48 protein-coding genes and 2 pseudogenes (2 of these 50 cut by a window edge) are annotated in these 57,671 nt (G+C 58.2%); 26 read left to right on the forward strand and 24 right to left on the reverse strand.

Translation table 11 applies throughout. The features are described from left to right. A protein-coding gene (locus C8264_RS13295) for an ADP-ribosylglycohydrolase family protein (RefSeq protein ID WP_108461472.1) crosses the window boundary here: on the reverse strand, window positions 1-73 show its start. Its footprint begins 968 nt before the window's first position; only the first 73 of its 1,041 coding nucleotides appear in the window; the start codon lies at window positions 71-73; its stop codon lies off the left edge, out of view. A gap of 315 nt (window positions 74-388) precedes the next feature. Here C8264_RS13295 and C8264_RS13300 point away from each other — a divergent pair, with 315 nt between their 5' ends. From C8264_RS13300 to C8264_RS13330, 8 genes and pseudogenes are all read left to right on the forward strand, one after another. Then, window positions 389-961 carry a hypothetical protein gene (locus C8264_RS13300; RefSeq protein WP_108461473.1) on the forward strand — a complete coding sequence of 191 codons (573 nt, stop codon included), beginning with the start codon at window positions 389-391 and terminating at the stop codon, window positions 959-961. A gap of 241 nt (window positions 962-1,202) precedes the next feature. After that, a complete protein-coding gene (locus C8264_RS22735; RefSeq protein ID WP_281261449.1) occupies window positions 1,203-1,814 on the forward strand; it encodes a class I SAM-dependent DNA methyltransferase in 612 nt (203 codons plus the stop codon). A 55-nt stretch (window positions 1,815-1,869) separates the two neighbouring features. Next, window positions 1,870-2,349 (forward strand): HsdM family class I SAM-dependent methyltransferase, encoded by a 480-nt coding sequence (locus C8264_RS22740; RefSeq protein ID WP_281261450.1) that lies wholly within the window; start codon window positions 1,870-1,872, stop codon window positions 2,347-2,349. Window positions 2,350-2,668: 319 nt separating this feature from the next. After that, window positions 2,669-2,891 (forward strand): annotated as a pseudogene (locus C8264_RS13310) (IS66 family transposase zinc-finger binding domain-containing protein); the annotation flags it as partial. Window positions 2,892-3,336: 445 nt separating this feature from the next. Continuing rightward, entirely contained in the window at window positions 3,337-4,320 is a 984-nt protein-coding gene (locus C8264_RS13315; RefSeq protein WP_162783635.1) for an ABC transporter substrate-binding protein, read from the forward strand. Window positions 4,321-4,390: 70 nt separating this feature from the next. Further along, window positions 4,391-5,575 (forward strand): ABC transporter ATP-binding protein, encoded by a 1,185-nt coding sequence (locus tag C8264_RS13320; protein WP_205245679.1) that lies wholly within the window; start codon window positions 4,391-4,393, stop codon window positions 5,573-5,575. After that, the gene (locus C8264_RS13325) at window positions 5,572-7,296 is read left to right on the forward strand and encodes an ABC transporter permease (RefSeq protein WP_108461475.1); all 1,725 of its coding nucleotides are present in this window, start codon (window positions 5,572-5,574) and stop codon (window positions 7,294-7,296) included. The genes C8264_RS13320 and C8264_RS13325 overlap by 4 nt, the downstream gene beginning before the upstream one ends. Window positions 7,297-7,324: 28 nt before the next feature. Continuing rightward, window positions 7,325-7,795: a PaaI family thioesterase gene (locus C8264_RS13330; protein WP_108461476.1), complete on the forward strand. Its 471-nt coding sequence runs from the start codon at window positions 7,325-7,327 to the stop codon at window positions 7,793-7,795. 670 nt (window positions 7,796-8,465) lie between these two features. Here the strand turns inward: C8264_RS13330 and C8264_RS13335 are convergent. The 7 genes and pseudogenes from C8264_RS13335 to C8264_RS13365 all read right to left on the reverse strand — a co-directional run bounded on the left by C8264_RS13335 (window position 8,466) and on the right by C8264_RS13365 (window position 16,223). After that, window positions 8,466-9,845: an IS4 family transposase gene (locus C8264_RS13335; protein WP_108461477.1), complete on the reverse strand. Its 1,380-nt coding sequence runs from the start codon at window positions 9,843-9,845 to the stop codon at window positions 8,466-8,468. 83 nt (window positions 9,846-9,928) lie between these two features. Next, window positions 9,929-10,342 (reverse strand): transposase, encoded by a 414-nt coding sequence (locus C8264_RS13340; RefSeq protein WP_205245680.1) that lies wholly within the window; start codon window positions 10,340-10,342, stop codon window positions 9,929-9,931. Between the two features lie 240 nt (window positions 10,343-10,582). Next, entirely contained in the window at window positions 10,583-11,341 is a 759-nt protein-coding gene (locus tag C8264_RS13345; RefSeq protein ID WP_162783636.1) for a GntR family transcriptional regulator, read from the reverse strand. A gap of 441 nt (window positions 11,342-11,782) precedes the next feature. Next, window positions 11,783-13,266: pseudogene (locus tag C8264_RS13350) on the reverse strand (NAD-dependent succinate-semialdehyde dehydrogenase). A 78-nt stretch (window positions 13,267-13,344) separates the two neighbouring features. Next, window positions 13,345-14,121, reverse strand: a complete 777-nt coding sequence (locus C8264_RS13355; protein ID WP_108461479.1) for an enoyl-CoA hydratase/isomerase family protein — start codon at window positions 14,119-14,121, stop codon at window positions 13,345-13,347. A gap of 29 nt (window positions 14,122-14,150) precedes the next feature. Next, window positions 14,151-15,383: a CaiB/BaiF CoA transferase family protein gene (locus C8264_RS13360; protein ID WP_108461552.1), complete on the reverse strand. Its 1,233-nt coding sequence runs from the start codon at window positions 15,381-15,383 to the stop codon at window positions 14,151-14,153. Between the two features lie 51 nt (window positions 15,384-15,434). Further along, a complete protein-coding gene (locus C8264_RS13365) occupies window positions 15,435-16,223 on the reverse strand; it encodes an enoyl-CoA hydratase/isomerase family protein (protein WP_162783637.1) in 789 nt (262 codons plus the stop codon). Between the two features lie 891 nt (window positions 16,224-17,114). Between C8264_RS13365 and C8264_RS13370 the strand changes: the two genes are divergently transcribed. After that, window positions 17,115-20,240: a metallophosphoesterase gene (locus C8264_RS13370; protein ID WP_108461481.1), complete on the forward strand. Its 3,126-nt coding sequence runs from the start codon at window positions 17,115-17,117 to the stop codon at window positions 20,238-20,240. 836 nt (window positions 20,241-21,076) lie between these two features. Here the strand turns inward: C8264_RS13370 and C8264_RS22190 are convergent. The 7 genes from C8264_RS22190 to C8264_RS13410 all read right to left on the reverse strand — a co-directional run bounded on the left by C8264_RS22190 (window position 21,077) and on the right by C8264_RS13410 (window position 26,576). Then, complete coding sequence (locus tag C8264_RS22190) at window positions 21,077-21,904, reverse strand: hypothetical protein (RefSeq protein WP_162783638.1); 828 nt, start codon at window positions 21,902-21,904, stop codon at window positions 21,077-21,079. Between the two features lie 364 nt (window positions 21,905-22,268). After that, complete coding sequence (locus C8264_RS13380; RefSeq protein WP_108461483.1) at window positions 22,269-23,330, reverse strand: tyrosine-type recombinase/integrase; 1,062 nt, start codon at window positions 23,328-23,330, stop codon at window positions 22,269-22,271. A 6-nt stretch (window positions 23,331-23,336) separates the two neighbouring features. Further along, window positions 23,337-23,606: a hypothetical protein gene (locus C8264_RS13385; protein WP_108461484.1), complete on the reverse strand. Its 270-nt coding sequence runs from the start codon at window positions 23,604-23,606 to the stop codon at window positions 23,337-23,339. An 87-nt stretch (window positions 23,607-23,693) separates the two neighbouring features. Next, on the reverse strand, window positions 23,694-24,035 hold the full coding sequence (locus C8264_RS13390) for a hypothetical protein (protein WP_108461485.1): 342 nt from the start codon (window positions 24,033-24,035) through the stop codon (window positions 23,694-23,696). A 795-nt stretch (window positions 24,036-24,830) separates the two neighbouring features. Continuing rightward, complete coding sequence (locus C8264_RS13400; protein ID WP_108461487.1) at window positions 24,831-25,316, reverse strand: hypothetical protein; 486 nt, start codon at window positions 25,314-25,316, stop codon at window positions 24,831-24,833. Beyond that, window positions 25,316-25,693, reverse strand: coding sequence for a hypothetical protein (locus tag C8264_RS13405; RefSeq protein WP_108461488.1), 378 nt, complete (start codon window positions 25,691-25,693; stop codon window positions 25,316-25,318). The genes C8264_RS13400 and C8264_RS13405 overlap by 1 nt, the downstream gene beginning before the upstream one ends. 235 nt (window positions 25,694-25,928) lie before the next feature. Continuing rightward, window positions 25,929-26,576, reverse strand: a complete 648-nt coding sequence (locus C8264_RS13410; RefSeq protein WP_162783639.1) for an NrtR DNA-binding winged helix domain-containing protein — start codon at window positions 26,574-26,576, stop codon at window positions 25,929-25,931. A 129-nt stretch (window positions 26,577-26,705) separates the two neighbouring features. On the opposite strand from C8264_RS13410, the gene C8264_RS13415 reads away from it, so the two are divergent. From C8264_RS13415 to C8264_RS13425, 3 genes are all read left to right on the forward strand, one after another. Beyond that, the gene (locus C8264_RS13415) at window positions 26,706-27,038 is read left to right on the forward strand and encodes a hypothetical protein (protein ID WP_108461490.1); all 333 of its coding nucleotides are present in this window, start codon (window positions 26,706-26,708) and stop codon (window positions 27,036-27,038) included. A 199-nt stretch (window positions 27,039-27,237) separates the two neighbouring features. Beyond that, the gene (locus tag C8264_RS13420; RefSeq protein WP_108461491.1) at window positions 27,238-27,627 is read left to right on the forward strand and encodes an ester cyclase; all 390 of its coding nucleotides are present in this window, start codon (window positions 27,238-27,240) and stop codon (window positions 27,625-27,627) included. Window positions 27,628-27,864: 237 nt separating this feature from the next. Then, window positions 27,865-30,360 (forward strand): DNA polymerase, encoded by a 2,496-nt coding sequence (locus C8264_RS13425; RefSeq protein WP_162783640.1) that lies wholly within the window; start codon window positions 27,865-27,867, stop codon window positions 30,358-30,360. 502 nt (window positions 30,361-30,862) lie between these two features. Here C8264_RS13425 and C8264_RS13430 read toward each other — a convergent pair. Beyond that, window positions 30,863-31,975, reverse strand: coding sequence for a 2'-deoxycytidine 5'-triphosphate deaminase (locus C8264_RS13430; protein WP_108461493.1), 1,113 nt, complete (start codon window positions 31,973-31,975; stop codon window positions 30,863-30,865). A gap of 332 nt (window positions 31,976-32,307) precedes the next feature. On the opposite strand from C8264_RS13430, the gene metZ reads away from it, so the two are divergent. Continuing rightward, complete coding sequence (gene metZ / locus C8264_RS13435) at window positions 32,308-33,516, forward strand: O-succinylhomoserine sulfhydrylase (RefSeq protein ID WP_108461494.1); 1,209 nt, start codon at window positions 32,308-32,310, stop codon at window positions 33,514-33,516. 145 nt (window positions 33,517-33,661) lie between these two features. Continuing rightward, window positions 33,662-34,537: a transporter substrate-binding domain-containing protein gene (locus C8264_RS13440; protein ID WP_162783641.1), complete on the forward strand. Its 876-nt coding sequence runs from the start codon at window positions 33,662-33,664 to the stop codon at window positions 34,535-34,537. 354 nt (window positions 34,538-34,891) lie between these two features. Here C8264_RS13440 and C8264_RS13445 read toward each other — a convergent pair whose 3' ends face one another. Continuing rightward, window positions 34,892-35,311 (reverse strand): tellurite resistance TerB family protein, encoded by a 420-nt coding sequence (locus tag C8264_RS13445; RefSeq protein ID WP_108461553.1) that lies wholly within the window; start codon window positions 35,309-35,311, stop codon window positions 34,892-34,894. A 155-nt stretch (window positions 35,312-35,466) separates the two neighbouring features. Here C8264_RS13445 and C8264_RS13450 point away from each other — a divergent pair, with 155 nt between their 5' ends. Then, the gene (locus C8264_RS13450) at window positions 35,467-37,080 is read left to right on the forward strand and encodes a lysine--tRNA ligase (RefSeq protein WP_108461496.1); all 1,614 of its coding nucleotides are present in this window, start codon (window positions 35,467-35,469) and stop codon (window positions 37,078-37,080) included. A gap of 17 nt (window positions 37,081-37,097) precedes the next feature. Here the strand turns inward: C8264_RS13450 and aac(6') are convergent, their stop codons facing one another. Beyond that, window positions 37,098-37,523 (reverse strand): aminoglycoside 6'-N-acetyltransferase, encoded by a 426-nt coding sequence (gene aac(6') / locus C8264_RS13455; protein WP_108461554.1) that lies wholly within the window; start codon window positions 37,521-37,523, stop codon window positions 37,098-37,100. Window positions 37,524-37,549: 26 nt separating this feature from the next. Next, window positions 37,550-38,191 carry a S24 family peptidase gene (locus C8264_RS13460; RefSeq protein WP_108461497.1) on the reverse strand — a complete coding sequence of 214 codons (642 nt, stop codon included), beginning with the start codon at window positions 38,189-38,191 and terminating at the stop codon, window positions 37,550-37,552. A gap of 125 nt (window positions 38,192-38,316) precedes the next feature. On the opposite strand from C8264_RS13460, the gene C8264_RS13465 reads away from it, so the two are divergent. Continuing rightward, complete coding sequence (locus C8264_RS13465; protein ID WP_108461498.1) at window positions 38,317-38,673, forward strand: DUF952 domain-containing protein; 357 nt, start codon at window positions 38,317-38,319, stop codon at window positions 38,671-38,673. A gap of 29 nt (window positions 38,674-38,702) precedes the next feature. Continuing rightward, the gene (locus tag C8264_RS13470) at window positions 38,703-39,809 is read left to right on the forward strand and encodes a quinone-dependent dihydroorotate dehydrogenase (RefSeq protein WP_281261451.1); all 1,107 of its coding nucleotides are present in this window, start codon (window positions 38,703-38,705) and stop codon (window positions 39,807-39,809) included. Window positions 39,810-39,910: 101 nt separating this feature from the next. On the opposite strand, the gene C8264_RS13475 is transcribed toward C8264_RS13470, so the two are convergent. Next, window positions 39,911-40,600 (reverse strand): response regulator, encoded by a 690-nt coding sequence (locus C8264_RS13475; protein ID WP_245893174.1) that lies wholly within the window; start codon window positions 40,598-40,600, stop codon window positions 39,911-39,913. 190 nt (window positions 40,601-40,790) lie between these two features. Between C8264_RS13475 and C8264_RS13480 the strand changes: the two genes are divergently transcribed. The 3 genes from C8264_RS13480 (at window position 40,791) to C8264_RS13490 (ending at window position 46,203) form a co-directional block, all read left to right on the forward strand. Continuing rightward, complete coding sequence (locus C8264_RS13480) at window positions 40,791-44,375, forward strand: peptidoglycan-binding protein (protein WP_108461500.1); 3,585 nt, start codon at window positions 40,791-40,793, stop codon at window positions 44,373-44,375. Window positions 44,376-44,524: 149 nt separating this feature from the next. Next, on the forward strand, window positions 44,525-45,451 hold the full coding sequence (locus tag C8264_RS13485) for a sulfite exporter TauE/SafE family protein (RefSeq protein WP_108461501.1): 927 nt from the start codon (window positions 44,525-44,527) through the stop codon (window positions 45,449-45,451). Beyond that, a complete protein-coding gene (locus tag C8264_RS13490) occupies window positions 45,448-46,203 on the forward strand; it encodes a TIGR02186 family protein (RefSeq protein ID WP_108461502.1) in 756 nt (251 codons plus the stop codon). The genes C8264_RS13485 and C8264_RS13490 overlap by 4 nt, the downstream gene beginning before the upstream one ends. 9 nt (window positions 46,204-46,212) lie before the next feature. Here the strand turns inward: C8264_RS13490 and pdeM are convergent, their stop codons facing one another. Together pdeM and C8264_RS13500 are read right to left on the reverse strand one after the other, a co-directional pair. Beyond that, window positions 46,213-46,875, reverse strand: a complete 663-nt coding sequence (gene pdeM, locus C8264_RS13495) for a ligase-associated DNA damage response endonuclease PdeM (RefSeq protein WP_162783642.1) — start codon at window positions 46,873-46,875, stop codon at window positions 46,213-46,215. A gap of 41 nt (window positions 46,876-46,916) precedes the next feature. After that, window positions 46,917-49,400 (reverse strand): ligase-associated DNA damage response DEXH box helicase, encoded by a 2,484-nt coding sequence (locus tag C8264_RS13500; protein ID WP_108461504.1) that lies wholly within the window; start codon window positions 49,398-49,400, stop codon window positions 46,917-46,919. A 92-nt stretch (window positions 49,401-49,492) separates the two neighbouring features. On the opposite strand from C8264_RS13500, the gene C8264_RS13505 reads away from it, so the two are divergent. The 3 genes from C8264_RS13505 to C8264_RS13515 all read left to right on the forward strand — a co-directional run bounded on the left by C8264_RS13505 (window position 49,493) and on the right by C8264_RS13515 (window position 52,250). Further along, a complete protein-coding gene (locus C8264_RS13505) occupies window positions 49,493-49,786 on the forward strand; it encodes a DUF6460 domain-containing protein (RefSeq protein WP_108461505.1) in 294 nt (97 codons plus the stop codon). Beyond that, complete coding sequence (locus tag C8264_RS13510; RefSeq protein ID WP_108461506.1) at window positions 49,786-50,457, forward strand: nucleoside/nucleotide kinase family protein; 672 nt, start codon at window positions 49,786-49,788, stop codon at window positions 50,455-50,457. The genes C8264_RS13505 and C8264_RS13510 overlap by 1 nt, the downstream gene beginning before the upstream one ends. Window positions 50,458-50,897: 440 nt before the next feature. Then, entirely contained in the window at window positions 50,898-52,250 is a 1,353-nt protein-coding gene (locus C8264_RS13515) for an MATE family efflux transporter (RefSeq protein WP_108461507.1), read from the forward strand. Window positions 52,251-52,379: 129 nt separating this feature from the next. Here C8264_RS13515 and C8264_RS13520 read toward each other — a convergent pair whose 3' ends face one another. Next, window positions 52,380-54,002 (reverse strand): ATP-binding response regulator, encoded by a 1,623-nt coding sequence (locus tag C8264_RS13520; protein ID WP_162783643.1) that lies wholly within the window; start codon window positions 54,000-54,002, stop codon window positions 52,380-52,382. 172 nt (window positions 54,003-54,174) lie between these two features. Here C8264_RS13520 and mscL point away from each other — a divergent pair, with 172 nt between their 5' ends. Next, window positions 54,175-54,618: a large conductance mechanosensitive channel protein MscL gene (gene mscL / locus C8264_RS13525; RefSeq protein WP_162783649.1), complete on the forward strand. Its 444-nt coding sequence runs from the start codon at window positions 54,175-54,177 to the stop codon at window positions 54,616-54,618. 263 nt (window positions 54,619-54,881) lie between these two features. Continuing rightward, the gene (locus tag C8264_RS13530; RefSeq protein WP_108461510.1) at window positions 54,882-55,517 is read left to right on the forward strand and encodes a response regulator transcription factor; all 636 of its coding nucleotides are present in this window, start codon (window positions 54,882-54,884) and stop codon (window positions 55,515-55,517) included. A gap of 352 nt (window positions 55,518-55,869) precedes the next feature. Here C8264_RS13530 and hemA read toward each other — a convergent pair whose 3' ends face one another. Next, a complete protein-coding gene (gene hemA / locus C8264_RS13535; protein ID WP_108461511.1) occupies window positions 55,870-57,150 on the reverse strand; it encodes a 5-aminolevulinate synthase in 1,281 nt (426 codons plus the stop codon). 383 nt (window positions 57,151-57,533) lie between these two features. Here hemA and C8264_RS13540 point away from each other — a divergent pair, with 383 nt between their 5' ends. Then, window positions 57,534-57,671: the 5' portion of a YiaD family glycine zipper/OmpA-like lipoprotein gene (locus C8264_RS13540; RefSeq protein WP_108461512.1), read on the forward strand. It continues 528 nt past the right edge of the window; 138 of the gene's 666 nt are visible here — the first part of the coding sequence; the start codon lies at window positions 57,534-57,536; its stop codon lies off the right edge, out of view.

A 57,671-nucleotide genomic window follows, 5' to 3' on the forward strand; every position in this document is an offset into this window, starting at 1 on the left:
GCGCTCCAAGAGCATCTCCACATGCGCCGCCTAACAAACATCCAAGGACCCGCTCCCGCGTGCTGATCTTCATTGCGTTGCCTCTTCAAACCGACACCCGATCCGGCTATGGCCTGTGAAGATCAACCGTCGAATGGAGTAGTCCAAAAATTCCACTATCAGCGGGAGCGCTTCATCATCTCTCGCTATAAATAGTTTCGGATGGATACGCAGACCACGACGGTCATCCTCTGATCTCGCTCCTCCCTCATCTTCTGCAAACCCGACAGGACCGTTTCCTGGACGGGTTTGAAAGCTTTGGAAAAGAAGCTTCAGAAGCTCTGTGGAAGGATTTCACTAATTACCGGAAAGCCGATGCAATCGGAGCTCCGGTTTACCTGGAAAGGAAATGAATAATCCACATCGTATCAATGAAGCCTATGCCGAATACTTCAAGAGCTGGTTCCTCGAACACGCTTCACGCGGCACTAAATCATACTTTGTAACGCTTACGTTTGAACACGAAGCGCAACGTCGCCAAAGGCGACAGGCCGAAGGCCTCTCCCGAGGCGCATTCGAGATGAAAGCGTTTGATCACCTTTATAATCTGATCTCTCGAAGGCTGATCGGTAGGAACTACCACCGAAGCTTCAATCAGCTTCGACTTCCCCGCGTTGCCGCGTTCCTTGATGCCGAAGGCTCAAGGCATTGGCGTTGCGACGGGGAGCTCTCAAACATTCACCTTCACACTGTATGGATCATTGAAGACGCACTCACGGCATCGTTTGAAGAGGCGATGAACATGAACGGACCAATGATCGATGCTTGGCGCAGCTTGAGCTTCGATGAAATCGATGTTCGAGAGATCGACAGCGGCAGCGAAGGTGATGTCAGCACAGTTGTTGCCTACGCTTCAAAGCTAATCGGCTTCACCAACAATGAGCTGTCGCTTGGACGGGATTTCGAGATCTATCCTCGCTAGGCAGACTAAAGTCCGTTTCGAAAAAGACATTTTCCATCCGAAATTCTCGTCATTCCACGACAGAAATCGTACCACTTAATTGAATCAGCATGAACAAGCCCGGATACACTGGCCATTTATCCGGTAGGCAATAAGCTTGTTAAGCTTATTGCCTGAATTTGACTTTGACGTTCGGGCCTAAGTCCGGTTGCGCCATCTGCCCTCCCTGATATGTTCGCCCAGGAATTTGCGGGGCATTAAGTTGGCAGTCAAAAAATCGGAAATCTACAGCAAGCTTTGGGCAAGCTGCGACGCATTGCGGGGCGGCATGGATGCCTCGCAATACAAAGACTACGTACTGGTGCTGCTCTTTGTAAAATACGTTTCCGACAAATATGCGGGCGATCCCAATGGCATAATCGAGGTGCCCGCCGGCGGCAGCTTCGCCGACATGGTTGCGCTTAAAGGCGACAAGGAGATTGGCGAGAAGATCAACATCATCATCGCCAAGCTCGCCGAGGCCAACGACCTGAAGGGCGTGATCGATGTCGCCGATTTCAACGATCCTGAGAAGCTCGGCACCGGCAAGGAGATGGTGGATCGCCTCTCCAACCTCGTTGCCATCTTCAACCGCCCGGAGCTGGATTTCCGCAGGAACCGCGCTGAAGGTGACGATATCCTCGGCGACGCCTATGAATATCTCATGCGCCACTTCGCGACTGAGTCGGGCAAGAGCAAGGGCCAGTTCTACACGCCCGCCGAAGTATCGCGGATCATGGCCAAGGCGATCGGCATCAGCGCATCGAAAAGCGCCGACCAGACGATTCACGATCCTACCTGCGGCTCGGGATCGCTGCTGCTGAAAGCGCGATGAAGCGCCGCATGGCATCACCATCTATGGTCAGGAAAAGGATGTCGCCACGCGCGCCCTGGCCAAGATGAACATGGTGCTGCATGATTGCCCGACGGCGGAGATCTGGCGGGACAACACGCTTTCAAGCCCCCACTTCAAGAACCCCGAGGGCGGCTTGAAGACGTTCGATTTCGTCGTCGCCAATCCGCCCTTCTCGGACAAGGCGTGGGGCACGGGGATTAATCCAGCCAATGACCAGTTCGGCCGCTTTGGCTATGGCGTGCCGCCCGCGAAGAACGGCGATTATGCCTATCTCCTGCATGTCATCGCCTCGCTGAAGACGAACGGCAAAGGCGCGGTCATGAATGGACCAAGGGCACATGATCTTAGAGCACTAAGCTTTGACCAGATCGACTTGGCGCAGCTCGATATCACCAACAGCGTTGAGGTGAAGCAAGTGATCTCTTACGCTTCAAAGCTAATCGGCTTCACCAACGAAGAGCTTACACTCGGTGGTGCCGATTTCGAGATGTACCCTATACCAAGAGGCGCATAGCGCTCTGGTGCATTTGACCCTGGGGTCTGAACGAGATGCTAAAAATAGAACAGGGTTGCGATCAAGCATTTCGGAGCAGTACTGTAAAATATCTTGCCATGCCGACGCGATGTATCGTCCTGGGAATAAGCAGTTTTCTAGTACGAAATAAGCTAAAGAAGCTTATTTGCAGCTCAGCCAAGGCGACATTGGTCAAATAGACCTACGTTCAGTCACCAGCATGTATCGCTTCGGGAATCCTGTTTGTGCGAGCAACGTAGCACGGGCGCTCTTGTGCCCTCCTTTCTCGATCCCACGTCGGCCAAACCCTGCAGCACTAACCGATGGTTCTCTCCTCAAGCACCTGCCGCGGATCGAAGAGATAATCTAGCCCCAAAGGCTGGTCTGCACTGCGGCGGTGGTCTGCACTGCATTGGTGAGGGTATCTCCGAGCGGCTCGACGTGGTCCCTGCCCAGTTCGGGTGATCGTGACCCGTCGCCCCAAATATACCTGCTGCTTATGCACGGACGGCGTGTCGCAAGCCCCGGCGCCCGGACGGGTGCGCTGGGCGATCATGTGGGGCGTCTTGTATCGGGAGCGCGCGTAGACGGCTTCCCCAATGTATGAAGCAGGATTTCGCCTTGAGCTGCCCGATGTCCATAGACTACGGTCGTCAATCCGGGCCAGTCGCCCTGCTTCGGGCAAAGGTTTCGTAATGCTGTCAAGGCTGGCCATTGCTTCCTCCCCCTACATACGACGACTCACCTCCTTAGTAGACATCACAGCGGACCAGTCTGCCCACTAGGGATTGAAGCAGTCCCGCAAGTCAGGCGTGGCTTACATAACACGCTTGACGAGACGTTCAACGGCTTATAAGCCTAACAATGGGATTATACGATTTTGTGGTTGACCCGTGGTGCCCCTGCCGTGGAGTTTCTTTCGGTTGGGGCGTTCGTCATACGACTGACTATCGAGGTGAAGTAATTTCACGCGTGAGGAGGAAGAGCATGCAGCCGAGGAAATTTGCCGCGCAGCGCCTACTAATGGCTATCGCGATGCCCGCTATGTTAACTGTGACCACGGGCACGACAGTTTACGCTCAATCGGGGGAACTAACCGTTTATTCTAGTCACGCTGAACCTGTTTCTAAGGCGTTAACAGAAGGGTTTAACGAGCGATATCCTGAAATCGACGTCACTCTTTTGCGATTAGTTACGGGAAATCTAGCAACACGCTTCGCCAACGAGGCTGTAAGTGGTGTGAATGCCGCTGACGTTATAATCATCGCAACCCCCGTGGTCTTCGAAGAGAACCCCGAGTGGTTTAGGCCTCTTTCTGGCGTAGAGGCTTATGATGATTGGCCAGACGATCTCAAGACCGAGAACCATGCAAAGGCAGTCTTTGCGGAAAGTCTGATATTCTACAACACGAACAACGTTTCTGAAGAAGAATCTCCCAAGGCGTGGTCGGATCTTCTCGATCCGAAATGGAAGGGAAGAATCACGCTTGTGGACCCAAGTTCGGCGGAAACCTATATGTCGTGGGCCTTCCATATCCGGGAAACATTTGGTGATGAGTTTCTCACTACATTGGCGAAACAGGACCTCACTATTGCGAAAGGAGGGGTCGATGCTGCGCAAGCAGTAGCTTCGGGCGCCGCGGACATAGCTGTCCCCCCAGCGGCGACCCATGCTACGGCTCTGCTTAAGCAAGACGCTCCGATCGGAATCGTTCCGGTCGGTCAGCCCACCTTGGGCAACGAAACGTCGATCGCAATAGCGGCCAAAGCTCCCAATCCAGAAAATGCCCAGATTTTTCTTGAGTGGTATCTTTCAGAGGAAGGTCAGGGCATAGCTTGTGCGGAAGTTTCCTCCTCCGGACTGGGAGATGTTTCGGGTTGCTTGCCGTTCGCTTCAGACTACGTAACCCCTGAATTTGGAATATCCGAAGCTGAGGCGGCTGAAATCATGGCCCTGCTCGGTATGCGCTAAAACGCAGGTCATCGCCCCATCAGCAACTCGTGTTGGTGGGGGAAGGGTGCAATCATCTGGAGGCGAATGAATGGGGCTGATGCAGGTGCCGCGGCAGACTGCCATTATTAGTGAGCGGGCTGTCACAGTGGGTAATGAGATACCCGCTGTAAGAATAACAAATCTATCCAAGTCCTACAGAAGGGGAGGCAGGGACGGAGGTGTTGTCAAGCCCGTCGATAACGTCTCGCTTGATGTCTCACAAGATGATCTTCTGGTGTTACTCGGGCCATCGGGATGCGGTAAGACCACATTGCTACGCTGCGTAGCCGGCTTGGAGCGTCCCGACGAGGGAGATATTGAAATTGCCGGACGCCTAGTATTCTCGTCCTCACAAAGTATATTCCTTCCGCCAGAAGAACGCGAGATCAGCATGATCTTCCAGTCTTATGCGCTCTGGCCACACATGTCTGTCATGGACAACATCGCGTATCCCTTAAGGGCGGCAGGAATAAAGGGCCGCGCGGCGCATGACCGAGTCATGGAAGTGTTGGAAGCCGTCGGACTAGATTCGTTGGAGAAGCAGTATCCCTCACAACTAAGCGGAGGACAGCAGCAACGGGTCGCGCTAGCGCGGGCTATCGTCGGTCGCAGTTCGTTGATCCTCTTTGACGAACCGCTTTCAAACGTTGATGCGAAGGTGCGAGAGCAACTGCGAGAGGAATTGCTTTCGATTAAGGCGAGTGTCGGCTTTTCGGCCCTATACGTAACTCACGACCAGCACGAGGCAATGAGTTTAGGAAATAAAATAGCGGTCCTTAATTCTGGCCGCATTGAGCAGTGCGATGCTCCTCGTGAGGTATACCGCAAACCTTCCAGCAGTTATGTTGCGCAGTTTGTCGGTGATACAAATATCCTATGCGGTCGTGTATGTAGAGTTGATGAGAAAACGATAATTGTGCACACGGAACTAGGCGAAATTTCCGCCGCCAGTCCACACAAACTGCGCATAAATATTGGCGACAATGTGAAGCTTGTTTCTCGTCCTGAGATGTGGACAATGCAGACGGTTCGCACTTCGACCACAAACGCATGGCTAGCTGAAATCGGGCAGCAGTCGTTCTTTGGCCCGTACACGCAATACAACTGTCGGCTAGGCGATACGACTATCAAGGTGTGGTCGACGGATGAGGCGGCCGGACAGGGGGATGCCGCCCGGTGGGTTGGCATTAGTGCGTCGGATATTCATGTGCTGGCGTCTGAGGTGACAGAATGAGCGCCTATGGTAACTCGTCTGCAGTAGCAGTTCCGCCGAAGATAGCGAGAAATCAGCTGCAAATATTTCGCAGCGTCGTAGTAATTTTAGTTTTGTTGTTGCTGCTGTTGGTTCTATATCCAATCGGAAGGATGGTGCTACGCTCAGTATACGCCGATCAGGCGTGGCAATTTGCGGCCTTCTTTGACGTTTTGTCGTCCGACTGGCTACCCGGCGTGGTTGCAGATACCGGAATCACAGTCGCAGTAAGTGGCTTTTGCGCTCTCTGTATTGCGTCGTTGTTTGCATGGATAAACGAGCGAACTGATGCAAGTTTAGGAGTGTTTGGGAACTTAATACCACTAGTTCCCTTGCTTATTCCTCACGTCGCCATTGCGATCGGATGGACATTCTTGCTGAATGAAAAGGTCGGGTTTATCTCCGTAGCCCTTGATAATTTGCTCGGAAGTTGGTTGCCCGCTGTTAGTTCTATTAACATTTATTCGTGGGGTGGGCTAATATCGTTGTACACGATGTTTCTTGTCCCATACGCATACGTGATCGTGGCTTCGGCCTTCAAGAATGTTGATCCAGCACTTGAGGAAGCTTCACGCGTAAGCGGCGGGTCCATGTGGCGGACAGCGACGAAAATATCGCTTCCCTCAATTGCACCCGCAATCATCGCCGCAGGATTGCTCTTAGTGATAGAAGGTCTTTCCCTCTATTCGGCAGCTGTAATCATCGCTCCCACCGCAGGCATCGATATATTGTCTGTTAGGATGGTGCGAATGTTAACTGTTACGTATCCACCCGACCTGGCGGGGTCCCTGGTGTTAGGAATGATGCTAATGGCGGTCATTCTATTTATCTGGGTGTTTCAGCGGAAAGCTTTGATGGGTGGCAATTTTGCGAAAGTATCCGGTCGGGCGCGAGCGGACTCAATGGTCAAGCTTGGCGCCTTGAGGTGGCCGGCCCGAATGCTGATCCTTTCCTACATGATGGCGGCGTCGATCTTACCGTTGGCAGCGTTGATTCTGGTGTCGCTCCAGCCATACTGGACCGGAACCAACATCTTTGCGAATCTATCGTTTCAACACTACGAAGCACTATTTTGGGGCGGCGGGTCAGAAATAGAAGCTCTGCGCAACAGTGTTCTTATCGGCGTCGTCGGAGCGACGATGTCAATGCTAGTTGCCGCAGTATTGGTAATCTATATCAAATCCGCCAAACCAGTTATGAGCAAGGTGGCGGACGGTGTCTCAAAGCTTCCCGCGGCGTTGCCTCACGTGGTGATCGCAATCGGGTTTCTTCTATCTTTTGGCGCAGCACCGTTTCATCTGTCGGGGACGGTAATGATGCTGCTGATGGCCTATCTGGTTATTTATATGCCGCAGGCTTCGATTGCTGCTTCAGTAGCAGGAGGACAAGTAGGAAATGACCTTACAGAAGCGTCCGCAATCTGCGGCGCTGGTGGTGGCCGCACCTTTTTTCGGATATCGCTACCTTTGATGTCGCCGGGCCTGATAGCAGGCTGGGGGTTGTTGTTCGTACTAATGGCCGGAGAGCTTACAGCTGCATCCATACTGGCCAACGCACGTGCCCCGGTCGTGGGTTTTGTCATTCTAGAGATATTTGAATCGGGTTCGTACGGAACGCTAGCAGCACTCGCTTCAGTTGTGAGTTTGTTATCCGCGGTGGTAATTGTCTGCGTTGGGTCGGTATTTGTCCGACGCACCCAGTAGTAGTGACGCCTTGATTAGGAGGAGAGAAATGATCGATTCATCCGAGATTGAGCGTGCCGCTGCAAGTGAATTGGCGACAGCGGAATCGAATGAAATCTTGTCAGTGTTCAGGAAGTCTCTGGTAGGTGGCAGCGGTGGAGATGACGAAGAAATGTTCCTTGTTAAGGCACTCGGAATCAGTTTTTCCTATGATGACGCAACCTGTACCGCGGAAATGCAAGTACACCCATGGATGGGAAACTTGCACGGGTCTTTACACGGAGGCGTAATCGCGCTCGGACTTGATACTTGTATGGGACATTTACTGAAGATGAGGGTCGGCCCGTCGGCGACCGTGGAAACGAGCATTCGCTACTTACGTCCCGTAACTGAAGGGCGGGTGAAATTTGTTGCAGAGTTCCTAAAGCGAGGGAAGCGATTGCAGGTGTTGCAGTCGAAGATGCTGGCGGAGTCTGGGGAGATAGCAGCGTTCGCTACTGCAAGCTGGGTGCGGGTATAGCTGCATCGCACTATCGCGAGCGTTGCGGGGGATTAAGAAACGTGATTGGTACCGTGCCTCCGGCGGTTTGGCTGAGTCCGACGTCGCTTAGGGACGATCGGATGAAACGCAGCAGGTTCAACGAAGAGCAGAACATTGGGGTCTGGCGCGCACCCCATTTTGACCGGACAGGTGGCATAGCCGATAAGGCATAGGCATGCGCCTATGAGTACGACTATGTCCAAGAGTTCGTGATGAGCCGCTTCGGCGGGTCAAAGTCATTACCTCTGTGCAGCGCCGGCGGCGCTGGTCTGTCAGCGACAAGGTGCGTCTGGTTGAGGAAGCCATGCAGCCGGCATGAGCGTTTCCTACGTGGCACGCCGCGCTGGCATTTCCCCTTCACAGCTGGACGCCCGCAAAAACTGGTTGATGAGCCCGGCAGTGTCATGAGGGCGGGCTGAGTTCAGCGTTTAGGGTGGACTTGTTGCTGCGATTGACGGTGGCGGTGCCCCGGTAAGGGCGTTTCCCGTATTCCGGGCAGACTCATGCCGTTGCGGCGCGCTTTTCATGGAAGATCAGACGGTCGGTAAGCGCCAAGGAGATGCCGTCTGACCTGAAGGCGGCGACTGAGGTATTGGCACCGTAGTTTTGATGTAAGCGCCAAGGCTACCTTGCAGTTACCCATAAGTGCTCATGATAGGTCTTGTGCGATACGAGCTCCATCGACAAGGTCGGCGAGTCGGGAGAAGCCTCTCCACACTACTGTGGTTCCCGGCGGCGCGTCGGAGGCTCGGTCGAGATACCCTCCGAGCCTTGCTACGGCGGTGATGTAGAAGTCGAGGTTTCGGAGGCTGTCGCGCTTGCGCTCCGGCATCGAGCGCTCGAGTAGAAGGCATTCGATGTCTGTGAAGACAGCAGCAGGCGAGGAGTCTGGTGACCTGCGTCGAAGTATCGTGAGCCACGAGACGCGCCAGGCTACAACGCAACACAGCGCGATGCAGTTGGCCAGGCGATCTGCCGTGGTCAGGCGCAATTCCTCGATCCGACATCCGGACTTGAGAGTTTTGAAAAAGGTCTCGATGTTCCAGCGCAAGGCGTACCAGTCAAGCTTGTGCACGGCGTCGGCGTGGGTTTCGACAGGCAGGTTCGTGATCAGCTTCCAAAAGACCGGCGCCCGGTCCTGTGGCGGATTGGTTTCCTCGGCGTAGATGATCTGCAACTGCTGATGCCGGTATTGCTTCTGCTTCCCGATCGGCGGGCGCACGGTCATTGTCGCGTACCGGATTGAGAGCATGGCGTGCTGGCTTTTTCCCTGCCCATCACGGAACCGGACCTCGTGGGTGCCGCTGGACTGCACCGCCGCCATCACCTTGACGATGGTGGTTTCGCCGTCCTCTGCAAGGCGATCCACACAGCTCCGGACTAGGAAGCTGGTCCCAAGCTCCTCGGCCAGGCAGTAGAGTTCATAGATATCGCTTTCCCGGTCCCCGATATGCACGCAGCGCTCCGGCACACCCATCAGTTCGGTGGACAGGCGCAGGTTGTCGAGCCAGCGCATGCTCTCCTTGCTCTCGATCGGCACCCGGGTGGGATTGATCTTGCGCTTGAGAGCGGTTGTCCCCTTGAACTTGCTGCGCGACCAGAATTTGGCTGCTGTCAGGCCGAGTGGCAGCCCGTCCGGCGTGATTGCCAGGCTGGCATGCATCAGCAGACCGCACACCGCGCCCCTTTCGTTGGTCCCGAATTTTGTGAACCCTATCTTTTCCGGTGCGGAGCGCTTGAAGGTGAATTCCGTGGTGTCCTGCAAGATCAGGATGGGCCCATCGGCGGCTTGGATCCGCAAAGCCGTGGCCGCGAAATGGCCCTCAAGAATCCTGTCTTCGCTGACATTCTCATTGGAAAAGAAGCGGTAAGCGGCCTTGGTGTTCGACCAGTCCTGAAACGCCGTGGGCAGAGACTTCCCCGGCCGTTCACCCAAGGCTTCGAGCATCGCCCCCAAGCGACGGTTCAACCGTTCGTCCCCCCAGATCGCACCCTGCAACTTCCTCAGAAGCCCATCCTTCTCCAGCATTCTTCATGGCACCGTCCTCCGCGATTCGGTGCCAGACAAGGAATCACGGAGGATTCCTTCAGATCAAGAGCAGGTCTGTGCCATCAGAACTTGTGGGTAACTTCAAGCTCGGTTACGCGCTTACTGTGATGCCGATGGTGCGGATGAACAGCCCGAACCGGTTTTTTCTGATGGGCGAACACATGCTCGATCCTGGCCCGGATCGAGGACTTGGCCGCATTGGCCCGTGCAGTGGCGATCGGCATCGACTTGCCCTTTGGCTTGCGCCGGTGGATGCGGCTGGTCAGCATACGATCGGCGAGCCTGGCCTCGTTGCTCTGTGAGCGGTAGGCGCTGTCTGCCCAGACCTCGCTGCCGGTGTTCTCCCGGTCGATAACCTGGCGCAGCATCCGACCATCGGGATGGGATGCGGAGGTCACCGCCGCGGCCCGGATGAAGCCGTAGCGCCGGTCGATGCTGATATGACTTTTGTAGCCAAATACCGGAATGGCGATCATGGGCAGTGGCGTGCCGTCTGGCCGGTAGCGCTACGCGAGGGTTTGCGGGTGTCCAGCTTGGGAATCCCCCGCCAGTCGCGCTTGAGAAACGTTGGGTATAAACCCAACCGCCCCCTGGCCGGTAAAACGGGGTCCACTCCACCTTGAGCCTACGTGGCAGCAGAACACCGCTTACTTTCGCGGTGTCTGGCTAAGTTTTTTTTGCGAGTCTCCGGCTGCAAGCGGAACCTAAGACGCGCCTCACTTTATAAAAGAGTTCGTTGGATCCTTAGATGAAAGATACTGAATAAAAGTTTGATTGCTCTTAAATCGGAACGAATCGGACCTGTAGTATGCGCAGCTCTTGAGTAGGATGCGGCCATCTTCAGCATAGAAACATCTACAAACCTGACATACGGGCTCTGATGCCTCGCAGCGTAATAGTTGTGCTACGGAAAAATCGGCAGGGACAACCATAACAGTCGTTTCCACATTGGCGCGGCTCTCTAGAAGCGCCTTAGTTAGGAGCTTCTGGACCGGCAAGGTTTCTTCCAAGCCATGGACGTGTTCTTCATAAAGCTCGGTCGCTATGAACACCTCGTACAGAAACAATACCACTCCGTCAGAGGAGTGGAGCTTTTTCACAAATGTATATGGACCTGCCGAGGTGCGATTTTGCCGAAGATTGCGCGGGATGTCATGAAAGGAGCTGCGAGATATTACGGTTATTAAGTTCTTGTCGCTAAAGTCTGACGGGAATGAACCCGCATCAATAAAACCTGTATAGGTCGAAGCGTTGTTGACATCTGCAGTGACAAATGTCCCCCGGCCCCGGTCACTCTTCACTAAGTCAGCGTCGATCAACAAACTAATGGCCTGCCGGATTGTGACTCGCGAAACGCCATATTCATTTTGAAGTTGATCAATTGTAGGTATTTGATGCCCGATAGGCCATTCCCCTGACGCTATTTTGCTTCTAAATATGCGCGAGATGCGCGCATATTTAGCGGTACCATCCAAGGAATCCGAGCTATGATGCATTATTCGAGGCGAGCTCCGTTAAAGAGGATGAAAATGTTGTTAGCAGCTCTACGTTCATCCCCGTTTATCTGGCACTGATGTACAGCGAAATTTTGATAGGAATGAGAACTGACAATAGGCAGGTGAACGGCTTGAATCGCTTACCCTCACCAATATAACCTAAGGGATGATGCGGTGCCTGTCGAGCAGCACGGTGACCGTCGAATTGACGCAACAGGTGTCGACCGCAGTAGACTGGTACCGCAAGGTACATCGGTGTGGCCTGGCCCGCAGTCCGCTCGACCCGCGTGTCTTTCCCTAGACCTGTCGATCGCCCGGATCACCTAGCGGTGAGGTTTTGCCTCGACCACTGCCTGTGACCCGCGAAGGGCTTGACCGAACCGGTCTCTTTCCGGGAGCCCGCTCCAGAGGAGTTCTCGGCTATCTTATGCCTCCTAGGCAGAGATATTTTAACTCGAGGTAGTCGTCTACTCCATACTTCGATCCCTCTCGACCAATTCCGGACTGCTTGATGCCCCCAAATGGCGCCACCTCAGTGGAAATCTGCCCGGTGTTGATGCCGACCATACCAACTTGAAGTGCTTCTGCGACTCTGAACGCACGGGCAAGATTCGTTGAATAGAAATAACCAGCAAGCCCAAAATCGGTGTGATTGGCGAGCGCGATCACTTCTTCCTCAGTTTCGAACCTGAACAACGGCGCAAGCGGCCCGAAGGTCTCTTCGTGTGCCAGTTTCATCGTGTTGGCCGCATCCACAATGACGGTCGGCGCGAAGAAGAGTGGCCCCAGCGCACTTGTCGTGCCACCGAGCAGAACTCGCCCACCGTGTGCCACTGCGTCATCGATATGAATCTTAACCTTGTCGATGCTGCACTGGTCAATCAGCGGCCCCACCGTCACCTCTTGGTCAAAGCCGTTACCTACTTTGAGGGCTGAAACTCTAGCGACAAACTTTCCGACGAAGTCGTCGTAAACCGAAGCTTGAACGTAAATCCGGTTGGCGCAGACGCAGGTCTGTCCGGCATTTCGGTATTTAGCGGCAACTGCCCCGTCAACCGCAGCGTCTATATCGGCATCGTCAAAAACAACGAACGGAGCGTTACCGCCAAGCTCTAATCCAAGCTTTTTGATCTGATCCGCACTCTGCCGCATCAAAATGCGCCCCACCTCAGTGGAGCCAGTAAAAGTAATTTTGGCAACCTTCCTATTCTCACTCAACTCCTTACCGAAATCCGAGGAGTTCATTGTGGTGACAACAGAAAACAACCCATCAGGCACGCCGGCTCGCTCAGCCAGAACCGCAAGTGCAAGCATTGAAAGCGGTGTTTCCGCTGCTGGCTTAGCAACCATAGCGCAGCCGACAGCTAATGCTGGCGCCAACTTGCGCGCTATCATGGCATTCGGGAAATTCCAGGGAGTAATTGCCCCTACTACACCGACTGGCTGCCTAAGGACGATGATGCGAGTAGTGTCGACGTGCCCCGGAATAGTATCTCCATAAATGCGCTTTGCCTCCTCCGCAAACCACTCAAGATAGCTGCACCATAGAGCACCTCCTCGCGGGCCTCCGCCAGCGGCTTACCCTGCTCAGCGGTTAGTATGGATGCCAGATCTTCCACAGCACCAACCCACAACCGATACCAGTTCTTCAAAACGGCAGAGCGGTGCTTTCCTGTTTGCATGGCCCATGATTTTTGCGCGACTTCCGCAGCATCGATGGCCAAACGAAAATCACGGATGGTTAGGTCCGGCAGGCAGGCCAGCACCTCTCCGGTCGCAGGATTCGTAACTTCGAAGCACCTGCCACCGTCCTCTGCTTCGACCCATTGAGATCCGATCCTTGCGCGATCAGTCAGAAGTGCGGGGTCCGCCAATCGAGCGGCTAACCGAGAAGAAATCGTCACGTAAGGACAGCCTGCTTGCATAGTGAGATCAATTGAACAGTCATCTAACAATCCTTAGCACCATCATGCACAAGCCGCTCACTTCCCATTGAACTTCGGAGCACGCCTTTCAGCGAATGCCGCGCGGGCTTCCTTTACATCATCACTTATCTCTTGCGGCCAAACATAATCTACGTGCTCGCGTCTACTCAATTGAGCTTGTGTAGTTGCCGCCCTGTAATGACCACGTTTTACCGAGCGAATATATAGTGGCGGAACTTCCAGCAACAGTTCAGCCCATGTCAGCGCTTCATGCAACATTTCTGACTCTTGAACTACGGTGTTAGCTAGCCCCAGTTGAAAGGCACGAGATGAATCGATCAACCTTCCGCCCTTCCACCCCAGTAGTGCGAACTCCAAGCTCACTTTGAACGGTAGGTGGGGCGTGTACTCGATTGGCATGACCGGAATTCCAGCCTTACCCTCGGGATAGCCAAACAGGCAAGTATCTGCGGCAATGGTTATGTCAGCAGAACGCACACCAAGATTGTAGCCAGCGCCTAAGACGTAACCATGAACTGCACTTACAATCGGCTTAAACACCTGAACCCCGTTCTCCGGCAGGGCATGATGCGTTTGAAATGGTATTGCAGGGTCCACGGCCCCGGGCGAGATATCGCGTCCCGCGCAAAATGACGTTCCGGATCCACTGAGAACCCCAACGCGCACCTTCGGATCCGCCTCAAATCGCCTCCACGTTTCGCGCAAAGTGTCAGCCATTGTGCCGTTGATCGCGTTTAGTTTCTCGGGCCTATTTAGCCGGATATAGGCTACCCCGTCCTGAACATCATATAGAACCACATCGTCAGAGGTCATAGTGCAACACCATGTTATTAAAGACTAGACTAACGAATAGCGCCGCGTGACCTCATTTCCCGTAATAGTTCATTGTCGACCCCCAACTCCTGATTAAGTACGGCATCTGTGGACTTACCCAGCGGTTCTCCTGTCCACTTGATTCTACCTGGAGTAGCAGAGAAATTGAACATAACATTGGGCATAAGGAGGTCTCCCAAGTCATCATCTCGTACTCTGGTGAGCATGTTCGTTTCGCGAACATGTAGATCCTCTACCATCTCGCCGATGCTGTATACGGGCGCGAATGTTACATTTTCTTTCGCAGCTGCCAGCATCACCTCATCTCGAGTTCGGTCTCTGATCCATTCCGCCACGGCTCCGTCCACAACGTCGACGTGCTCCGCCCGCCCGCGGCCGGTGGCAAACCAAGGCTCGTTCGTGAGCTCCTCTGCGCCGACCAGCCGCATTATCCGCTCGGCAAGAGGCGTGGTAGCAGCAGCAACGCTAATCCACTTCTCATCTAGCGTTTTATAGATGTTTCGGGGGGCGTTCGAGGTCGACCGGTTACCACCTCTAGCCTCATCTATGCCGAGCTGGTCGTACTGCATTATCCCGTGAGACATCATCGTCATCATAGGAGAAAGCAACGATGCGTCGATAACTTGTCCCCCGCCCCCACGTACGTCACGGTGGTAAAGAGCAAACATAATGGCTCCCACCAAACTTACCGCGCCGAGGTAGTCGCCAAGCGCATATATAGACATTGTTGGTGGACCGTTCGGATCGCCAGTCAAATGCGGAAGTCCCGCCATCGCCTCGAGGTTTGAACCAAACGCGGGTCGACCTGAATACGGGCCTTCTTGGCCGTACCCGGTGATGCGAGCGAGTATTATACCCGGGTTAACATCAGAGAGTCGATTATAGCCCAAGTTCCATTTTTCAAGGGTGCCGGGTCGAAAGCCTTCAACGATTACGTCTGCCGTCGCAACGAGTTTAAGAAATGTCTCGGCTACCTCTGGGTCACCCAAATACATTCCTACGCTTCTCTTGTTTCTGCCGAGCATCTTCCACCAAAGTGGCTTACCATCCTTTGATCGACCTTGAGAGCGGGATCCATCGCCGTCCGCAGGATGCTCAATCTTTATGATTTCGGCGCCGAAGTCCCCAAGTACTTGGCAGGTCGTCGGGCCGGCAATGACATTGCAAAGTTCAAGCACTCGAATACCTGCAAGCGGCCCGGCAGAAGGAGCGTGTTCGGTCGCGGTATTTTCTTCAATCATATCGTGTTCCGCTTCTAGTCTAAATACGGCGGGCGCCACCGGCGCCATGCATTATTTCCCGAGTAATATTGGAGAGCGTTTCTCTCTCCACGCGCGGTGAGTCTCTTTCGTGTCTTCACTTCTTTCCAGGACGGAGGCGCGGTAGACATCGCCAAGAGCAGCGTTCGCAAGCGTACCGGCATCCAATCCTCGATTTAGAGATTCTTTGACTAGGCGAACTGCAAGCGGGGGCAGCTGAGCGACTTTTTCCGCAACCTCGATTGCACGATCCATAAGGCTGTCATGAGCGACCAACCACTGTGCAAGACCTATCCGGAATGCTTCCTCAGCTTCGAGCGAGAAACCTAGGGCGGCACGCATAGCATTGCCTTTTCCTACGATACGCGCCAAACGCAAAGACCCGCCAAATGCGGGTAAAATGCCTAGCGATACTTGCGGCAGTCGCCATTCAGCTTGCTGCGAGGCGACTACGAGATCACAACTAAAGGAAAGTATACATGCATTGCCAACGGCGTATCCGTTGACGGCTGCGATCACAGGCTTAGGAAACTGTTCAGGGGAGGCTGTAACGGCAGAGCGAGGGGCATCCAGTGTGTTTATGAAATCTGCGGGAGTGCGCTCCGTGTGTGTCGAGGGGTTCTTCATGTCAGCGCCAGCTGAAAACGCACGGCCCTGTTCATCCCCGGTAATGACCACACAGCGCACCTCGGGGTCCTTTGACCATTCATTAAATATCTTGGGAAGCTCTTCAGTATAGTCTTGACCCCAGGCGTTCCGGGACTCCGGACGACTCAGCGTTATGATCCCGACGTTTCTTTGTTTTTCGAACAGAACCGGCATGTGACAATCTCCAACTGTAAGTCCTAATAGCCGGACTATCATCACTTTGCAAGGGCCGAAAGGTTATTCTGACGGCAGTCGACACTTTACCCCGAGTGGAACGGCAATGACCGACCGAGGGCGAATAGCAGATTTTTGGGATCAGCATATCGCCGGCTGGCAGGCGAGGACACCTATCACCGGGCCCCTCAGGGACTGGTCCGACGCTTACAGCCATGGGAAAGGTATGGTCGGACTCCAGCACTAACCGGATCCGTTCGTCAGGTGACTTCGCGGCGACACCCACAACCCGCGAATAGTCTTGTTTGCCTTCCATCCCAGCGTTGGCTTCGATCAGCTTCAGTGGGCACGGGCCTTGGGCCCAACGTGTTGGCGAGCTCGGGTATAGCCCTGGGAGCGACAAACGAAGTTTTCGCCGAAGTAAAGGCAAGCTGTAATCCGGATGTCACAACGCGTTTCGTCGACAGAAAACGTACCACTAGTTTTCATCAATGGCTGGAAAGCAAGCCTCAGCAGGGCTCTTGAGCGGTAGAGCATAAGCTAGTGCAGCTTATTGCCTCATGTCTAAGCGGGAGCGTCAGCGGTCGAGTCCGGTCTTGGCGGCAATCTGATCGAGAGCAGCCACTCGGCTCCCTTCCTTTCGATTTGGAGGTGGTTGCGGGACTGCGTTCGTCAAAACTGAATTCGTAAGATCATATCACTTTGTGGCTCTGAATGATTACTAATTGATTCCGAATATTCATCACGCTAGCGCCTGATCGCTGAACCAACCTTAGGATGATATACTACTATGGCCGTACTGTATTGACTTCTGAACATTGCTTGCACAAAAAGCTTCTGGCGAAGTTTAGATCGGCCGCTCCCACCGATCGATATTTATGGTAACGACATATGCTCAGTGTTTTCCACATCAGCGATCTGCACTTTACCGGCCAGCCCTCTGGCCAGCTTCGGGATGCGGCGCTGGCATCCGTCCGCTCTACATTGGAATTGGCGTCTACCCTGCGCCTTAATGGGACGCTCGGGTCGGAAACCTGCCTTTTTATCACTGGAGACATCGTACAGAGTGGAGAAATTCCCGCAGATGGCAGCCCTTCTGACTTCGAAGCCGTACAAGTCGCTCTCCTCGATCCTCTTCTCAAAATACTAAGCATCGGGCCTGACAGGGTGTTTCTTGTGCCAGGTAATCACGACTTAGACCGAGGTGCAGTCCCAGAAAGCGACTGGCTAGTCGAAGGGCATTACGTCACTAGCAAAGTATGCGAAGCCGATGTAAATAGTGATCTTAGTATCAAGGTCTCTGCCTTTCTCGATTTTGTCAGCCAACATGGGTATCGGTCAGTAACAAAGGAGCATCCTAGGATTGCAACCTTTGATGTTGGTGAGCAGCAGGTCGTCTGCTTCAATGGGTTAGCAGGCGCATACAGCCGAAACGGATCTGGAGATAAGGGCGAGCTATTCGTGCTCGACTCAGAATTGGCCAACGACTTGGCCTCTATACGCAAGAATGCAGCTGTCCTAACCCACCACCCTTTGTCTTGGTACGCCGACTCTTGCGGCTCCCACCTCAAGGATCTCTTTTCCAACCGCCAGTGCCGCGTTTTCACAGGTCATATCCATGATCGTGGGCTAGATTGGACTGAGACATCAAAAGGAGCTTTTGTAACAGTACAGGCAGGCGCTTCAGCGGAAATCGGTACGCCTCAACAGGTAGCTGTTGCTTGGTTGCCAGCCTCAAACAGTGCCGCGGTTCGACATTTCGCCCTAGACAATAGTTCGGGCGGTTTCACACTAACAGCCGCCCTCGACACCAAGGTAGCACCCGCTAAGGCACAAGAGTTTTTCGAACGCACACATGCTTTCTTTGATCCGCGTATCATCGAATTGGCTGCGGACAGAGCACTAGTTCAAGCCGAACTAGAGTTGTGTGCGGCGTCAGGACGAACGGCAGATAAGTTCGTGCCCCCTGACCTCTCTTCTTTCCCGGAAGATCAGTTTAGTGGGCGTCGCTCGTCATTGGCAGCGCTGGAAGCGGATACAAATAATCGCGTAATAAGCGGTGATGAGCTGAGCGGTAAGAGCTCGCTCGTACATTATCTATGCGCTTTGCGTAATCGTGAGGGTTATGCAGACGGTAGGAAGATCGCTCTGATAGTCGACTACCGAACTGTAGAAGCCAGTCACGACATAAGTGAAACAATCCTTCGGCGCTTGGGCGCTCTCGGTCTGCCACGTAGCCAAGCCGAGTACGTGCTTAGCATTGGAAAGTTGGAGGTGTTTTTCGACAACTTCAACCCAAATGCATCAGCCGCTATGACGGCATTTCAGCGCTTCTTTGAGGTCAATAAATTACTGCGGTGGACTGTCGCTACTCGCGGTGATGAAAGGTTCATGCCATCGCGAGCGCCAGCCGCGTTCAGCAAAGACGGTATCACATATTACCAGCTAAGTGAAACGACCCTTCCGACAGTTGTCCGAATGATTGAACTTCACGACAGCGGCAGTGCCGTGGAGCGTCCTAGGGACGTAGTAGAGCAAGTTTTCCGCTCAATAAACAACTTGCGGGCGCCTCGCACTATTTTCTATGTCAATAGCATGGTCGACGTCTTTCTTTCGGACGCATCGGTTGAACCTTTGAATCGCTATCTCCTTATCGAAAATCTTCTTTCTGACCGGATTCGCGGCGCCCACAAGGCTGCACTACCAAATCAACCCGTTGACATGGAAATGCTGGAGACGTTCATCGGACAAATAGCGTTCCGTCTTATGGAGCGTTCTGAGCCATATCTCTCCAAAGCTGATTTCTACAAACTGGTTGAGGAATTCGTCGAGCGAAAGGGTATTCAGAGAAAGCGCTTTGACCCAGACATCGTGCTGGCCATTCTCACAAAGAGCTTCGTCCTTCGCGATTATGAGTTCGGTTACGGATTTATGATGCTTAGCGTGGAAGACTATTTCCTAGCAAAGCACATGGGAAAAGATGCCGCCTTTAGGACATACATAATGTCGACTGAGGGCTTGCTTACATATCCTTCAGTTGCAGAATTCTACGTTGCGCAAAACCCAAGTGATAGGCCGCGCATAGACGAGATACTCACGCTAATAGACGGCTTTGTTGCCGAAGTAGCGCCAATAGTCGATGAACTGCGAGATAGCTCCGTCGCCTCAATACAGCATGCTCACCCTGGAAGCTCTATGGAAGTACAGGACGGACTTCTTGAGCGACTTGGCGAGATCGAAATTGCTGATGAGCCGACGTCCCTGCACTTTGAGGACACCAGGCCGGTTGGCCATACGAAGCGAGTAAGATTCGCTTCGGAAGAACGGGGTGCGGTTTTCCTTCAGCTAGGCGCTTCTATAGTCGGCGTTACTCGAACGCTTGATCAGTCGGATCGTATTGAGATTTTCAAACGGCTTCGACCAGTGCTTCTCACAAGCCTCTATAGCTTGCCGATGATTGCGCAGCATCTAGCCGATGGCGGTGAAATCACATTTCGCGGCAATACACTAAAGGCCGACTACGTCGGGGAACTAGCGGTTGCAGAAAACCGATTCTATCTGATCTTGCGGAGCATGCTTTACAATCTGTACCGGAATTTTGCTACTTGGTCGGGCAGTCCCACCTTTTTCAACGCTGCAGTGCAGCTCCGCAAGGAAGAGGAAAGTGAACTGGTTCGCTCTGCTCTCTTCTCACAAAATGTGGAAGCTGACTTATCTGAAGCGCTTGATTTCATCCCTGAAATTACGACCGAAGTAGACAGTTTCATTTTAAAAGAGGTGCTGGTGAGATTGTACCTCGACTCCATGACGTTGGTGCCTTTGGAGCGAGGGGACCAAGCGAGGGCGGTCGACCGCCTTGTTGATATCACCGCTGAACTTAAGCCGCCCAAGGTCAAGGACGAAAGGGCCATAAACTCTCACAAAACCCGTCTGAGGCAAGGATTTAACGACAAGATAGGCTACAACGCATACGTCGGTAGGTTAGTCCGGACGCCTAAAGGTCACCGCGCAAAGTAGTACCGATTACGCTATGAGCCAGTAGGTGTCATCTGGTTCTCCAATTTCAAAGGGTGTGAAAATAGCCAACGGCAGCGGCTACCGAGAAAAGACCCGGACACCAAGTGCCCGGGCAAGTTGCAACATAGAAAGAGCGGTCTTTCCCGCCGTCAGCCATAACCCCGGCGAGGGATATCAATTTACAATAAAGTCGGGGCCAGTTCTCGCTGGCGCTCTACTGCGGCGCGCTCCGACGGTCCGTACCGAAGACGGTTCATAAGCTCATCCACCAGGACTGTAGGCTCAGCATATGTCAGCTTCGTCGACCTGTTCCATGACGTGCAAGCGGCCGGTGCCAAAGCTATCACCTGAGCTTCAAGCCGCTCTATTTCTGCCTTGGTGCCTTGAATTGGTACGTAAACCGCCCGGCAATACTCCGCTATAAATGCTGAACGTAAGTCCTTAGCGATCTTTGCGTCTGCATGACCCTGCTGGCTCAAACGGCACCGCCACATACGGCCCGCATTATAGACTTTCGAAAGGTAGTGGCTGTGAGTTTCCGAGCCAGTGCGATGCCGCTGATGAATGCGCTTCCGGAAGCTCTCAGCGTCAGCAGACGTGGAGCCGATGTAGCGGATTTGGCCCGCGTGGTCGATAAGGCCATATATCCCCCGCTGGTCTGCAGGAAGGTCGGCAGTTTTAACTGGCTCCATCGAAAGCAGGCGATCTAGTATTTCGCTGGCATGCATTTGCTCAGTCCTTTTGTTAGGTCGTGAAGTTCCATCCACCTTCCGGGTGGGAAGGCGATGCGCTGGTCTGTTAGGCTCGGTAGGTAAAAGAGGCTGAGGACAGGCGATCTATTTCAAGGAGCGAAGATCGCTCTCTTCCATGGCTACCCAACTGGTAGCTCTGACTATTCCCCAATTTCCACTTTCATTAGGTCGCCTCCAACGAGGCTCGCTCATTTGGGAAAGAGCTTGTAGCGCCTCATCAAAGTCTCCAAGCGTCATCTCGGAGCCCTTCGGTCCAATTGTGAAACCGTTCCGTCTTCTGAGACCTGGGTGAAATACGCTTCCGTCAGATGCACACGGTACGTGAACCTGCTTGGGCGATTGTTGAGGGATTCGATCTTCTTCGTGCCAAATTGACGGCCAGTATCCCGGTCGATTTGCGAGCCACTGTTCAGCATCCGCTGAGGGAACCTTCCCATTTACTGACTTTAGCTGCGCATCTCGACCAGCCATCAGGTTGCGAACTCTGCCAGAAGACAGGTTACCAAGAAGACTCAGGGCAGTCGGATCGATATACTCTGAGCCATTGTCCAAGCCCCAACGGCCGGCTGCCATCGCTATTATTTCCATAGCGACCCCGTCGCCGGATGCGCGTGGTGCGGCATCAACAATCAACTGAGCATTGCTGATGTTCTCAGAGATCCAATCACGGCGAGCTGCCATAGGGATGGGCTGCAACATAGCTCCATAGCGACCATAGAACGCCACGTTGCGAAACAGATCATTGGCTTCCCATGCTTCAACATGATCGTTCACCGCTGGTAATGGGTCACCTGCAGCAAGAGCGAGAAACGTGTTTTGGGCATCGACGCACTCGCGAAGCCAAGCTGTGACATCCCAGTGCCTCGCTTCCACATGATTCCACTCGTTTAGGCGCAGCTCGTAGGGGGTCATTGATGTCGGCCTCTGTTCGTGATTTCACAGATGCCACGCCGGGCCCTCATTCGTCAAGGGTCGTTGTGAAAGACATTTCGTCACGGAAAGAGGCTGGAATTCAAGGGCGTTTGTTTTGGGAACTGCGCGCGTTCCGGCACACTTCGGAGCATCTCTTTCCACTATCCGGCCCCGGTAGTGCACGACAAGGCCGATCTAGCCTGGCCTGCCGTTCGGGCAAAAGCCGGGCTTAGGTTTGCATTGCCGACTTTAGCAGGAACTGAGGTGCAATGATCCTTTAAGGATGGAGGGTGTCTGCGATGAACTTATCAGCTCTAACAATGGAGACGTAGCTGACACAAATGCCCCAGGATCGTTACTGGGCTTATTTTTGCCATTGATCGACAACATCTCGTGCCTTGCTTGTGACAGACCGCTGTTCCAGGTGGGCATAGCGCATCGTGGTCCTTATATCAGAGTGACCAAGGATCGAGCGCACTTCATAGACGCTCATGCCGTGCTGGATTAGTCTGGAAGCATGAGTGTGCCGCAACGTGTGGATTGTGCAGTCATGTAAACCGGCACGATCGAACGCTTTGCGCAATGCGATGACGCTGTACCCACGGGCTTGGCCGTTCTTGTTTGTAAACACATAAGGGGTGGTGGACGCGCGCTTCCGTCGCTGTAGCAATTCGGCTGCTCGCTTGCTTAGAAATAGCACGCTCTCGTTTTGAACTTTGCTGCGCCAAAGCTTGATGCTGCCATCTTCCAGATCGATATGGTCCCACAACAGGCCCGCGACCTCCGAGTACCGAGCCCCGGTATCTAGCAACAGAACAACGAGGTCATGATTATCTTGTAGAGCCTGACTCAGCGCCTCGCTTCGTTCTTCGCAGGCAGCCAACCCGTTCGAACTGCGACCGGGCTCCAGCTCGCTGAGCAACCTGCGCTCCTCATCAAAGCTCAGATACCGAAGCCTACCGGGACTTAGCCTGAGACTGGGCGGTTGAAGATCGGGCACTTCATAGCCTAGCCGTTTGGCATGTCGGAAAGCAGCAAGAAGCAAGTTTAGTCCATGCTTAATCGTCTGCGTTGTGACGCCGTCATCAAGACGGGCCAACTTGAAGTTCTCCAGGTCGGAATTCGTGACCCTAATAGCCAATGTGGTCGACTTGAAGAACCTAAGCAAGGTTCTGCGTTTGCTGATCAAATTCCGGTAATTTGGAGTGTCCTGGCGAGATTTCAGATACGCATCAAGTGCGGCTGCAACGGTAATCGACTTCTTCGTTCCGAGAACCAGCTCCTGATGCGCCTCAGAACGGAATTTAGCCTCCATCCGTTCGGCGACCTTTCTGTCGGTCGTCTTGGTCGAGCGGATGAAGGTTTTCTGATCGATCTGGAATTGAACGTACCAGTACGGGGAATTGGACCGCTTCACGATCGTCATGGCAGGTTACTTGGTATCGTTGGCCTCTATTCGCCTGTGCTTGCGACGACAGTTGTACCAGTAAGTCACGGCACCTTTCGGAGTGAGCGATGCGCCCTCGATGAAGGCAGAAACCACTGTCTCCTGTGACTCGCCAACCAAGCTGACGTAAATTGACATCGCCGCGTCGATCTTGGGTTTGCCTGCGGCAATGACCGCTTTCCCCTCGGTGATTGCACGGTCAATGACCTCAGCGGCGACAGTAGGGGTTTCTGAACTGTGGTTCTTTTTGGTCACGAGGGCTGCTCCAGTTGATAGCACCCCTTCCTCTCGGCCCCCGTTCACAGACAACTGCCTCACGCGAATAGTGGCTGACGCCGCAACTCAGGGCAGGTCCACTCGGAGAAATTCATTCGGGTTGTTTGTGTCTGGCCAAGCGAGTCCAATAGCCTCCTTGTCGGCTCTGAACTTGACGACTGCCATGACTTCACCACCGTTGTCTTCTTGGGGACGAAAGTTGATTTCGATTATCTCGCCTCCATATGAAGAACGATCTGCTTTCGCCGCATGAAGACAGAAAAGCCCGCCAATCAGCTTTGATGTATCCTCGGGTTTCAGTCTCCAAGCGCGAGATTCGAACACCAAAGCTCTGGGGTCAATAGTATCGAGCCCCTTGTATTTGGTGCCAGGTTCTTTGCGGCATATCACATGGACTTTAGACTTCATTTCAGCTCCGAACTTGTATTTGGCTGCGATAAGACGATGAAATTCGACAGGTCGACAAGGTGTGCCGCTACGCGGCTCCCGCGTAACGATGCATGCGTCCACTCTCATCCAGATGGATGCTTGCTCGGCGGCCGCGGCGGCCAACAACCATAAAAAGCAGGCGATCGTGGTGAGCCTCGATAAATCGTAGCGCTATTCCATCACCATCGAAGTGAGTGACATCCCGGCCACCAGTTTCTCGTATTCCGTGCTCAGCCAGGAACCGCTCGTTGTGCTCGGCAACGGTGAGTGCCGCTTCCTGTAAGTCTCGATCTCGCAGACCTACGAATATGCCTGCGATAGCAAAAACAGCGTACAATATTCCTGCCAGGGTGGATAAAGCGGCTAAGTCAGAGCTTGTGCTGAACTGGTCAACGCCCCGACCACTTCTGAGCGCAGCCGCCATCACGCCACAGGTAAGCAACCCAGGAGGTAGCAAGAGAATTCCGAGTGCGTAATCGGCCCATCCCCGCCCTCGAGTTAATAGCCGTCCCGAAAGAAAGGGCAAGATCGCCCAAAGGAAGACAGCCGCCAACAGCAGGACCAGAGCAGCCACCCGCTTGGTCACGCGGTACAGGTCGCGTCCAAGAGCTAGACCAAAACCTGCAATCGCTGCCCGCGCTACTCGGTTCTGCGAATGTTTCCAGGCTGTCTCAACTTGATAGCGCCTGGGTAGGGCAGCTGCCCGAATTTGTTGAGGTGCCAATGTCACCCTGTCGTGGGAAGGAACTCGGACGGCCGGTACCGTAGCCATAGTCACCCCCTGATCGTGATCTCTATGGCTTGCGGCGACACGCCGTAATGCGCAGCTAACAGCTCCTTAGCCCGAGCTATGGTTAGGCCACCTTCCGCCTGAGCGGGTGAAAGCAATGAGACTGGCACCGATGCGTGATCCAAAGGCACGAACTTCAAACCCTGGAAGATACCATCATCCACCTCCATATAGTTTACTGGATTCTGGTGCGTCTTCGGCCACTCTTCGGAAGAGGCGGGTTCAGCTACTTCATCGAACATCACCGCATAACGGCCTTCCGGTTGGGGCATCAAACTTGAAATTCGACCCACCAAGAATGCGGCACCGTGAGCGGTGGACTTTCTACCGATCCGGCCCCGCGCGTTGTGGTACAGGAGCGCGTAGGAGCACAGGTTTGCCTTGGTCGTGTTGAGCTTCCAAGCGAAGCTTCCTCCCTTTGCCGCAATCTCTTCAGCGGTTTCCGAGGTAAATAGCCTGATGACGAGCATCAGTTCAGCGTTCCAACGGGACGGAAGTTTAGCCTGGATGGATCAATGCCAAGATCCTCCATGGAGGTGTAGGTGAAAGGCGCTTGGTGTCCAGGCCATAGATCGGGAACAGAAATACGCGCTATCTCTGAAAACCGCAGGACCCAACGACCTTCTACTTCCCTGGACGGTACAACACCCGCGAGCGCGCCCACCAGGAACCCTGAGCCGTGCTCAATATCGGCCGACCCATATTCGCCGTTCGCGTTGTAGCACAGCACCGCATAAGTGCGAGCGCGGGCATTGTCTGGCGCCAGGCGCCACGCTCGAGACTCTCCTTCCAATCGGATTTGATCGGGGGAATATCCAGTAAGTATCAGTATTGCATCGTCGGCCATTTGGTCTCCCCCTAGGGTTCCAACAGAGTGAATGATTATTGGAGAGTTGTCAATGACATTTCATAGACTTTGCGGAGACTTTCAGCGGTCGTTCGATGCGCAGTGACCTGGGTATCCCCGGCTGCAGATAAGATCGCCCTTCCAGCAGGGTTGGCTTCAATAGATGGGAGTGCTGAAATCGAAGTCTGCGGCCAGAATGGCAGCTGTAGACTGTACTGCCGCCGGTCATGTAGCCTCAGTCTAGGTCAACAATCTCTCTGTTTGTACCGTTGTTGCCTCGTAGGGCACGTAGCGTGTGACCATAGGGGTGGTCTGAGTAATCAGCGGACAGGCGGTAGCGCATGGCCGGTCGGTGGGCACCCATCAACTTCTCCCCCGTGTACTCAAGCCAGCCGGATTCTTGCGACTGCCGCCTGAAGTGGCGCTTATCTGGCTCCTCCCCTGTGACCGCCTGAACGGCCTCCTGAAACTGGGTCAATGTGAAACCTTCTTCCAGCATCGCAGGAATGAGTGGGCGCACGGACTGCAAGGTCAGCAGCCCCTGCTTAGCAAAATACACGACCCTTCGCTGTCGCTTTGATAGTCCCGACTCGTGATTTGGCTGCACAATGTGCAGTTTCAAGTCCAAATCAGAGGGGGCGACACAAACATAGTAAGAGACCGCCATTCCGGTAGGCTCCGGCGGCTCAAAAACTGAATTGGTCGCGAAAACTGGGTTCAGGACCCGGCTGCGGGATACTGAATCTGCCAGGCCAATAGCCGCCTCGTCCAGTTTGCATCGACCATCCCAACCAGTTGAAGGAAGCGAAAAGCCGCCCCCGTCGCTGCGGGCGGCCACGACCAGTTGGTTGTCCAGCAACGTAAAGACGACCAGTTCGACCACGACGCATACCATTCTAGCCTCATTTATCTACTTAGTGCACTTGACGCCCGTAAGTCGGAGTGACATATGGTTCGTGCAGTTAATGCACTAACTAACCTCGAAAAGCCAAATTCAGTTTTGTGAGGCGTCATGCGTCAGACTATCGACTTCAAGGATTGGCTGTCAGGCCCATCCCGTCCGCGTACTTCATACGACCTCTACTCGCTCTGGCGGGCCAGCTGTGGGCGCTCCGAGGGGCAGTATCAGGCCGAAGTACGTCCTGATAGTCGTATCCGGATTTTGGGACCGTCCCAGGAGGCGCTCTTGTTGGTGTCGCCGCGGTCAATCAACGCTTTCAAGATGGCCCTCGAAGGGCAGAGCGTCACGCCGATTGGCAGTGACGTTTGGGCAGCGATTGAGGAGTCAAAACCTGCTCGGATCGACATGAAAATAACACCCGGCGGCCAGAAGCGCTTTCGCTAATCGCCGCGCCAACCAAGGCAGCCACAAGCCTAACCACCGTTAGCTGTCAGTCGCAGCCTCGCATGGCGCGCGACCGCCGGGGCACGTCTCGGTGGAGCCGTCCCTAGATCACGAGCACCTGGCGACAGATCAAAATTATCGTCGATCTCGTAAGTAAAATCAAACCACTAAGGTGCTGGAACACCTAAAGGAAAAAAGAATGTTGAAGCCCGTAGATCAGTTCTTTCTCGCACTTAACAGCGGCGACAAGCAAATTATTGGGAATCTGGTGACCGGCGGGGCGATCTTTTCGCTGCCGTACGGGTCAGAAGATCCATTGAAGGGCGTAAATCAGTTCATTGACGAGCTCTTTGTCTTTGAGGACGCATTCCCAGACGCAAAATACAAACTCCGGACGTGCGTTGCAAACGACGACATGCATATCGCCGCGTTCACAATCACCGGACATCACCGGAATAACTTTATGGGTGAGCCGGCAACAGGAAAGAAGCACCGCTTCTACGGTGCTGCGGTTTTCAAGCTCGAGGGCGACAAGTATTCCGAGGTAACCATGCAGTTTGGCATTTCCGAGCTTCTTGGCTGTGACTGAAGCCTTGAGACGTTGACCGGGCATCGCCAAATCGGTGCCTGAAAAGTCACCATTCAGGAAAGGCGGTTCTCCTAGGCCTTCGCTGGCTAACGGATCGCTCAGCCAATTTTGTCACAAAACCTTCAATCGCAGCCAACGGTTGGCGAGCGAGTGGATTTTCACGCCCAATTGAGGTGATGTATGACCGCTTCGAACCATTTTTGTTTCCAAGATTCACCCCCATGGGCAGGGGGTCGTATGCTGGATGTCACGATCCCGGTGGGAAAGGTTGAGCCCCGTGCGCAGAAGACTTCCAAGAGGCGCAAGAGCACGGACCCGACCCGTTACCTTCTGGTTGGCTTCGACACGGAATATCAGTCCATCGCGCCCGTATCACAGGACAAAATCGACGACTGTGAAGCTCACAACGAGGTGCTGTCTTATCAGTTTTGGGTGAAAAAACTTCACGCGGATCCTGATACGCCAGCGCAGGAGTCGAATGGAGTGATCATCCCAAATGGCGATGGTGATCGCATCTCGATGGCTGAGTTCTTCGTGGCCGCGATCGGAACATTTGCATCCGAACATCCATCCGAGCTCCTGCCCTCCGATGTCATCCTGGTCGGACATTTCACCAGGGCCGACCTGCCGGCATTTTCCGACTTTCGGGAGAACGCCAAGGAGTTCTTTTCAAACGTAAGAAACACGTTTGTTTCATTGAACGCTGAGCAGCGCATCGAAATCGCAGACAACGAAACTGGCGAGATGGCCGAGTTCGCCGTCAAATTGCGTGACACCTTGCTCCTCGCCCCCGCCAACGCAAAGTCCCTTGCCGACATCGGAGAAATTGTCGGCCTGCCAAAGTTGGTGCTCGCGGAATCGAAAGAGGAAGAGCAGCGCATCAAGGAGAACATGTCGGCGTTCCGGCGTGATCACTGGGAGACCTTTAAAGCCTACGCCATCCGGGACGCCGAGGTTTGCGTTCGTTATGCGGAAAAGGTCATTCGCCAGTACCAGGCACTTTTTGGTGCATTCAGCATGCCGCTGACTCTCTCAGAATTTGGCGCACGCAAGGTCTTGCAAGATTGGGAAGGGCGAGGGTGGAAACCGAGTGCAATCTTGGGCCGTGAGGCAGTTCGGGAGCGTAAGTGGAACAACAAGTTCAAGCGGTATGTGACGAGGAAGAAGCACGTCTACCAAGAGACAGCATATTTCGAAGTGAATTTCGTGAGCGAGACCTATCATGGCGGTCGCAACGAGCAGTTTGCGTTCGGCATTTGTGAAGAAGGCAAGTGGCGTGATCACGACCTGAGTTCTGCATATCCGACCGCGATGTCATTGATTGGGCAACCTGACTGGTCATCCGTTGAGCACCTCACGTCACTCGACGAGGTTTCGTACGACGATCTAGCATACGCCTCAGTCGACTTTGAGTTTCCTGAGCATCTGCGCTTTCCAACACTGCCAGTACGCACAGAGGGCGGTATCATTTTCCCTCGTCGCGGCAGGTCGAACGTTGCCGCACCTGAACTTTGGCTGGCCCGAAAACTCGGTGCGAAGTTGATCCTCCGCAGGGGTGTAAAAGTTTCTTGCAACCGCCAGACGCGCGTATTTCAGCCTTTCATCAAGGAATGCATCCAGCAGAGGTCGCAGCACAAGAAGGGGTCGTTTGAAAACCTCTTCTGGAAAGAAGTAGGGAACAGCACGTACGGGAAGACAGCGCAGGGTTTGCGAGAGAAACGGGTCTATGATTTGCGGGAAGACGACATGGTCGCTCTGCCCGAGAGCAAGCTGACTCAGCCTTTCTTTGCATCGTACATCACGAGCTTCGTCCGGTCTGTGCTGGGAGAAATTCTGAACGGGTTCTCACCAGCTGTGCAGGTCTTCAGCGTCACCACGGACGGCTTTCTGTCAAACGCATCTGACGAGGAGGTGGAAACTGCGACGAGAGGAGAGCTCTTCGGCGTCTTTGCGACCGCTCGTCTTGAGCTCGACCCAGGTAGCCAGCCCTTGGAAATAAAGCATGAGATCGGGCAGCCTATTGGGTGGCGCACGCGAGGTTCCGCAACGCTGAAACTTGGCTCAGGGGAGCCTGTCCTCCAAAAAGGCGGGATCAAAACAAACAACCTCTTCGATACTGAGCAAAACAACAGCTACATCGTCGAGCTCTTCCTCAATCGGCAACCGGGGCAGACAATTAACTACGCAATTGGCTTGGGCTTAAAAGCAGTCTTCAACGCCGATGCCGATTTCGTCTTTCGCTCGACGACGAAGCTGTTGTCCATGGAGTTCGATTGGAAGCGCATGCCAGCGATTGTGCAGGAACGTCGAGCCGACTTCGAAGGCGCAAATGTTTCACACCTCTCTTTTGACACTGTGCCACTAACGGACATTGGGGAGTTTAAATCTCTTCGAGAGGCATGGGAGCGCTACAATGGCAGCTCAAGGAAGGTGTTGAAAACCCTCGCGGACTTCAACAACTTCTGGAGGTATTGGAAATTTGGGAAGCTCCCGGTGCAAGTGTCGAGATACATGCCACGACACAATGGAGCGCTTAAGCGCCTCCGCCGCGATTTGACGCGCGCCTTCAGCAGGCATGCAGCAGGGTTTGACATCATTCGCGAGAGGATGCCGCAGTTGAAAAACGCCCAATTTGCACAAGCACTCGCCGACTGTGGGATTGCATGCAGCGTCTCCGACGTAGAGAACGGCAAGCGCCGAGAATTCGTACCATTCCAAACAATCCGGACTTAGGAAACGGAGAAAGCTCTTTTGATGCTCAAGGAGCGTAACTTCGATGGTTTGGAGGTCGATCAGTTCTTTGCGGAAGAACCGTAAGAGTTCGTTCTCTCTCACCCATACCCAACACTTACGGAAGCTATGGGAAGGTTGGGGATCGACTCAGGTCGTGGATATGACCGAAGGAGATGGCGCGTAGCGGAGCCGAAAAATAACGTGGGCTGTGGATCGAATAACAGCTAAATAGTTGTGTTGTTCTTCAATTTAAGCTATACTCTGGGAATAGGTAATTGCTTAATAACCGCGTTGATTTATTTTCATTTTGGAATATTTATAGCCTTGGGAAGCTTCTGCTCTACCATTGAGCTACACCCGCCTGCGCCGGATAGATGCGGGAAATCGGGGGAGGCGTCAAGCGGGAGCGTGGGCGGATGGGCAAAAGAGGCACAGCTTGCCCCGTTTTTGCTTTGAGCATGCTTCGCATCTGCCTTGGGAACGCCTTCCTTTAGCTGCCGCTTTACCCCGCAAATGGCTTGAAGTGCTTGGACAGCTTGAGCGTCTGGGCCTGATAGTTGGAACCCAGCGCCGATCCATAGAGCCGGTCGGGCGCTTCGGCGAGCCGCTCATAGACCAGCCGGCCGATGGTCTGGCGGTGGCCAAGCAGGAATGGCACTTCGCGGCTGCGCACTTCGAGTACGGCGCGGCTGCCGGTGCCGCCGGCCGGGGAGTGGCCGAAACCGGGGTCGAAAAACCCGGCATAGTGAACCCGGAACTCGCCCACCAGCGGATCGAACGGCACCATTTCGGCGGCATGGGTGGGCGGGACGTGCACCGCTTCATCCGATACCAAGATATAGAATTCATCCGGATCGAGGATCAGCTCGTCCCGGCCGCGGCTATAAAGCGGGTCCCAGAAATCGAGCACCTCAAGCGCCGCCTTCTTGTCGACATCGACCACGGCGGTGTGGCGGCGTGAGCGGAAGCCGACCAGCCCGTCGCGGCCCTGGCCCTTGAGATCAATGGAGAGCGCCACGCCTTCACCGACCGGCACGGAATTGTCGAACACCAGCGTGTCGCTGGCATGGAGCGCTTCATGCTCGGCAATGGTCAGCCGGTTATCGCCACAGCGGAACCGCATCTGGCTCAGCCGCGATCCCGTCCGGGCGAGAATGGGGAAAGTGCGCGGGCTCACTTCAAGGTAAAGCGGACCCTCGTAGCCCGCGGGCATCTGGTCGAACCCGCGTGCCCGATCGCCAATGACGCGGGTAAAGACATCGAGCCTGCCGGTGGAACTCTTGGGATTGGCCGAAGCGCTGACGGCCGGCGGCAGCGCCAGGCTTTCCTGCAGCGGCACCAGGTACACGCAGCCGCGCTCCAGCACGGCGCCCTTGGTCAAATCGATCTCGTGCAGTTTGAGCGCTTCGATGCGTTCGGCCACCGAATGGCTGGGCCCCGGCAGGAAGCTCGAGCGCACCCGATAGGCCACGTCGCCCAGGCGCAGATCAAGGCTTGCCGGCTGCACCTGGTCGGTGTCGAATGCCCGCGCCGTCCTAATCGCGCCGGTCTGGGCCAGCATTTCGATCAGCCGCGCCGGAAAGACGCCCTGCGGCCAGGCCTGTTGCTTGTCCATACTTGTGGTATTTCCTGCGTAAGCTCGCAGTTCCCTAGCAATCCCAGCGATTGACGCCAACAGGCAATTACCCTTAAATCGTTGGCAGTGGCGATTTGGCCGGTCGCTTGCAGCCACTGAGAGACCGTTTGAAATCCGCAATGGGAAGTCAGATGGCGTGATCTTCGAGAACCGAAGCGCAGCGTACGTTTTGTACCTGAGCATCGGAAGCGCAGAAGATCGCGGCAGATGACGAGCAGGGCGAATTTGAAAGGGCTCTCAAACAAATTGCTAAAGACCGTTAGGAACCGGCCGCCTTTTGCGAGCCGGTTTTTTGTTTTGAAAGCGTGATCATGTCCAAGGCCAACAACCCCCTCAACGATCCGGCCCGCCGTGCGGCCGAAACGCAGTTGGTTCATGGCGGCACCATGCGATCGCAGTTCAATGAGACCAGTGACGCGCTCTATCTGACCTCGGGCTACACCTATCCCAGCTCCGAACACGCCGAGATGCTGTTCAAGGGCGAGATCCCGGGTGGCCATAATTATTCGCGCTTCGCCAATCCCACCGTCGATGTATTCCAGGAACGCATGGCGCTGCTCGAAGGCGCCGAAGCCGGCCGGGCCTTTGCCAGCGGCATGGCCGCCGTCGCCAATGCAGTGATGAGCCAGGTCAAGGCGGGCGACCACATCGTCGCTTCGCGCGCGCTCTTCGGTGGCTGCCGCTATGTGGTCGAAGATTTCATGCCGCGCTGGGGTGTCACCTCCACGCTTGTCGATGGCCGGGACGTCGAAAATTTCGCCCGTGCCATGCAGCCGAACACCAAGCTGGTGTTCATCGAAACCCCGACCAATCCGACGCTCGAACTGGTCGATATCAAGGCCGTGGCAGACATCGCCCATGCGCACGGCGCCGTGCTGATCGTCGACAACGTATTTGCTACCGCACTGTGGCAAAAGCCGCTCGAACTGGGTGCGGACCTTGTCACCTATTCGGCGACCAAGCACATCGACGGGCAGGGCAGGGTGCTGGGCGGCATCGTGCTGGGCTCCAAAAAGCTCATCGAGGCCGATGTGCATACCCTGTTGCGCCAGACTGGCGCGACGCTCAGCGCCTTCAATGCCTGGGTGCTGCTCAAGGGGCTCGAAACCTTCCCCCTGCGCGTGCGGCAAATGACCGACAGCGCCGCCAAGGTCACCGAGGCCCTGGCCAGCCATCCCAAGATTGAGCGGGTGATCTATCCCCATCACCCCAGCCACCCGCAATACGACCTCGCCAAGCGCCAGATGCAGACGGGTTCGACGCTGGTGGCTTTCGAGGTCAAGGGCGGGCAGGAGGCGGCGTTCACCTTGTGCGATTCCCTGTCGGTGATCCTGATTTCCAACAACCTTGGCGATGCGCGCTCCATCATCACCCACCCCCGCACCACTACCCATCAGCGCCTCACCGAAGACGTTCGCCTCGAAACAGGCGTGACGCCGGGACTGCTGCGGCTCTCGATCGGGCTGGAAGCGAGTGACGACCTGATTGCCGATCTGATGTATGGGCTGGAGCAGGTTTGAACTTGAGATGTTGTCGGTGACCCACCCCCGCCCGGCCTCCCCCTCAGAGGGCAGCTTTGGTCACACGGCGTCATTCCCGCGAAGGCGGGAATCTCCCTTCATTGCCTCCCAAAAGTGGGATTCCCGCCTTCGCGGGAATGACGCCGTGGATGAATTGGCAATGCGAGAAGAGTTCGATGTCAACACGCCCCCCATCAAAGGGAAGGCCGGGTGGGGCCGTTGGCTCTGCGCCCTCGTTTTTGCCCTCCTGGCCGCCCCCGCCTTCGCCCAGGCGCTCCCCTATCACGCCGACCCGAGCGCTCGCGAAATGTCGCCGACGCTCACTCCGGTGCCGGCAATCCGCTTCCTCACGACGGCAGATTTCCCGCCGTTCAACTTTCGCGACGCCAGCGGCGAGTTGATCGGCTTTAACGTCGATCTGGCCCGGAACATCTGCACCGAAGCCAATGTGGCCTGCACCATCCAGGCCTGGCCCTGGGAGCAGGCCGCCAGCGCGCTCAGCGACAGCCAGGGCGACGCCCTGATCGCGGGCCTGGATATGTCCGCCGAGAACGGCGAGAAATTCGATTTCAGCGCCGTCTATCTCGCGCTACCCGGCCGCTTCGTGACCCGCCTCGGCGATGTCGAGGCGTTCGATCCCGATGCCTTGGCCGGCAAGACCGTCGCCGTCCGCACCGGCAGCGCCCACGAAGCCTTCATGAAGCGCTATCTGCCGGACGTGGCTCTGCGCGGCTTTGCCACGGAGCTTGAAGCCCTGGCGGCAGTCGAGGACATTGCTGTGGATGCCTTTTTCGGCGATGGCATGCGCGCATCGTTCTGGCTCAACGACAATCTCGATTGCTGCGGTTTCGCGGGCGAACCATATTTCCGCCCGGCGATGTTTGGCGAGGGCCTGTCCATCGCCGTCCCGGCCGGCAGCGACTCGATCCGCCACGCCATCGACTGGGCTTTGATCAAGCTCAAGGACAATGGGACATTGGACGAACTTTATTTGCGCTGGTTCCCGGTGGGATTTTACTGAGTCTTAGCAACGCCGGGAGCGCCAGCGAGGTGGCAGAGCTAGGGTGAGGGGTGCCATGCTGAAATATTTGCCATGCTGAAGCATCGCACCCCTCACCCGCCGCTGCGCGTCGACCTCTCCCCTGAGGGGCGAGGTTAGGGCGCAAGTACGGCGATAGTGTTCAAGCCCCTATATCGTTCATCGAACACCACGCCCTCGGCTCCATCGTCCCCTCGCCCCTTAGGGGAGAGGGTAGCGCCGCCGGGAGCGCTAGCGAGTTGGCAGAGCTAGGGTGAGGGGTGCGATGCCGGTACCAAGCACCCCGCAAAAGCATGGCACCTTAACCAACTCTCTCAAACCGCACTCGCCAACAACCTAAACCGGCATCCGCCGATGCCGCGCTCTGGCAGCTGCCTCGATCGCCGCAGTCGTCAGCCGGTCCAGATCCAGCTTGTCGCGCAGCAGTTCCAGATAGCGCAGTTCTTCCTGCTCCAGATGCAGGTCGACCGATGCGATTTCCACTGCCACCGCATAGGCGGTGTCCTGCAGCTTGCCAGGCAATGCTGCGATTGCGTCGTCCATCACCTGGTCCAGCCCGCCCGGCCCGTTGAGCTTGTCGGCGCAAGAATTAGCCACCGCCATCAGCCGGTTCTTGTCAAAGCCTTCGAACACCGGCAGCCGACCGATCAGCGCCTGGATGCGGGTCAGTTCCCGCTCAGTCATCTCGCTATCGGATGAGGCGGCAAGGATCATCAGGTGGATCAGCGCGTCATGGGCTTGGTTGGGCATCGAAATGTTCCGTTCGGCTATGGCGTGCGCCAAGAGGTAGGCGGAGCGCCGCGCCTTGGCAAGCGGCTGCGACATTGCGTTGCCGGCACGCACCGCGATTGACGCCGGAGGCTGGGAATGCAACACACCGGCTTTCTGCCAATCCATAAAAGGCGTATCCCTTGTCGCCCGCTTCCTTGCCCCCGCTCGATCCTGCGTTTTTTGATGCTGCCCAGACCGCCAAGGCCTGGCCGTTCGAGGAAGCTCGGAAACTGGTGAAACGGCTGGAAAAGTCGGGCAAGGGCGAAGCCCTGTTCGAGACCGGCTATGGCCCCTCGGGCCTGCCCCATATCGGCACGTTTGGCGAAGTCGCCCGCACTACCATGGTGCGCACGGCCTTTCGGCTGCTGACGCGCGACCAGATCCCCACGCGGCTACTGTGCTTTTCCGATGATCTCGATGGCATGCGCAAGATCCCGGAAAACGTGCCCTCGCGCGAGGCGATGGAGCCGCATCTGCAAAAGCCGCTGACCTCGGTGCCGGACCCCTGGACCAATGAGTTCCCAAGCTTCGGCGATCACAACAACGCCATGCTGCGCCGGTTCCTTGATACCTTCGGGTTCGACTACGAGTTCGCCAGCGCCACCGAATACTACCGCTCCGGCAAGTTCGACGCCGTGCTGCTGCGCGCCGCCGAGCGCTTCGATGACATCATGAAGGTGATGCTGCCAACGCTCGGGCCCGAGCGCCAGGCCACCTATTCGCCCTTCCTCCCAATCTCCCCGATTTCCGGCCGGGTGCTTTATGTGCCGATGAAGGAAGTCAACGCCAAGGATGGCACGATCACCTTCGCCGATGAGGATGGCCGCGACACCACCGTGCCGGTCACCGGCGGGCATGTGAAGATGCAGTGGAAGCCCGATTTCGGGATGCGCTGGGCAGCGCTGGGCGTCGATTTCGAAATGTTCGGCAAGGACCACCAGACCAATGCGCCGATCTATGACAAGATCTGCGAAATCCTGGGCGGCAAGGCTCCGGAACACTATGTCTATGAGCTGTTCCTCGACGATCAGGGCCAGAAGATTTCCAAGTCCAAGGGCAATGGGCTGACCATCGACGAGTGGCTGACCTATGCCAGCACCGACAGCCTTGGCCTTTACATGTTCCAGAAGCCCCGCACGGCCAAGCGGCTGCATTTTGATGTCATCCCGCGCGCGGTCGATGAATATTACAGCTTTATTGCTGCCTACCAGCGGCAGGAAATCGCCGAGCGTCTCGAAAACCCGGTGTTCCACGTTCATTACGGCGCCGTGCCGACCCCGGATGTGCCGCTGAGCTTTGCCCTGCTGCTCAATCTGGTGGCCACGGCCAACGCGCATGACACCAAGGTGATGTGGGGCTTTATCTCGCGCTATCTGCATGGCGCGACGGCCCACACCCATCCCGAGATCGACCGGCTCGCGGGCTATGCCGTCCGCTACTTCAACGACAAGTTAAAGCCGCTAAAGACCTATCGCGCTCCAACCGAGCAGGAGCGGGCGGCCCTGCAGGACCTGCACGATCGTTTGGCCGGGCACGAAAGCTCCACCGACGGCAGCGCGATGCAGGATATCGTCTATGCAGTGGGCAACGAGCACAAGTTCGAGCCGCTGCGCGACTGGTTCAAGGCGATCTACCAGGTGCTGCTCGGCGAAGACCAGGGGCCACGCTTCGGCTCGTTCATTGCGCTGTTCGGGGTGGCCGAAACCCGCAAGCTGATCGCCGATGCGCTGGCGGGGAAACTGCTGGCCAAGTAGCAGGCATTGGTCCCGGTCTACTCTGACTTGGGCAGCAGCTTCCGGAAGTAAACAACCCGCTGGGTTTCGGCGAACCCCAGCGACACATGCAGCGCCTGGCTCTGGCTATTGGCGATATTGGTGTCGGAAGCGAGCTCAGCGCAGCCCTGTGCCTGCGCCCAGAGCTCTATCGCTTTCACCAGCTGTCCTGCGACTCCCTGGCGCCGATGTGCATCTGCTACGTAAATCCCCTCAAGAAAGGCAACAGGGGAGCTGTCGCAGCCATTGACGTAGTCATGTCGCAGACTGGCCTCGGCCAGGCCAACAGCACGCCCATCATAGAGCCGCGCTATGAGATTCAGCGTCTCGCCGGGCCGGTCCAGGATGCCAGCGACTTCCACTTCATGTTCTTCACGGCCAGTATCGGGCCACAGTGCCAGCCGCAGTTGCACCCAATCGGACATGTCCGCAAGCGTCGCGACGGTGATCTTCACTGGCTCGCCCAGATAATCCGCGCAATCCACTCCACATCGGCCAGTTCCACAATGCGTGGTTCATACGCCGGATTGAGCGAATGCAGTTCGATCTGCTTGCCGGTCTGGCGCGCCAGTATCTTGGCCATCACCTCGCCATCGCGCGTCTTGACCACCACGCGGTCACCCCGGCGCACCTGCTCGGTGGGTGAAACCACGATCCGGTCCCCCTCGCGATAGAGCGGCTCCATGGAATCGCCGGTGACTTCGAGCGCATAAAGCCCGCCCTCGCCGGGCCGGGGCAGGGCGATCTCGTCCCAGCCCTGGCCGACGGGGAAGCCCGCACTGTCGAAAAAGCCGCCCGTACCTGCCTGCGCCAGACCCAGCAGCGGCACGCTCTGGCTGACGGGGGCGTTGTCGTTCATGTGCAGGAACGTGCTCCCCGACCAGAAGCTCTCAAAGCTTTCCCCGGTTGCTTCCAGGATCTTGGAGAGGCTTTCCGTCGAGGGCCAGCGCTCGCGCCCATCCTTGCTGATCCGCTTGGATGGGTTGAACGCGGTGGGGTCAAGGCCTGCAATTCTGGCGAGCGCCGACACGGACAAACCCTGGCGGCGCGCCAAGGCATCGATCCCGTCCCAGATAGCGCGGTGTGAGAGCATTCCACCAACCACGAAAGGAAAAATATCTTATTGCCGGAATTTAATCCTATTTCGTTCACATTCGCAAGTCCCCTCAAGCGCTCTCCAGCTTGCGTGCCGGGTTGCCCCTGATTAGGGTCGCGCGCATGAACAGCCCTGATTTGATCTACAAGATTGCCACCACGGCAAGCTATTCCCCGGCGCGCGAAAGCGGCGCCTATGCCGGCATGCCGGTCGATGCGGCGGATGGATATATGCACTTCTCGACTGCGGAACAGCTGGGTGAAACCCTGCGCCGTCATTTTGCCGGGCAATCCGATCTTGTGCTGCTTGCGGTCAGGACGGCCGAGCTGGGCGACGATCTCATCTGGGAGCCGTCGCGCGGTGGCGCCTTGTTCCCCCATCTCTATGGCCAGCCTCTGCCAATCACGGCCGTGGCCTGGGAAGCGTCGATCAGCGTCAACGCCGATGGCTCGTGCGCTCTTCCGGAGGCCGTGCGGTGATTTTTTCAGCGCTATCGCCGCTCCTGCGCATCCCGGCCGTCTCGGGACTTACGCAACAGACCCTGCTCAAGATGGATGCCGAAACCGCCCATGGCGCCACCATCACCGCCTTGCGGCTGGGGCTGGCGCCCGAACAGAGCCACCCCGATGGCGCGGAACTGCGCACTACGCTGTGCGGGATGGAGCTGAGCAACCCGGTCGGCATGGCCGCCGGCTTTGACAAGAACGCCGAAGTGCCGCGCCCGCTGGCCTTGCTGGGGTTCGGCATGGTCGAAATCGGCACGGTCACGCCGCGTCCGCAGACGGGCAATCCCAAGCCGCGCCTGTTCCGCATCGGGCAGAGCGAGGGCGTGGTCAACCGCATGGGCTTCAACAACGAGGGCCATGACGCAGCCTACGCGCGCCTCAAGGGCCTGCGCGTGCCAGCAGCGCTCGGCGTCAATATCGGGGCGAACAAGGACAGCGAGGATTTCGTCGCCGACTATGTCACTGGCGTTTCCCGCTTCGCCGACATCGCCGATTATTTGACCGCCAACATTTCCTCGCCCAACACCCCCGGCCTGCGCAACCTCCAGGCCGACGAGGCGCTGCGCCGTCTGCTGGGCGAAATCCTCTCCGCCCGCGCCAAGGCCAAGACCCGCGTGCCGGTTTTCCTCAAGATCGCGCCGGATCTGGATGAAACAGCCCTCGACGCCATCGCCAAGGTGGTGCTCGCGACCGATCTCGATGGGCTGATCGTTTCCAACACCACCATCACCCGCGATGCCGTCGCCGGGCAGGAGAACGCCAGCGAAACCGGCGGCCTATCCGGCAAGCCCCTGTTTGCGCTGTCCACCCAGCGCCTCGCCCAGATGCGCCAGCGTGTCGGCTCGCTGCCGATCATCGGGGTAGGGGGCATCCACTCGCCGCAATCAGCCCTCGCCAAGATCGAGGCGGGTGCCGATGCAATCCAGCTTTATTCGGCGCTGGTGTTTGGCGGTCTAGAACTGCTCGACCGCATCAAGCGCGGCCTCGTGGCTGCCGTGCGCGCGCAGGGCAAGACCAATATTGCGGAATTGGTGGGCACTAAGACCGACGAGTGGGCTTCACATCCACAACGTCATTCCCGCGAAAGCGGGAATCTTCCGTTTCCCTGACGCGTATTAAAAGTGAGGTTCCCGCTTTCGCGGGAATGACGCTGTGGGGGCACACGAAATTGAGTCGTGTGGACATAGGGTGATGGTCGTGCGGGGCACCCCTAAGCCTTCTCCGTCCCCACTGAAAACAGCGCCTCGAACTGCCCGTCCTCGATCCGCGCGGCGGCAATCACTGCCTGGGTGCGGCTGTCGACGTCGAGCTTTTGCAGAATCGCCGACACATGGGCCTTCACCGTCGCCTCCGAGATCGAGAGCTCATAGGCGATCTGCTTGTTCATCAGCCCGTCGCTGAGCATCATCAAAACGCGCACCTGCTGCGGCGTCAGGGTCGAGAGCCGCCGCATCAGGGCGGTATGGGCATCGTCGCCCCCGATGGTGGTGCCTTCGGGCACGAACACTTCGCCCGAAAGAACGGTCTCGATGGCCCGGCGAATTTCCGTCGGCCCCACCGATTTGTGCAGATAGCCGGCAGCACCCAGCTCGAACGCGCGGCGAATGACCGTGCTGTCCTCCACCGCCGAGATGATCATCACCGGAATATCGGGATATTGCGCCCGCAGCAGCAGCAGCCCCGAAAACCCGCGCACCCCCGGCATGTTGAGGTCGAGCAGCACCAGATCGCAATCACGATCGGTATCCAGCGCCGTGCTGAGCCCGGCCAGATCCCCCGCTTCCTCCACGCTGATCGTCGCATCGCCCCCCGACAGCGTCTGGCGCAGGGCTGCGCGGAACAGCGGGTGGTCATCGACTATGATGATGCGGCGGCGGGTCATGGCTTTTGGTGTCTCCATGGCGTGTGTGATCCTGACCTCTATGCAAGCTTAGCGCGTGCAATGGCTGCAAAATAGCCGGCAATGCGGCCAAGATTTGCATAATGGGTCAATGCTTAACGGGTTCTTTACCATGTTTTCCCAAGAGTAACCCTTAGACCTTCGTGTTGAATCGCGAGGGGACCGTCTCTTATCGTGACAGGTACCGCTCATGGCCCGCGCCTATTCCATCCACGACGATTCCGATCTGGCAGCCGAACCGCAGCCGGGTCAGTGGCATGCCTTGCGTGGTGAACTTGTCGCCCTGCTCGATCAGGTCGAAGGTCGCTATGCCCAGGACCAGGCGCCCGAACCCGAGCCGGCACTGACAGGCCTGACGCAGCGGGTGCGCAATCTGCGTGACCAGGTCGTCGGACCCGAGCCGACCATGCGCCGCCAGGAAGCGCTGCGCACCGTCAAGCGCGCCGTCGACCGGTTCAGCGACCGGGACGAGGCGAGCGTGCATGGCCAGCAGGATGCGCTCAAGCACGCCATTGCCGAAATTCGCGGCCGCCAGCTGGCGAGCACCGCACCGGCCCCTGCGCGCCGCGTCAGCGACAGCAGCGATTTCCGAGACCTCAGTGCGCTTGTCGGTGGCCTGTCGGGGCGCCTGGAGCGGCTCGAAGGCGAGCTCAAGACCCAGCGCAGCGGCAAGGATGGCGTGCGCGAAGTGGCCAACCAGGTCGAGCAACTCACCCATGTGGTCGAACTGCTCGCCGGCGCCGTGGGTGAAACAGGCCAGGTCAAGCGGCTGGAATCCCAGATCGGCGCCTTGGCTGCGCTGATCGAGGAAGGTCCGCGCGTCGATCTTTCCACCATCAACAAGCGCCTCGATGACGTGTCGGCCACCGTTGGCAAGCTCGCCGAATTGCAGGCGCAGCAGATGGAGCGCGAAATCCTGCGCGACGATGTGCGCACCGAAATCGAGCCCGCCGGTGCCTTGGCGCCAGCCATGCAGGCAATCGAGAAAAGCGTCCGCAACGTCTACGATCGCATCGATTCCATCGAAAAGAACGTCGCGCTCTCCTCCAGCGATTTCGAGCACCTTACCACTGAAATGGCCGCCTTCACGCAGGCGATGAAGGACGGCAAGACCCCCAACAAGCTCGTCAACAAGGTGGATGCGCTGGCGACCGCCATCGGCGATCTGAGCACCGCCAATACCGATGTCGCCGGCCTCAAGGCCGACATATCGGCGCTTCGCGATGCTGTTCTTGCAGGCATGGAGCCGCGCTTTGCCAGCATTGAAACCCGGATCGACGAGCTTTCGGGTCGCATCGCTACTTCGCCCGACCAGAGCGAAGTCGAAAACCAGCTCAAGCTGCTGATGCAGCGCATGGATGATGCCAGTGCGCAACTCGATGGCCTCGCCAAGCTTTATTCGACGCCTTCCGACATGGCCGATCTCGAAGCCATGGCGACCCTTGTTGCCGAGCGCACCAGCGACGCCATGACCCGCAAGGCGCCCGCGCCTGTCGCCATGTTCGGCCCCGATAGCCTCAAGAGCATCGAAGATCGCATTCACGTCCTGATCAAGACGGCAGGCAAAGGCCCCGATTACGAAACCATTGCCACCATGGTCGCCGAAAAAACCTCGGCTGCCGTGGCCAAGTCAGCGCCCCAGTCCGCCGTCAGCGAAGGCAATATCAGCGCGCTCGAGCAGCGCGTCACGGCAATCCTCAACACCACCGGCAAGGAAACCGCCGATCGCCTGACCCGGCTCGAGGCGGCACTCGCCGCCCGTGCCGAGATCACCAAGGCCCCACCGGCTTCGGCCAAGCCGAAACCCGCTGCCGAAGCCGTTGCAGCCAAGCCTGACCAGTCGGCCGAAGCCTCCACGGGCAAGCTCGACGCCATGCTGTTGGCGCTGTCGTCCAACCAGGCTGAAGCGGACCGCGACGCCATGCCGGCAAATCCCGCCGATGATGCGCCACTGATCGATCCCGGCTTCAAGGATACCGGCTCTGTCTGGGCCGCGCTGGACGCCAAGATGGGCACCCAGGCCCGCAGCGAGGCTGCGCCTTCACGCGCAAGCCAGCCGCGCCCTACCTTCAATCCGAGCGAGATCGAGCGTCCCGCGCCACCGAAATCGAGCTTCGCCTCCGATACCGATCCATTCGCGCCGCTCCCAGGGCAAACGACGGTGCCGCAGGTCGAGGCTCCGCCGAGCCAGAACAATACCAGCACTTTCGTCGCCGCCGCCCGCCGCGCCCAGCGCGCCCGCCAGGAAACGGTTGCAGCCCCGGCCGAGCCATCCTCCTCAGCTTCGGCCATGGGGCGCGCCTTTGCGCGCTTCCGGCCGGCCAGGCCAGCCGATGACGCAGCCCCAGCGGTCGAAGCACCAGCCCCCAAGGCCGAAAAGCCGGCCAAGCTGCCCAAGGCGGAAAAGCCTGCCAAGCCCCTGCGTGAGAAGCGGATCGAGCCAAAGGCCGCCGAGCCCGTCGCCCCTCGCTTTGGCGAAGAGACCGACGAGGCGCTGGCCCAGCCAGGTTTCCTCATCAGACACCGCCGCCCGCTGCTGCTTGCTGCGGCGCTGGTGACTGTTTCCGTTCTGGCGCTCAATTTGATCCTGCAGCGTACCGCAGAAATGGCGCTCGAGCCGGCTCCTGCCGAAGCCATCAGCACGCAGCCTGCCGCCGAACCGTCCGCCAACCAGGACGTGTCCCTGGTTCGCCCCGAGCCGCGCATCATCGACATGGTCGACGACACGGCCACTGGCTCGATCAATCCGGCGACGGCCTCCACATTCAGCAAGCCCATGGCGATTACGCCGATGCCCGCAACGCTGGTCGCGAGCATCCCCGCTGCCAGCACGCAGATGGAACCGCTGGTTGCACCAGCACCCGCCGCGCCCGAAACGACGGGCAGCATTGAACCCGCAGCGCCCGCCGCCATGGTGACCTTTGAACTGCCACCCGAAGCAATTGGCCCGATCGAACTGCGCCAGGCCGCCGCCGATGGCGACGCGCGCGCCCAGTTCGAAGTCGCTGCCATTTACACCGAAGGTCGCGCCATCGAGCAGGATTATGCCGAAGCCGCCAAATGGTATGAGCGTTCGGCGGCCCAGGGCCTGGTCCCCGCGCAATACCGCCTCGGCAACCTTTATGAGACCGGGACGGGCGTCGAAAAAGACCTCGAAAACGCCAAGCTCTGGTACCAGCGCGCGGCCGAAGCCGGCAATCGCATGGCCATGCACAATCTGGCCGCGCTTTATGCCGGTGGCCAATTGGGCGAGCAGGAATTCGAAAGCGCCGCCGAATGGTTCCAGCAGGCGGCCGCACGCGGCATGACCGATTCCCAGTTCAATCTCGGCATGCTTTACGCCCGCGGCCTCGGGCTTGACCAGGATTTCGAGCAGTCCTTCAAGTGGTTCTCGCTGGCGGCCAAAAATGGCGACGCCGACGCCACCAAGGCGCGCGATGATATCGCCAAGAACCTCAATGCGGATGCCGTCAGCCGTCTCGGCAGCGAGATTGCTGCCTGGGAAGCCCAGTCTATAGACCTCGCCGCCAACTTCGCCCCCCTGGGCACCTGGTCATCCAGCTTCGATCCCGGCGAGCCGATCACCAGCCGCGAAGTGGTCTCCAAGGTACAGCAGGCATTGGGCAAGCTCGGCTTCGATGTCGGCACGCCAGATGGCCTGTCTGGGCCCAAGACGGCCGAAGCCATCAAGACTTTCGAGCGCGGCACCGGCATGAGCGAAGTGGGCGACATCAATCCGCGCCTGCTGGCCGTGCTGGGAAGCCAGCCCGTCTGACATAAAAGCATGGTTTGACACCGCTCGGTCTCATATTTAAGCCTGATTAGACAAAGGGTTCTCGCCAAAAGCGGGAACCTTTGACCTATTGTTGACGCACACGCCCTTATGCTGGCGGTGCGTGCCACCAATTCGAACGGAACCAGATCTTGCAGGTTTATCTGCCGATCGCCGAACTTTCCGTGAACCTCTTCTTTCTTGTGGGGATCGGAGGGGCCGTCGGCTTTTTGTCCGGCCTGTTCGGCGTTGGCGGCGGATTCCTGCTGACGCCATTGCTGATTTTTTCGGGCGTTCCCGCGCCTGTGGCCGTCGCCTCCGTCACCGGTCAGGTGGTGGCCGCCTCAACCTCCGGCGCACTCAGTCACTACCGGCGCGGCGGCATCGATCTGCATCTGGCCATGTATCTTGTGCTCTCAGGCATATTGGGTGCCTTCGGGGGCGTCGCCATGTTCGCCCTGCTGCGCGATGCCGGCCAGCTCGATCTGGTGATTTCGCTGGGCTTTCTGGTCCTGCTGGGTTCGGTTGGCGTGCTGATGCTGGTCGAATCCACCCGTTCGCTGCTCAAGGCGCGCAAGGGCGTGGTCGTCCGCGAGCGCCTGCCCAATCAGCACAGCTGGATCCATGGGCTGCCGATGCGCGTGCGGTTCAAGAAGTCCCGGCTTTATATCAGCGTGCTGCCGGTGCTGGTTATCGGGCTGTTCATCGGCTTCGTCGGTTCCCTCCTGGGCATTGGCGGTGGCTTCATCATGGTGCCGGCGCTGGTCTATCTGCTGCGGGTGCCGGGCAATGTGGTCATCGGCACGTCCCTGGCGCAGGTCGTCGCGATGATGGCTGCCACCACCATCCTTCATGCCGTGCAGAGCCAGAGCGTCGACATTCTTTTGGCGTTCTGCCTGATGGTGGGCGGCACGGCCGGCGCCCAGTTCGGCGCCGCTGCCGGCAAGCAATTGCGCGGCGAACAATTGCGGGGTCTGCTGGCGCTATTGATCCTCGCCGTTGCCATCCGCTTCGGCCTGTCGCTGGTGCTGACCCCGAGCGATGTCTTCAGCATGGCCGTGGTGGGAGGCGCCAGATGAGGCTGCTGCTCGCGCTCCTGACCATCTTTGTCTTGCTGGTGCCCGCCCAAGGCGCCCGTTTGGTGTCGCAATTGTCCAACGACACGGTGGAAATCACCTCCAGCTATTCCGGCGAACGCATGACCTTCTTCGGCTCGATCGAGCCTGATGCGGGCTCCACCGAGCCGGTGGTTGGGCCCTTTCACGTGGTCATCGTGGTCGTCGGCCCGACGCAGAACCGGGTTGCCCGCCAGAAGACCAATAATTTCGGCATCTGGATCAACACCGACCAGGTGGAATACGAAAACTTCCCGAGCTATTTCCATGTGCTGTCGAGCGGTCGGCTCACGGACATCACCGATGTCACGACCCTGACCACCAACAACATCCTGCCCGAGGCCTATACCCTGGACGCCAACAGCGCCGACTGGTGGAAAAACGCCGTCTTCGGCCGTCAATTGGTGCGCTTGATGGGCCAGCAAGGCCTGTTCGGCATCCAGGAGAACGGAGTCAATTTCCTCTCGGGCAATTTCTACTCCGCCCGCCTGACCCTGCCCAGCGGCGCCCCGCCCGGCCCCTATATCGCGCACACCTACGTCTTCAAGGGTGGCGAGATCATCGCCCGCAAATCCGAAGGCTTCGCTGTCCGCAAGATCGGCTTCGAACGGTTCCTGGCACTATCAGCGGTACAGCAGCCGCTGCTCTATGGCATCATCTGCGTCATCCTGGCGCTGTTCACCGGCTGGCTCGGCGGCGTGGTCTTCAAGCGCTGAGGGGGCTGCTCACCCCCGCACCAACCGCCTGGGGCTGACCGGATAAACCCGATCCTTGCCCAGCATCACCACCTCCAGCCCCGGCCAGTGGAATAACCCCACGAATGCCGGCGACAGGATATTGATCGACCCCGTCGAGGCACCATAGGCCGGCAGGATCATCAGCCTGTTGTCATGCACGAAACACGGCCGCCTGCTCGATCGGCCATCGATATAAATATGCGCCGCCGGATGCAGATGCCCCGCCATCAGCCCCGCTGCACCACGCTGCGGCTCGTGCGCCAGCGTCAGCCCTGCCACTTCCAGCAGGGGCAGGCAACGCCCGCCCAGCGCATGCGGCTTGGGGTCGTGATTGCCGGACAGCCACAACCACTCGGCCATATCGATCATGGTGTCGAGCCGCGCCCGATCCACCTCGCTCAGCGTCGTCGTGCCCTCGTCGCGATGGAAACTGTCGCCCAGCGAAACCACCCTTGCAGCACCGGTGCGGCGAATATCGGCTTCCAGCCGCGCCAGTGTCATCCCGGTATCGTAAGGCGGCAGCATCTGCCCGCGCCGGGCGAAGCTGCTCATCTTTTCCAAGTGCAGATCGGCAACCAGCAGCGTCCGCTCGGCGTGCCAGAACAGCGCGCCGGAGGGCAGGGGCTCGAAATTATGTCCGGCAAAGCGCAAGTCCGGGCTCTCCGTAATCTCGGCTCGTAAAGGGATCTGGCTCAACTCTGCCCGAGGGCTTCCCGCATTAATTCGTCAGCTGCATCCGCCATAGCTGATTCGCGCGCTTCCCCATAAATCGGCTCGCGCCCGATATCGAGCATGATCGGCACCGCGAGCGGCGATATCCGCTGCAGCGGCTGGTGCACGATATGGCTCCGGATACGCCGCAGCATGTCGCCCAGACGCCCGATATCCAGCAAGCCCCGCGCCGCATCGCGCCGCGTCGCCTGGATCAGGATGTGGTCGGGCTCGTGCTGATAGAGCACATCATAGATCAGGTCTGAACTCATCGTGATCTGCCGCCCTGTCTTCTCCTTGCCGGGATGGCGCCGCTCGATCAGCCCCGCAATGATTGCACAGTTGCGGAACGTCCGCTTCATCAGCGCCGATTCATCCAGCCAATCCTCAAGGTCATCCCCCAGCATGTCCTCGGAGAACAGCTCATCGAGCGACAGCCGCCCGGTGCGGATCAGCGCCGAGAGATCGCCCAGGCCCCAGATGCCCAGTGCATATTCAGAAGCGACGAACCCCAGCGGTCGCGCGCGCGCACGCTCCAGCCGCCGCGTCAGCAACATGCCAAGCGTCTGGTGCGCCAGCCGCCCCTCGAACGGGTAACACACCATGAAATTGTGCGTGCCACGCGGAAAGGTCTCCACCAGCAGTGTCTCGCGCCCCGGCAACACCGACGCGGATTGCTGCAGCCGCAGCCAGTCGCTCACCTGGTCGGGCAGGGCGCTCCAGCTATTCGGATCGTCCATGATCCTGCGCACCCGTTCGGCAAGATAAGTCGAGAGCGGAAACTTGCCGCCCATATAGGAGGGAATCTTGGGATTGGTCGCCTGCGCCCGGCTGACATAGGCCTCGTTGTCCCGCATCCCCTCGAACGCCACGATTTCGCCGCCGAACATGAAGGTATCGCCCACCAACAGCGTGCCGAAGAAGTACTCCTCCATTTCTCCCAGTACGCGCCCGCCTGCGCCGACCGGGCGCTCCGCCTGTCCCTTCCTGGGCGCTCGACCACGGATCAGCCGCACCCTGACCATCGGCTCTTCGACGATGGTGCCGATATTGAGCCGGTATTGCTGGGCGATCTGCGGATTGGCGATGCGCCATCTGCCGTCTTCGGTTTTCTTGAGCCGCGCATAGCGCTCATAGGCCTGCAGCGCATAGCCACCGGTCGCGACGAACTCCACCACCCGGTCGAACTGCCCGCGCGGCAGCTCGCGATAAGGCCATGCCCGCCTGATCTCCTCGAACAATTCGTCTGGCGAAAACGGCGCCGCACAGGCCATCCCCAGCACATGCTGCGCCAGCACGTCATAGCCGCCGATCACCGGGTCCTCGCTGTCCTGCTGGTTCTCCGCAACTGCCTCCAGCGCCGCTTCGCACTCCAGCACTTCGAACCGGTTGGACGGCACCAGCATAGCCTTCGATGGTTCATCCAGCCGGTGATTGGCTCGCCCGATCCGCTGCAACATGCGCGAACTGCCCTTGGGCGCGCCCACCTGCACCACCAGGTCCACATCGCCCCAGTCGATGCCCAGATCCAGCGTCGACGTACACACCACCGCCTTGAGTGTCCCGGCCACCATCGCCGTCTCGACCTTGCGCCGCTGCTCCACCGAGAGCGAACCATGGTGCAGCGCAATCGGCAGCAGATCGTCGTTCACCGCCCACAGCCCCTGGAACAGCATCTCAGCCTGCGAGCGCGTATTGACGAACAGCAGCGTCGTCTTGTGCTGCTTGATCACGTCATAAAGCTCGTGGTGCGCATAATTGGCCGAATGCCCCGCCCAAGGCAGCCGCTGTTCGGTTTGCAAAATCTCCAACACAGGCGGCGCCCCGCCCGAAGTGGTCAACAGATGCGTCGGCCTGGGTGCCACTGGCTGCGCGATCCAGTCCCGCAGCAGATCGGGCCGCGCCACCGTTGCGCTCAGCGCCGTGATCTGCAAATCCGGTGCGAGCCTCGCGATCCGCGCCAGCGCCAGCGACAGCAGTTCCCCCCGCTTGGAGGTCACCAGTGCATGCAACTCGTCCAGCACGATCCGCTTGAGTGAGCCGAACAGCAGTTCCGCCTGCGGATGGCTGATCAGCAGGCACAATTGCTCCGGCGTCGTCAGCAATACATGGGGCGGTTTGGTGCGCTGCCGCGCCCGCTTGGACGCCGGCGTATCCCCCGTCCGCGTCTCCGCCTTGATGGGTAGGTTCATTTCCAGGATCGGCGCATTAAGGTTCCGCTGCACGTCCACTGCAAGCGCCTTCAGCGGCGAAATATAAAGCGTATGCAGCCCCTCGAACTTGCCATCGGCCAGATCCACCAGCGTCGGCAAAAAACCCGCCAGCGTCTTGCCCGCACCGGTCGGGGCAATCAACAAGGCCGATGCGCCGGCCTGCCAGCTGTCCAGCAGCGCCAACTGATGCTCCCTCGGCGCCCAGCCCTTGCGCGCAAACCAGTCGCTGATGATGGGGGGCAGTTCGGCCAATCAAAACTCCGGCAGCAGGATAGGCCTTCTGCAATGGGCAAAACACCCTATATGATCCCCATCAATCCCTGAAGACCATGCGAGGTTCTCCGATGAGCGAGCAATATCCCACCGAAATGCCCCGCCGCAGCGGCGTGGAACGCTTCCTGGGCGGCAGCCCCGCCGGCGTCCTGGTCCGTCTGGTCATCCTGTCGCTGGTCGTCGGCTTCCTGATGAGCGTCTTCGGCGTCCGCCCGCAAGACGTCATCGACGGCGCGATCGATCTGTTCTACGCCGCCATTCGCGATGGCTTCGGCGTCTTCCAGGATATCGGCGCCTATATCGTGACCGGTGCCGTGCTGGTCGTGCCCATCTGGTTCCTGATCCGCTTGAGCAAGGCGCGCTGATGGCTCCTGAGCGCCTCGCCCTCACGCCGCAGCAGGCGCTTTCGCGCCTCGTGCCGCATATCCTCGCCCTGCAGAGTGCCGCACATCACCGCATCGCCATCGGCCTTGCGGGTGGCCCCGGAACCGGCAAGTCGACGCTCGCCGCAGAACTCGTCACCATGGTCAACGCCACCCATCCCGGCAGCGCTGCGCTCGTCCCCATGGATGGCTTCCACATGAAGCACAGTAAGCTCGAGGGCCTGGGGCAGGTCGACTACAAGGGCGCCCCGCACACCTTCGAAGGCGCCGCGTTCGTCAGTTTCCTTCACCATCTCAAGCACGCCACCGAACCCGTCAGCGGCCCCGGCTATTCCCGCAAGATCGAAGACACCGTCGAAAACGCCTTTACCGTCCAGCGCGAGGTCAAAACCCTGATCGTGGAAGGCAATTACCTCCTTCTCACCGAAGGACCCTGGGCCGGCATCCGGCCACTAATGGATTACGCCATCTTCCTCGATGTGCCGCGTGACCTGGTAGAAGCCCGCCTCCTCAAGCGCCACGCCGAAGAAGGCCTCTTCACCGAAGAGCGCAACCGCGCCCACATCGAACGCAACGATCTGCCGAATTACGATCTGGTCCAGCAGTCCCAGGATCGCGCCGACGTAGTGATCGCGTTGGACGTAGCGCATTAGCACCGGACCGCCTCCCCTCTAGGGGAGTGTTCACTTTGGTTTCCTCGCCTACTGCCAGTTCTATCCACCGGGTCATTCCCGCGAAAGCGGGAACCCCTGTTTGTGAACGGAGGTTCCCGCTTTCGCGGGAATGACCCGGTGGTAACTGAAAGGCGGCAAGCGCCGGAAATGACCACTCCTCCATGAGAGCGAAGCGGCCAGCACCAGCTTGTCGGTTCCTTCGTCTCCCTCCCCCTTGCGGGGAGGGATCAAGGGTGGGGGATGTTTAGCCCCGATATGGAAGTTCCTGCACACCCTCCCGGCCTTGAGGCCGCGGGGCGCACCGGCTCAAAGCCGGGATAACACCCTGGGCGGGGAGGGCTTCGGAGGAAATATCGGGCCAATCGCCTTCCGTTCCCCACCACGCGTGCTAGGAACATCCATCCCCTCGAGTCCACCCCATGACCACCTCCCGCCCGCAGCACCCCTTCAACGTCCACCATGCCGATGTCTGGAAGATCGCGCTTCCCGCCTCGATCGCCTTCATCACCGAGCCGATGGTGGGCCTTGTCGACATCACGGTGATCGGCCGACTGGGCGACGCCGGTCTCCTTGGCGGCCTCGTGCTCGGCGCTCTCCTTTTCGACGTGCTGTTCTCCCTCGCCTATTTTCTGCGCATCGGCACCGCCGGGCTGACAGCACAGGCCATCGGCGCCCGCGACCCTCGCGATGGCCTGCTTCACATCACCCGCGCCATCATCCTGGGCACCGGGATCGGCGTGGCGATGATCGCCCTAAGCTGGCCCATCCTCTGGCTCGCAACGACGCTGCTCGCTCCCGAAGCCGGCGCCTCCGCAGCCCTGGCTGACTATTTCAACTATCGCATCTGGTCGGCGCCGTTCGCGCTCATCAACTATGCCCTCCTGGGCTGGTTCTATGGCCGCGCCTCGGCCAAGACCGGCATGATGCTGCAATTGCTGCTCCATGGCATCGATATCGTGCTCTCCATCTGGTTCGTGCATGGCCTGGGCTGGGGCGTTCCCGGCGCCGCCATCGGCACTGTCATCGCGCAGGCCGTCGCTGCCGCCCTCGGCCTTGCCCTGTTCATCCGCCACTATGGCGGTCTCGGAAACGTGCTGGGCAAGATCGCGCCCGGCGAACTCATGGACACCCACGCCCTCCAGCGCATGTTCGGCCTCAGCCGCGACCTGATGATCCGCTCGGCCGCCCTGATGGGCGCCTATGCCTGGTTCGCCGCGCAAGGCTCGCGCATGGGCGAAGTGGCGCTCTCCGCCAACGCCATCCTCCTGAACCTGCTCATGGTGGTCGGCTTCTTCCTCGATGGCATTGCCCAGGCCGCCGAACAATTGACCGGCAAGGCCGTCGGCGCCAATTGGCGTCCCGCCTTCGACCGCGCGTACGGCTTGAGCTTTCTCTGGGGCCTCGCCATTGCCGTGGGCCTCCGGCTCGCCTGGTATTTCAGCGGCCCCTGGGTGATTGGTCTGATGACCACCAATGCCGAAGTCCAGGCTTATGCCATGGACCATCTGCTGATCGCAGCACTCTGCACCATCACCTTCATGCCCGCCTTCGTCTATGACGGCATCCTGATCGGCACCACGCTCAACACCACCATGCGCAACGGCATGGTCGCCTCGCTCTTCGTGTTCCTCGCCGCCGCTTTGATCCTGCAACCCGCCTTTGGCAATTGGGGCCTCTGGGGCGCACTCCATTGCTGGTTCATCGCCCGCGGCGCCATCTACTGGTGGGCCCTCGAACGCCGCCGCGCCGGCCTCTTCACCGCGGCGGCCTAACTTGCGCACGCGGACTCGACGTCATTCCGGCGAAGGCCGGGAATCCCACTTTGGCTGAGGAGTGTGATTCCCGCTTTCGCGGGAATGACGCGGGGAGAGCACAAGCCCACGCTTCAGTGCGAAGGTGAATTAGCCTACCCGCTTCGCCGGGGTCCGGCTCTGGTTGGCCAGCCCGCTGATCGCCGCCCGCAATGCCGCCGGCTTCACCGGCTTGGTAACGACCGCAATGCCCCGCTCCTCGGCCAGCGCGCGCACCGCCGGGCTGCGGTCCGCCGTCACCAGCGCTGCCGGCAAGTGCCCGCCCAGATTGTGCCGCAGCCACTCGATGGCATCGAGCCCCGAAGTCTGGTCGAGATGATAATCCATCAACACCAGATCCGGATACCATCCCTCCAGCAGGCCCTCCTTGTCGATCTGCTTGAGCGATAGCGCCGAGCGCACATCGCATCCCCAGTGTCGCAGCAGCCCCTCCATCGCCTCGATGATCGCCCGCTCATTGTCGACGCACAGCACCTTGTAGTCCAATGCGCCCACGCTCGCCTCGGGCTGGGTCGGGCCGAACTCGGAGGCGACCCTGATGGTCCGCGTTGCCGGCAAAAACAGCGAAAAACGCGAACCCCGCCCTTCGCGACTGTCGAGCTCCAGCGTCAGCCCCAGCGCCGTCACCAGGCGCTGCACGATGGACAACCCGAGCCCCAATCCCTGCGCCATCCGCGCCCCGCGTTCCAGCCGCGAGAATTCGGCAAACAGCAATCGATGCTGGTCCTTGTTGAACCCGATCCCGGTATCGATCACGTCAAGCCGCATCCGGTTGCCGCGCCGTCGTAGCCCCACCAGCACGCGCCCACCGGGCGGGGTATATTTGATCGCGTTGGACACCAGGTTCTGCACGATACGCCCCACCAGCGCCTTGTCCGCCAAAACCGCCGCATCGGTCGCGATGATCCGCAGCCCGATATTGCGCTCCCGCGCCATCGGCCCGAATTCCACTTCCATTTTCTTGAGCAGATCGCGCGCCGCAACCGGAACCGGTGCGGGCTTCAGCGCACCGCTATCGATGCGCGAAATATCGAGCAGCGCGCTCATGATCTCTTCCACCGCCGTCAGCGACGCCTCAATGGAATTGGCGAGATCCGACAGCCCGGTCAGCTTCGCCCGCTCGATCAGCGTCGAGGTATAAAGCCGCGCCGCATTGAGCGGCTGCAGCAGGTCGTGACTGGCGGCTGCGAGAAACCGCGTCTTGTCGTGGTTGGCGGCATCCGCCTTGGCGCGTGCATTTTCAAGCTCGGAATTGACCCGCGTCAGCGCCGCCGTGCGCTCTTCCACCCGCTCTTCCAGCGATTGGTTCATCCGCTCCAGCGCCCGCTCGGCCTCGACACGCTGCGTCACGTCCGAAAAGCTTATGACCAGCCCGCCATCGGGCAGGCGGCTCGATTGAAACTCCAGTGCTTGGCCACCATTGCCCGTCAATTGAGTCACGGCAATCGGCGCCGCCGTCAGCAGATTGATCCGCTCGATCGCCAACCGCGCGGCGTCCCCCCCGCCCAGATCGCCCCGATCGGCCAGAAACAGCGCCATGTCGAACAAGGGCGCGCCGGGTTTTACCAGTGCGTCCGGCAAATCCAGCAATTGCTTATATCGCATATTGGCCACGGCCAAATGCAGCCCGGCGTCGAACACGGCAATGCCCTGCGGCAGGAAGTCGATGGCCTGCCGCAAACTGGCGGACGCATTGCTGGAGTGGGAAGCCATTGCAATTCCGGGACGAAGAACGCGTTTCCGCGGACTATCTACCTGGGGCCGCCGCGGTGCAAGGTTGGCGCTCACCCATTGCATTTGGTTTCAAGGTCATGGAAGTTTGTCGCCCGCAATTTTGCGGCCGCCTGGGGACTGGCGGTTCATTCAGGAGAGGCAATCCATGTCCATGTTCAAGGAATTCCGTGACTTCGCCATCAAGGGAAACATGATCGACCTGGCAATCGGCGTCATCATCGGCGCTGCATTCGGCGCGATCGTTTCCTCCATCGTCGACGATATTTTCATGCCGCTGATCGGCCTGATCATTGGCGGTGTCGATTTCTCCAACCTGTTTGTGGTCCTCTCCAATCCCAACGACGTTCCAGTGCCATCGGTTGCCGCGGCCCAGGCTGCTGGCGTGGCGACCCTCAATATCGGCCTCTTCATCAATGCCGTGGTGAAGTTCACCATCATCGCCTTCGTGCTGTTCATGGTGGTGAAGGCCATCAACCGCCTCAAGCGCCAGGCGGCCGCAGAGCCCGTGGAAGCCACTCCCGCGCCCTCCAAGGAAGAAGTTCTGCTGACCGAAATCCGCGACGCCCTGCGCGCCCGGCCAACCCCGCTCGCCTGATCCACAGGCCCAAGCGGCGTTCGTCTTTAGGAAAGTAGTCATTGACGTGTTACGGATAGGCATATATGCCTATCCATAAGTACTTTGTCATACGAATAGCCTCGTATGGCCAAGGACCTATGCTTGCCGTAATACACATCGGCAATATTCGCAGGGCGAGGTTAGTTTAGCCAGGGGCAGGAGCGTCAGCTGAGAATTCCATTGAGAATTCGATCAGCTGGCCCGGCACTATCTCGCCATGCGGAATAAAGCTGGGGAGCACCATGACTGAAGAGCCGTATTACCAGTCCTTTCTTAATCGCGATCGACTTATCCATATTGTTGATTCGGACCCATCCACCTGCGAGGCGCTGAGCGTTCTGTTTCGCCTGGAAGGGTTTCAAACCAGTTTCTCTGTAGACGCCAGCAGCTTTGTTGCCAGCCTCGAGAAGCGTTTGCCCGACGCGGTGGTCCTCAATCTTCAGCTTGGCCCCATCGACGGGCTGACCTTGCTGCAACGCATCAAGGCCCTGCGCCGCGGCACACCGGTTTTCATGTTGGCCGACCTGCCCGATCTGCAGATGGCGGTCGCCGCCATGAAGCTGGGTGCGTCCGATGTCATGTCGAAACCCGTGGACACCGATAATTTGCTGACCGCCGTCCGCGATGGTTTGCGGCGGGATGTCCACCTGGGCGCCATGCACCGCGGCCGCCGGCCCGTGGAAGTGCGCGGCTTCTCTCAGCTGACACCACGCGAGCGCGAAGTTCTACAATTGATCTCCAACGGCCAATCCAACAAGGAGGCCGGCCTCGAACTGGGCATCTCTCCGCGCACCGTGGAAGTGCACCGCGCCCGCGTCATGGAAAAGCTCGGCGCCCGCAACACCGCCGACCTGCTCCGCATTGTGCTGAGCAGCTAGGCACGTCGGGTCAAATAGGATTCACACGACCTCATCCTGCTCCCGCGGAACCGGAAGCGTTTACTTCGGACTGCTTGTAACAACCACAACGTCATTCCCGCGAAAGCGGGAACCTCTGTTTCCCGGCAACCATTCGCCAACGGAGGTTCCCGCTTCCGCGGGAATGACCCGGTGAAAAATCGCACCAAGTGAACACAACGCTCCCGTGGAAGAGGAGACGAGGGCGTGGCACCATATTCCCCACCCACCATGCATCCCGGCGAAGGCCGGGATCCATCTCGAGATCTCTTTCCCAGCCGCCAGGTCAATCGACCAACGCACCGTATTCGCGGCGCAAAGCAGCCCCCGCCGCCTAGCCCCCGATTGTTGGCAGCGTCAGATCGCCAGAGGTCAGCTTGCTCGCCGTAATCTTGGCATCCGCCTTTTCGCGCGGCAGCTCCAGGCTCGTCCACACGCTCACCAGCGCATGGCGCAGCGCAAAGATCATCTCGTCGGTGTGGAGCGGCGTCGGCGTGATGCGCAGCCGCTCGGTGCCCTTGGGCACGGTGGGATAGTTGATGGGCTGGATATAGATATTGTGCTTGTCCAGCAGCATGTCGCTCGCCGCCTTGCACTGGCGCGCATCGCCCACGATGAGCGGCACGATATGGGTTTCGGTTTCCATCACCGGCAGGCCCGCATCGGCGAGAATGGCCTTGGTCAGACGCGCCTGGCGCTGGTGCAGGATGCGTTCATGCCCGTTGCCCTTGAGGTGCTCTATCGAGGCACGCGCGGCCGCGCAGAGGGCCGGGGGCAGGGAGGTGGTGAAAATGAACTCCGGCGCATAGGAGCGCACCGCGTCGATAATGGCGCGATTTGCCGTGATATAGCCACCCATGACGCCAAAGCCCTTGGCCAGGGTGCCTTCGATGACGTCGATCCGGTCCATCAGCCCTTCGCGCTCGGCAATGCCGCCGCCGCGCGGGCCATACATGCCCACCGCATGGACTTCATCGATATAGGTGAGCGCGCCGAACTCCTCGGCCAGGTCGCAGATCGCCTTGATCGGGGCGATATCGCCATCCATCGAATAGACCGATTCAAAGCAGATCAGCTTGGGCCGCTTGCGATCGGTTGCCGCAAGCAGTTCGCGCAAGTGCGCTACGTCATTGTGCCGGAAAATCTTCTTTTCCATGCCGGACTGCCGCACACCCTGGATCATCGAGGCGTGGTTGAGCTGGTCCGAGAAGATCACGCATTCCGGCAGCAGCCGCGCAATGGTGGCGATGGCAGCTTCATTGGACACAAAGCCCGAAGTGAAAACCAGCGCCGCTTCCTTGCGGTGCAGATCGGCGAGCGAACGCTCAAGCTCCACCAGCGGCCGGTTGGTGCCCGAAATATTGCGCGTGCCGCCCGAGCCTACGCCAAGCTTTCCCGCGGTCTCCTGCATTGCGGCGACCACCTTGGCGTGCTGGCCCATGCCCAGATAGTCATTGGAGCACCAGATGGTGATTTCGCGCTGGTTGTCGGCGTCGTCGCGGTAGATCGCCTTGGGGAACTTGCCCGCGATCCGCTCGAGATCGGCAAAAACGCGATAGCGCTTTTCCGCCCGCAGTGTGTCCACCGCATCTTCGAATATACCGCGATAATCCATCATTCGCCCTTCTGTCCCGGGACCGAACGCAAAGGCAGCTTCGGCTCGGGGCTCGCACTGGCGTCCCGCAGAGGCATCGACAGGGGGCCGACGCGTCGCTTGGCGCAAAAGGTACGCGCCGCATGCGGCACGCCAACATGAGACTCGTTCTAAACTTTCAAAGCCGCTCTGCCAATGCGCCAGAAGTTCGCACCGGGGCAAAAAATGCGCATTGTTGCCCCTGCACCCGCCGTGGCCCATCGGCAACAGGTCCGCAGCAACACCCGATGAACGCCGGCCCTTTGCCGCCACGTTCATCTGGTGTTCATCCCTTATCCCCGATCACCGTGCTGCCGTATTCAGTGGCCAACAACGGCCACCACTGATTCCTTGGGGGAAACTTGATGAAGTCGAAGATTCTGGTCACGCTCGCAGCCACGCTGGCCCTGACAGCGTGCAGCACCAATCCGTACACCGGTCAGTCGCAGCTCTCCAACACCGCCGGCGGCGGTTTGCTGGGTGCTGGCGGCGGCGCTGTCGCC

Origin of the sequence: Devosia naphthalenivorans, from assembly GCF_003056355.1 — a bacterium.
Classification (GTDB): domain Bacteria; phylum Pseudomonadota; class Alphaproteobacteria; order Rhizobiales; family Devosiaceae; genus Devosia; species Devosia naphthalenivorans.

Coding starts and splice junctions, on each gene's coding strand:
- C8264_RS13300 (WP_108461473.1), top strand. CDS start 389: ATGAATAATCCACATCGTATCAATGAAGCCTATGCCGAATACTTCAAG.
- C8264_RS13315 (WP_162783635.1), top strand. CDS start 3,337: ATGCAGCCGAGGAAATTTGCCGCGCAGCGCCTACTAATGGCTATCGCG.
- C8264_RS13320 (WP_205245679.1), top strand. CDS start 4,391: ATGGGGCTGATGCAGGTGCCGCGGCAGACTGCCATTATTAGTGAGCGG.
- C8264_RS13325 (WP_108461475.1), top strand. CDS start 5,572: ATGAGCGCCTATGGTAACTCGTCTGCAGTAGCAGTTCCGCCGAAGATA.
- C8264_RS13330 (WP_108461476.1), top strand. CDS start 7,325: ATGATCGATTCATCCGAGATTGAGCGTGCCGCTGCAAGTGAATTGGCG.
- C8264_RS13335 (WP_108461477.1), bottom strand. CDS start 9,845: ATGCTGGAGAAGGATGGGCTTCTGAGGAAGTTGCAGGGTGCGATCTGG.
- C8264_RS13340 (WP_205245680.1), bottom strand. CDS start 10,342: ATGATCGCCATTCCGGTATTTGGCTACAAAAGTCATATCAGCATCGAC.
- C8264_RS13355 (WP_108461479.1), bottom strand. CDS start 14,121: ATGACCTCTGACGATGTGGTTCTATATGATGTTCAGGACGGGGTAGCC.
- C8264_RS13360 (WP_108461552.1), bottom strand. CDS start 15,383: ATGATTGAAGAAAATACCGCGACCGAACACGCTCCTTCTGCCGGGCCG.
- C8264_RS13365 (WP_162783637.1), bottom strand. CDS start 16,223: ATGCCGGTTCTGTTCGAAAAACAAAGAAACGTCGGGATCATAACGCTG.
- C8264_RS13370 (WP_108461481.1), top strand. CDS start 17,115: ATGCTCAGTGTTTTCCACATCAGCGATCTGCACTTTACCGGCCAGCCC.
- C8264_RS22190 (WP_162783638.1), bottom strand. CDS start 21,904: ATGACCCCCTACGAGCTGCGCCTAAACGAGTGGAATCATGTGGAAGCG.
- C8264_RS13380 (WP_108461483.1), bottom strand. CDS start 23,330: ATGACGATCGTGAAGCGGTCCAATTCCCCGTACTGGTACGTTCAATTC.
- C8264_RS13390 (WP_108461485.1), bottom strand. CDS start 24,035: ATGAAGTCTAAAGTCCATGTGATATGCCGCAAAGAACCTGGCACCAAA.
- C8264_RS13400 (WP_108461487.1), bottom strand. CDS start 25,316: ATGCTCGTCATCAGGCTATTTACCTCGGAAACCGCTGAAGAGATTGCG.
- C8264_RS13405 (WP_108461488.1), bottom strand. CDS start 25,693: ATGGCCGACGATGCAATACTGATACTTACTGGATATTCCCCCGATCAA.
- C8264_RS13415 (WP_108461490.1), top strand. CDS start 26,706: ATGCGTCAGACTATCGACTTCAAGGATTGGCTGTCAGGCCCATCCCGT.
- C8264_RS13420 (WP_108461491.1), top strand. CDS start 27,238: ATGTTGAAGCCCGTAGATCAGTTCTTTCTCGCACTTAACAGCGGCGAC.
- C8264_RS13425 (WP_162783640.1), top strand. CDS start 27,865: ATGCTGGATGTCACGATCCCGGTGGGAAAGGTTGAGCCCCGTGCGCAG.
- C8264_RS13430 (WP_108461493.1), bottom strand. CDS start 31,975: ATGGACAAGCAACAGGCCTGGCCGCAGGGCGTCTTTCCGGCGCGGCTG.
- metZ (WP_108461494.1), top strand. CDS start 32,308: ATGTCCAAGGCCAACAACCCCCTCAACGATCCGGCCCGCCGTGCGGCC.
- C8264_RS13460 (WP_108461497.1), bottom strand. CDS start 38,191: ATGCTCTCACACCGCGCTATCTGGGACGGGATCGATGCCTTGGCGCGC.
- C8264_RS13465 (WP_108461498.1), top strand. CDS start 38,317: ATGAACAGCCCTGATTTGATCTACAAGATTGCCACCACGGCAAGCTAT.
- C8264_RS13475 (WP_245893174.1), bottom strand. CDS start 40,600: ATGGAGACACCAAAAGCCATGACCCGCCGCCGCATCATCATAGTCGAT.
- C8264_RS13480 (WP_108461500.1), top strand. CDS start 40,791: ATGGCCCGCGCCTATTCCATCCACGACGATTCCGATCTGGCAGCCGAA.
- C8264_RS13490 (WP_108461502.1), top strand. CDS start 45,448: ATGAGGCTGCTGCTCGCGCTCCTGACCATCTTTGTCTTGCTGGTGCCC.
- C8264_RS13505 (WP_108461505.1), top strand. CDS start 49,493: ATGAGCGAGCAATATCCCACCGAAATGCCCCGCCGCAGCGGCGTGGAA.
- C8264_RS13510 (WP_108461506.1), top strand. CDS start 49,786: ATGGCTCCTGAGCGCCTCGCCCTCACGCCGCAGCAGGCGCTTTCGCGC.
- C8264_RS13515 (WP_108461507.1), top strand. CDS start 50,898: ATGACCACCTCCCGCCCGCAGCACCCCTTCAACGTCCACCATGCCGAT.
- C8264_RS13520 (WP_162783643.1), bottom strand. CDS start 54,002: ATGGCTTCCCACTCCAGCAATGCGTCCGCCAGTTTGCGGCAGGCCATC.
- mscL (WP_162783649.1), top strand. CDS start 54,175: ATGTTCAAGGAATTCCGTGACTTCGCCATCAAGGGAAACATGATCGAC.
- C8264_RS13530 (WP_108461510.1), top strand. CDS start 54,882: ATGACTGAAGAGCCGTATTACCAGTCCTTTCTTAATCGCGATCGACTT.
- hemA (WP_108461511.1), bottom strand. CDS start 57,150: ATGGATTATCGCGGTATATTCGAAGATGCGGTGGACACACTGCGGGCG.